48 protein-coding genes and 20 pseudogenes (1 of these 68 cut by a window edge) are annotated in these 57,502 nt (G+C 51.8%); 43 read left to right on the forward strand and 25 right to left on the reverse strand.

All coding sequences use genetic code 11. From position 1 onward, the window contains the following. Positions 1 to 186: 186 nt before the first annotated feature. From JCM15764_RS15630 to JCM15764_RS15640, 3 genes are all read left to right on the forward strand, one after another. Complete coding sequence (locus JCM15764_RS15630) at positions 187 to 2,130, forward strand: hypothetical protein (RefSeq protein WP_243689168.1); 1,944 nt, start codon at positions 187 to 189, stop codon at positions 2,128 to 2,130. 231 nt (positions 2,131 to 2,361) lie between these two features. After that, on the forward strand, positions 2,362 to 3,999 hold the full coding sequence (locus tag JCM15764_RS15635) for an ABC-F family ATP-binding cassette domain-containing protein (protein ID WP_054697394.1): 1,638 nt from the start codon (positions 2,362 to 2,364) through the stop codon (positions 3,997 to 3,999). Positions 4,000 to 4,025: 26 nt separating this feature from the next. Continuing rightward, complete coding sequence (locus JCM15764_RS15640; RefSeq protein WP_054697397.1) at positions 4,026 to 4,475, forward strand: SseB family protein; 450 nt, start codon at positions 4,026 to 4,028, stop codon at positions 4,473 to 4,475. Between the two features lie 85 nt (positions 4,476 to 4,560). Here JCM15764_RS15640 and JCM15764_RS15645 read toward each other — a convergent pair. From JCM15764_RS15645 to JCM15764_RS24370, 4 genes and pseudogenes are all read right to left on the reverse strand, one after another. Further along, positions 4,561 to 5,629 (reverse strand): annotated as a pseudogene (locus tag JCM15764_RS15645) (type IV pilus twitching motility protein PilT). A gap of 19 nt (positions 5,630 to 5,648) precedes the next feature. Beyond that, entirely contained in the window at positions 5,649 to 5,786 is a 138-nt protein-coding gene (locus JCM15764_RS24365) for a hypothetical protein (RefSeq protein WP_243689169.1), read from the reverse strand. A 20-nt stretch (positions 5,787 to 5,806) separates the two neighbouring features. Beyond that, entirely contained in the window at positions 5,807 to 6,949 is a 1,143-nt protein-coding gene (locus JCM15764_RS15650; RefSeq protein WP_243689170.1) for an ATPase, T2SS/T4P/T4SS family, read from the reverse strand. Beyond that, positions 6,904 to 7,299, reverse strand: a complete 396-nt coding sequence (locus JCM15764_RS24370) for a cyclic di-GMP-binding domain-containing protein, MshE-related (RefSeq protein ID WP_243689171.1) — start codon at positions 7,297 to 7,299, stop codon at positions 6,904 to 6,906. The genes JCM15764_RS15650 and JCM15764_RS24370 overlap by 46 nt, the downstream gene beginning before the upstream one ends. Before the next feature lie 234 nt (positions 7,300 to 7,533). Between JCM15764_RS24370 and JCM15764_RS15655 the strand changes: the two genes are divergently transcribed. Further along, positions 7,534 to 8,493 (forward strand): hypothetical protein, encoded by a 960-nt coding sequence (locus tag JCM15764_RS15655; RefSeq protein WP_054697400.1) that lies wholly within the window; start codon positions 7,534 to 7,536, stop codon positions 8,491 to 8,493. Positions 8,494 to 8,519: 26 nt separating this feature from the next. Here the strand turns inward: JCM15764_RS15655 and JCM15764_RS15660 are convergent. From JCM15764_RS15660 to JCM15764_RS15670, 3 genes and pseudogenes are all read right to left on the reverse strand, one after another. Further along, positions 8,520 to 9,489, reverse strand: a pseudogene (locus JCM15764_RS15660) (transglycosylase domain-containing protein). Next, a pseudogene (gene pdxA, locus JCM15764_RS15665) lies at positions 9,486 to 10,501 on the reverse strand (4-hydroxythreonine-4-phosphate dehydrogenase PdxA). The pseudogenes JCM15764_RS15660 and pdxA overlap by 4 nt, the downstream one beginning before the upstream one ends. Positions 10,502 to 10,870: 369 nt before the next feature. Further along, on the reverse strand, positions 10,871 to 11,257 hold the full coding sequence (locus tag JCM15764_RS15670; protein WP_054697402.1) for a hypothetical protein: 387 nt from the start codon (positions 11,255 to 11,257) through the stop codon (positions 10,871 to 10,873). Between the two features lie 295 nt (positions 11,258 to 11,552). On the opposite strand from JCM15764_RS15670, the gene JCM15764_RS15675 reads away from it, so the two are divergent. After that, positions 11,553 to 11,927, forward strand: coding sequence for a YkgJ family cysteine cluster protein (locus JCM15764_RS15675; protein ID WP_243689172.1), 375 nt, complete (start codon positions 11,553 to 11,555; stop codon positions 11,925 to 11,927). A 96-nt stretch (positions 11,928 to 12,023) separates the two neighbouring features. On the opposite strand, the pseudogene JCM15764_RS15680 reads toward JCM15764_RS15675, so the two are convergent. The 10 genes and pseudogenes from JCM15764_RS15680 to JCM15764_RS15720 form a co-directional block, all read right to left on the reverse strand. Then, positions 12,024 to 12,439 (reverse strand): annotated as a pseudogene (locus JCM15764_RS15680) (F0F1 ATP synthase subunit epsilon). A 41-nt stretch (positions 12,440 to 12,480) separates the two neighbouring features. Then, positions 12,481 to 13,892 (reverse strand): annotated as a pseudogene (gene atpD, locus JCM15764_RS15685) (F0F1 ATP synthase subunit beta). 54 nt (positions 13,893 to 13,946) lie between these two features. Then, positions 13,947 to 14,810 (reverse strand): ATP synthase F1 subunit gamma, encoded by an 864-nt coding sequence (gene atpG / locus JCM15764_RS15690; RefSeq protein ID WP_054697406.1) that lies wholly within the window; start codon positions 14,808 to 14,810, stop codon positions 13,947 to 13,949. A gap of 18 nt (positions 14,811 to 14,828) precedes the next feature. Next, positions 14,829 to 16,335, reverse strand: a pseudogene (gene atpA / locus JCM15764_RS15695) (F0F1 ATP synthase subunit alpha). 9 nt (positions 16,336 to 16,344) lie between these two features. Next, positions 16,345 to 16,888, reverse strand: a pseudogene (gene atpH, locus JCM15764_RS15700) (ATP synthase F1 subunit delta). Beyond that, a pseudogene (locus tag JCM15764_RS15705) lies at positions 16,885 to 17,500 on the reverse strand (F0F1 ATP synthase subunit B). The pseudogenes atpH and JCM15764_RS15705 overlap by 4 nt, the downstream one beginning before the upstream one ends. Beyond that, entirely contained in the window at positions 17,501 to 17,926 is a 426-nt protein-coding gene (locus JCM15764_RS15710; RefSeq protein WP_054697409.1) for a F0F1 ATP synthase subunit B, read from the reverse strand. Positions 17,927 to 18,088: 162 nt separating this feature from the next. Beyond that, positions 18,089 to 18,208: a hypothetical protein gene (locus JCM15764_RS30110; protein WP_439645315.1), complete on the reverse strand. Its 120-nt coding sequence runs from the start codon at positions 18,206 to 18,208 to the stop codon at positions 18,089 to 18,091. Positions 18,209 to 18,330: 122 nt separating this feature from the next. Further along, positions 18,331 to 18,924, reverse strand: a pseudogene (locus JCM15764_RS15715) (ParB/RepB/Spo0J family partition protein); the annotation flags it as partial. Further along, positions 18,917 to 19,689, reverse strand: a pseudogene (locus JCM15764_RS15720) (ParA family protein). The pseudogenes JCM15764_RS15720 and JCM15764_RS15715, both read right to left, overlap by 8 nt. A 250-nt stretch (positions 19,690 to 19,939) precedes the next feature. Here JCM15764_RS15720 and JCM15764_RS24375 point away from each other — a divergent pair. From JCM15764_RS24375 to JCM15764_RS24385, 3 genes and pseudogenes are all read left to right on the forward strand, one after another. Then, positions 19,940 to 20,415: pseudogene (locus tag JCM15764_RS24375) on the forward strand (Tll0287-like domain-containing protein); the annotation flags it as partial. A gap of 60 nt (positions 20,416 to 20,475) precedes the next feature. After that, positions 20,476 to 20,829 (forward strand): HAMP domain-containing protein, encoded by a 354-nt coding sequence (locus JCM15764_RS24380; protein ID WP_243689185.1) that lies wholly within the window; start codon positions 20,476 to 20,478, stop codon positions 20,827 to 20,829. Next, a complete protein-coding gene (locus JCM15764_RS24385; protein ID WP_243689186.1) occupies positions 20,829 to 21,107 on the forward strand; it encodes a PAS domain S-box protein in 279 nt (92 codons plus the stop codon). Before JCM15764_RS24380 ends, JCM15764_RS24385 begins: the two co-directional genes overlap by 1 nt. Before the next feature lie 15 nt (positions 21,108 to 21,122). Here JCM15764_RS24385 and JCM15764_RS15730 read toward each other — a convergent pair whose 3' ends face one another. The 6 genes and pseudogenes from JCM15764_RS15730 to hemL form a co-directional block, all read right to left on the reverse strand. Continuing rightward, on the reverse strand, positions 21,123 to 21,839 hold the full coding sequence (locus tag JCM15764_RS15730; RefSeq protein WP_054697412.1) for a phosphatase: 717 nt from the start codon (positions 21,837 to 21,839) through the stop codon (positions 21,123 to 21,125). 154 nt (positions 21,840 to 21,993) lie between these two features. After that, the gene (gene atpE, locus JCM15764_RS15735) at positions 21,994 to 22,269 is read right to left on the reverse strand and encodes an ATP synthase F0 subunit C (protein WP_012645555.1); all 276 of its coding nucleotides are present in this window, start codon (positions 22,267 to 22,269) and stop codon (positions 21,994 to 21,996) included. A 72-nt stretch (positions 22,270 to 22,341) separates the two neighbouring features. After that, positions 22,342 to 23,029, reverse strand: a pseudogene (gene atpB / locus JCM15764_RS15740) (F0F1 ATP synthase subunit A). Between the two features lie 5 nt (positions 23,030 to 23,034). Continuing rightward, positions 23,035 to 23,418, reverse strand: coding sequence for an ATP synthase subunit I (locus JCM15764_RS15745; RefSeq protein ID WP_054697415.1), 384 nt, complete (start codon positions 23,416 to 23,418; stop codon positions 23,035 to 23,037). After that, positions 23,390 to 23,650: an AtpZ/AtpI family protein gene (locus tag JCM15764_RS15750; RefSeq protein ID WP_243689173.1), complete on the reverse strand. Its 261-nt coding sequence runs from the start codon at positions 23,648 to 23,650 to the stop codon at positions 23,390 to 23,392. Before JCM15764_RS15750 ends, JCM15764_RS15745 begins: the two co-directional genes overlap by 29 nt. Positions 23,651 to 23,750: 100 nt before the next feature. Beyond that, on the reverse strand, positions 23,751 to 25,034 hold the full coding sequence (hemL, locus tag JCM15764_RS15755; protein ID WP_054697419.1) for a glutamate-1-semialdehyde 2,1-aminomutase: 1,284 nt from the start codon (positions 25,032 to 25,034) through the stop codon (positions 23,751 to 23,753). Between the two features lie 294 nt (positions 25,035 to 25,328). Between hemL and JCM15764_RS15760 the strand changes: the two genes are divergently transcribed. The 21 genes and pseudogenes from JCM15764_RS15760 to JCM15764_RS15860 all read left to right on the forward strand — a co-directional run bounded on the left by JCM15764_RS15760 (position 25,329) and on the right by JCM15764_RS15860 (position 48,241). Then, a complete protein-coding gene (locus tag JCM15764_RS15760; protein ID WP_012645560.1) occupies positions 25,329 to 25,685 on the forward strand; it encodes an NADH-quinone oxidoreductase subunit A in 357 nt (118 codons plus the stop codon). Continuing rightward, a pseudogene (locus tag JCM15764_RS15765) lies at positions 25,676 to 26,187 on the forward strand (NADH-quinone oxidoreductase subunit B). Before JCM15764_RS15760 ends, JCM15764_RS15765 begins: the two are co-directional and overlap by 10 nt. Before the next feature lie 39 nt (positions 26,188 to 26,226). Beyond that, positions 26,227 to 26,712: an NADH-quinone oxidoreductase subunit C gene (locus tag JCM15764_RS15770; RefSeq protein WP_054697487.1), complete on the forward strand. Its 486-nt coding sequence runs from the start codon at positions 26,227 to 26,229 to the stop codon at positions 26,710 to 26,712. Between the two features lie 41 nt (positions 26,713 to 26,753). Then, positions 26,754 to 27,925 (forward strand): annotated as a pseudogene (gene nuoD / locus JCM15764_RS15775) (NADH dehydrogenase (quinone) subunit D). Between the two features lie 27 nt (positions 27,926 to 27,952). Continuing rightward, entirely contained in the window at positions 27,953 to 28,459 is a 507-nt protein-coding gene (nuoE, locus tag JCM15764_RS15780; protein ID WP_054697422.1) for an NADH-quinone oxidoreductase subunit NuoE, read from the forward strand. A gap of 34 nt (positions 28,460 to 28,493) precedes the next feature. After that, on the forward strand, positions 28,494 to 30,275 hold the full coding sequence (gene nuoF / locus JCM15764_RS15785; RefSeq protein ID WP_054697425.1) for an NADH-quinone oxidoreductase subunit NuoF: 1,782 nt from the start codon (positions 28,494 to 28,496) through the stop codon (positions 30,273 to 30,275). A gap of 42 nt (positions 30,276 to 30,317) precedes the next feature. Beyond that, positions 30,318 to 32,803 (forward strand): annotated as a pseudogene (locus JCM15764_RS15790) (molybdopterin-dependent oxidoreductase). A gap of 48 nt (positions 32,804 to 32,851) precedes the next feature. Then, positions 32,852 to 33,897, forward strand: a pseudogene (nuoH, locus tag JCM15764_RS15795) (NADH-quinone oxidoreductase subunit NuoH). A gap of 28 nt (positions 33,898 to 33,925) precedes the next feature. Then, positions 33,926 to 34,324 (forward strand): NADH-quinone oxidoreductase subunit NuoI, encoded by a 399-nt coding sequence (gene nuoI, locus JCM15764_RS15800; RefSeq protein WP_012645568.1) that lies wholly within the window; start codon positions 33,926 to 33,928, stop codon positions 34,322 to 34,324. 11 nt (positions 34,325 to 34,335) lie between these two features. Then, complete coding sequence (locus tag JCM15764_RS15805) at positions 34,336 to 34,842, forward strand: NADH-quinone oxidoreductase subunit J (protein ID WP_054697428.1); 507 nt, start codon at positions 34,336 to 34,338, stop codon at positions 34,840 to 34,842. 19 nt (positions 34,843 to 34,861) lie between these two features. Further along, positions 34,862 to 35,164, forward strand: coding sequence for an NADH-quinone oxidoreductase subunit NuoK (nuoK, locus tag JCM15764_RS15810; RefSeq protein WP_012645570.1), 303 nt, complete (start codon positions 34,862 to 34,864; stop codon positions 35,162 to 35,164). 45 nt (positions 35,165 to 35,209) lie between these two features. Then, a pseudogene (nuoL, locus tag JCM15764_RS15815) lies at positions 35,210 to 37,215 on the forward strand (NADH-quinone oxidoreductase subunit L). A gap of 45 nt (positions 37,216 to 37,260) precedes the next feature. Continuing rightward, positions 37,261 to 38,845, forward strand: a pseudogene (locus tag JCM15764_RS15820) (NADH-quinone oxidoreductase subunit M). Between the two features lie 105 nt (positions 38,846 to 38,950). Next, positions 38,951 to 40,341: pseudogene (locus JCM15764_RS15825) on the forward strand (NADH-quinone oxidoreductase subunit N). Between the two features lie 281 nt (positions 40,342 to 40,622). After that, entirely contained in the window at positions 40,623 to 41,912 is a 1,290-nt protein-coding gene (locus tag JCM15764_RS15830) for a TolC family protein (RefSeq protein WP_243689187.1), read from the forward strand. After that, the gene (locus JCM15764_RS15835; protein WP_054697431.1) at positions 41,909 to 43,039 is read left to right on the forward strand and encodes an efflux RND transporter periplasmic adaptor subunit; all 1,131 of its coding nucleotides are present in this window, start codon (positions 41,909 to 41,911) and stop codon (positions 43,037 to 43,039) included. The genes JCM15764_RS15830 and JCM15764_RS15835 overlap by 4 nt, the downstream gene beginning before the upstream one ends. A 54-nt stretch (positions 43,040 to 43,093) precedes the next feature. Continuing rightward, positions 43,094 to 46,301 (forward strand): annotated as a pseudogene (locus JCM15764_RS15840) (efflux RND transporter permease subunit). Between the two features lie 27 nt (positions 46,302 to 46,328). Continuing rightward, positions 46,329 to 46,766, forward strand: a complete 438-nt coding sequence (locus tag JCM15764_RS15845; RefSeq protein ID WP_054697434.1) for a C-GCAxxG-C-C family protein — start codon at positions 46,329 to 46,331, stop codon at positions 46,764 to 46,766. 36 nt (positions 46,767 to 46,802) lie between these two features. After that, a complete protein-coding gene (locus tag JCM15764_RS15850; RefSeq protein WP_054697437.1) occupies positions 46,803 to 47,015 on the forward strand; it encodes a YgaP family membrane protein in 213 nt (70 codons plus the stop codon). 100 nt (positions 47,016 to 47,115) lie between these two features. After that, on the forward strand, positions 47,116 to 47,841 hold the full coding sequence (locus JCM15764_RS15855) for an MBL fold metallo-hydrolase (protein WP_439645316.1): 726 nt from the start codon (positions 47,116 to 47,118) through the stop codon (positions 47,839 to 47,841). Positions 47,842 to 47,863: 22 nt separating this feature from the next. Then, positions 47,864 to 48,241: a rhodanese-like domain-containing protein gene (locus tag JCM15764_RS15860; RefSeq protein WP_054697439.1), complete on the forward strand. Its 378-nt coding sequence runs from the start codon at positions 47,864 to 47,866 to the stop codon at positions 48,239 to 48,241. A gap of 10 nt (positions 48,242 to 48,251) precedes the next feature. On the opposite strand, the gene JCM15764_RS24390 is transcribed toward JCM15764_RS15860, so the two are convergent. Further along, on the reverse strand, positions 48,252 to 48,416 hold the full coding sequence (locus JCM15764_RS24390; RefSeq protein WP_243689191.1) for a hypothetical protein: 165 nt from the start codon (positions 48,414 to 48,416) through the stop codon (positions 48,252 to 48,254). On the opposite strand from JCM15764_RS24390, the gene JCM15764_RS24395 reads away from it, so the two are divergent. Further along, entirely contained in the window at positions 48,342 to 48,575 is a 234-nt protein-coding gene (locus tag JCM15764_RS24395; RefSeq protein ID WP_243689188.1) for an ArsR/SmtB family transcription factor, read from the forward strand. The two genes, JCM15764_RS24390 and JCM15764_RS24395, sit on opposite strands and share 75 nt — an antisense overlap. On the opposite strand, the gene JCM15764_RS15865 is transcribed toward JCM15764_RS24395, so the two are convergent. Continuing rightward, complete coding sequence (locus tag JCM15764_RS15865) at positions 48,511 to 50,208, reverse strand: methyl-accepting chemotaxis protein (RefSeq protein ID WP_054697442.1); 1,698 nt, start codon at positions 50,206 to 50,208, stop codon at positions 48,511 to 48,513. The genes JCM15764_RS24395 and JCM15764_RS15865 overlap by 65 nt on opposite strands. Positions 50,209 to 50,425: 217 nt before the next feature. On the opposite strand from JCM15764_RS15865, the gene JCM15764_RS24400 reads away from it, so the two are divergent. The 13 genes from JCM15764_RS24400 to fliE all read left to right on the forward strand — a co-directional run. Next, a complete protein-coding gene (locus JCM15764_RS24400; RefSeq protein ID WP_243689174.1) occupies positions 50,426 to 50,782 on the forward strand; it encodes a PAS domain-containing protein in 357 nt (118 codons plus the stop codon). Further along, a complete protein-coding gene (locus tag JCM15764_RS24405; RefSeq protein WP_243689175.1) occupies positions 50,779 to 51,063 on the forward strand; it encodes a histidine kinase dimerization/phospho-acceptor domain-containing protein in 285 nt (94 codons plus the stop codon). Before JCM15764_RS24400 ends, JCM15764_RS24405 begins: the two co-directional genes overlap by 4 nt. After that, entirely contained in the window at positions 51,015 to 51,437 is a 423-nt protein-coding gene (locus JCM15764_RS24410) for a sensor histidine kinase (protein ID WP_243689176.1), read from the forward strand. Before JCM15764_RS24405 ends, JCM15764_RS24410 begins: the two co-directional genes overlap by 49 nt. A 127-nt stretch (positions 51,438 to 51,564) precedes the next feature. Next, on the forward strand, positions 51,565 to 51,903 hold the full coding sequence (locus JCM15764_RS15875; protein ID WP_243689177.1) for a bacteriohemerythrin: 339 nt from the start codon (positions 51,565 to 51,567) through the stop codon (positions 51,901 to 51,903). Between the two features lie 77 nt (positions 51,904 to 51,980). Then, positions 51,981 to 52,343 (forward strand): response regulator, encoded by a 363-nt coding sequence (locus tag JCM15764_RS15880; protein ID WP_012645585.1) that lies wholly within the window; start codon positions 51,981 to 51,983, stop codon positions 52,341 to 52,343. Next, positions 52,343 to 52,849: a chemotaxis protein CheX gene (locus JCM15764_RS15885; protein WP_054697445.1), complete on the forward strand. Its 507-nt coding sequence runs from the start codon at positions 52,343 to 52,345 to the stop codon at positions 52,847 to 52,849. Before JCM15764_RS15880 ends, JCM15764_RS15885 begins: the two co-directional genes overlap by 1 nt. A gap of 13 nt (positions 52,850 to 52,862) precedes the next feature. Next, positions 52,863 to 53,588 carry a hypothetical protein gene (locus JCM15764_RS15890; protein ID WP_243689178.1) on the forward strand — a complete coding sequence of 242 codons (726 nt, stop codon included), beginning with the start codon at positions 52,863 to 52,865 and terminating at the stop codon, positions 53,586 to 53,588. Continuing rightward, complete coding sequence (locus JCM15764_RS24415; protein ID WP_243689189.1) at positions 53,585 to 53,893, forward strand: response regulator; 309 nt, start codon at positions 53,585 to 53,587, stop codon at positions 53,891 to 53,893. Before JCM15764_RS15890 ends, JCM15764_RS24415 begins: the two co-directional genes overlap by 4 nt. Positions 53,894 to 54,057: 164 nt before the next feature. Beyond that, positions 54,058 to 54,636, forward strand: coding sequence for a hypothetical protein (locus tag JCM15764_RS15895; protein ID WP_054697448.1), 579 nt, complete (start codon positions 54,058 to 54,060; stop codon positions 54,634 to 54,636). Further along, positions 54,626 to 56,182, forward strand: coding sequence for a tetratricopeptide repeat protein (locus JCM15764_RS15900; protein WP_054697450.1), 1,557 nt, complete (start codon positions 54,626 to 54,628; stop codon positions 56,180 to 56,182). The genes JCM15764_RS15895 and JCM15764_RS15900 overlap by 11 nt, the downstream gene beginning before the upstream one ends. A 141-nt stretch (positions 56,183 to 56,323) precedes the next feature. Then, entirely contained in the window at positions 56,324 to 56,746 is a 423-nt protein-coding gene (gene flgB, locus JCM15764_RS15905; RefSeq protein WP_054697453.1) for a flagellar basal body rod protein FlgB, read from the forward strand. After that, positions 56,746 to 57,186, forward strand: a complete 441-nt coding sequence (gene flgC, locus JCM15764_RS15910) for a flagellar basal body rod protein FlgC (RefSeq protein ID WP_054697455.1) — start codon at positions 56,746 to 56,748, stop codon at positions 57,184 to 57,186. The genes flgB and flgC overlap by 1 nt, the downstream gene beginning before the upstream one ends. Positions 57,187 to 57,304: 118 nt before the next feature. Then, positions 57,305 to 57,502 carry the 5' portion of a flagellar hook-basal body complex protein FliE gene (gene fliE / locus JCM15764_RS15915; protein ID WP_054697458.1) on the forward strand. The gene runs 111 nt beyond the window's last position, so only the first 198 of its 309 coding nucleotides appear in the window; its start codon is at positions 57,305 to 57,307; its stop codon lies beyond the right edge, outside the window.

Here is a 57,502-nt window from a genome sequence, read left to right on the forward strand (position 1 = left end):
TCCGACAGACTCCTAGAAAAATGCCTTCCTTTTCGTGCTGGAGAATTTTGTCCGGCAGGGCTTTATCCCTTGAATTTGTTTCGCGTCAGGTATAGAAAAAGAGAACTATATCTGGAAATGAGCCGGTTTCCGCCTTGCGGCCTAAACGCAATGGAGCAGGGAATTCCTTCCGGCAATGGAGTAGCAATGGGAAAAGCTTTCAAGCCCTCCGGAAAAAAGCAGGAATCGGCCAATAAAGGTGTTTCTTCGTCAAGTGCCGACCTGGACCAGATCAACCTTTGGCATGAGCCGTTCGTTCATGTCATGCTCATTGTTGTCGCCGGCTTCGTTGTCTATTTCAACACTATCACCTCTCCCTTCCTGTTTGACGACATAACCTACCTCGTCACGAACCCGGCGATTAAGGAATTCAGCTTTTTCACCGACAGTGATCGGTTGTTCAGTCTGGGCATTCTTCCCGATGTTAAAAACAATTTTCTCCTGAGGCCGGTTTCCTATTTTACCTACGCCTTGAACTACGCAGTCCATGGCCTCGATGTAAGGGGCTACCATCTCACCAATCTGATCATTCACATCGTCAACGGGCTACTGGTCTACCTGATGGTTTCATTAGCCTTACATACCCCGGCAATGCTGACAGATGACGAGAAGGAAAATTCTGCACAGGCTGTATCTCATACGTGGTTTCCGCTTTTCAGCGCCTTGTTCTTTGTCTGCCATCCCCTGCAAACACAGGCCGTAACCTATATCATTCAAAGATTTACGTCACTTGTAGTCCTTTTTTATCTGGGATCTCTGGTGCTGTATGCGAAAAGCAGGTTGGCCAGGACCGCGACATCTCAATGGGTGTGGTATGTTCTTGCGCTTCTCTCCGCAGTCATTGCAATGAATACCAAGGAAAATGCCTTCACCCTCCCCTTGGCGATAATTCTCTTCGAACTGATGTTTTTCTCCGGCCACATGGGCAGAAGGCTTGTCCGCTTGATTCCTTTCCTGCTGACAATGTTGATTATACCTGTCCGTCTCGCCCAACTGTCTTCCATGGCAAAACCTGTGGAGGCAGATGTCCTTGTCGACTCCATAAACCTGGTCAACTTCAGCGGGGTTTCTTCATGGCATTATCTGATAACCCAGTTCGGTGTCATCGCCACCTACCTGCGGCTGCTTGTTCTGCCCATCGGCCAGAATTTCGATTACGACTACCATCTGCAGACACACTTCTTCAGCCTTGGGGTGATGCTTCCTCTCTTCCTGCTTCTTCTCATCATGGGCACAGGCGTCTATCTTTACTGTCGGTCATGGGGTCCAGATCGTCCGCAAACTCCATTGTACAAGCTGGCTGCCTTCGGTATCTTCTGGTTTTTTCTTACCCTGTCAGTGGAATCAAGTATCGTTCCCATAGATGACCTGATCTTCGAGCACCGGGTATACCTCCCCTCAGTAGGTTTTTTCCTCTCGGCATTGGCACTGGCAGCCATTATCTACCGCCGCCTGGCCAATCGATTCATTTTTACAAGCACGATGGCGAATGGCTTACTTGCTGTCATTCTTATAAGCTTGTCAATCGCAGGTATTGTCAGAAATTCGGTCTGGCAGGATGAGGTGAGCTTTTGGGGGGATATCACCGACAAGAGCCCCAACAAGGCCAGGGCTCACTATGGATTAGGAGCCGCCCTGGTGCAGCAGGCAGCCCTTGAGAACAAGATCGATTTCGGCACGTCCAGGAACGTCGGTCGGGAAAAAATGGAAGCAGGGATCAAGGAGTTACGCACGGCGATCAGGCTCCGGCCCGATTATATATTGGCCCATGTCTGCCTAGGGAAAACCCTCTCCGATCTAAAGCAGTTCGATGAGGCAACCACCGAGCTGTTGACGGCAGCGCGATTAAATCCGAACAGTCCCCTGCCACATATCTTTCTCGGGGAATCATATGAAAACAGGGGGGAGTTTGCAAAAGCCAGAAATGAGTATACCACTGCTATAGCAGCTGATCCGTCTCATCCGAGGCTCATTTGCGCCTGGGAAAGCTTCATGCCAAGGAAGGCAACCTGCCGGATGCCATTGCTGAACTGGAAAAATCATATCTTGCATACCCGGACGAGACGACGCAAAAGCAGATTAATGACCTGAAAGCCAAACTGATGCCGGCTGGAAAGTAAAACTCCCTCCCTCAATCTGCGCTTGTTCACAGTTGCCTTATGGAAAGCTGCCTTTTTCGCCCGAGTCTTCATTTAACCATTGCCGACGGCGGGACAAGATGTTATTTTGAAACAGTTTCTGCACCACAGGGACCCCCTGTGGTTTTTTTTGCCGCCGCATCAAAGCGGTCAGTTCATGAATAAAAAGGGAGTTTTGTAACAGATGATAACGGCGACAAATATCACACTGGGTTACGGCAAACGCGTCCTTTTCAAGGATGTGAACATCAAGTTTACCCCGGGTAATTGCTATGGCCTGATCGGCGCAAACGGCGCCGGCAAATCCACCTTTCTCAAGATACTTTCCGGTGAGATTTCCCCGGATAAGGGAGAGGTCAGCATCGGCCCCCGCGAGCGGATGGCAGTGCTGCGTCAGGATCAGTTCGCCTTCGATGAGGAAACGGTGTTCAACACGGTCATCATGGGACATGGGCGGCTTTACAAGGTAATGGCCGAGCGGGAGGCTATCTATGCCAAACCTGATTTCAGTGAGGCTGACGGGGTTCGTTCGGCTGAACTGGAGGCGGAATTTGCCGAGATGAATGGCTATGAGGCCGAATCAGAAGCGGCGGTGCTGCTCAATGGTCTTGGCATTCCTGAAGAACTGCGACAGAGGCGGATGAAGGAGCTGGAGGGTGGGGACAAGGTGCGGGTGCTGCTGGCCCAGGCCCTGTTCGGCAACCCGGATGTGTTGCTGCTGGACGAACCTACCAACAATCTGGATCTCAAGTCCATCACCTGGCTGGAGGACTTCCTTTCCCGCTTTGCCAACACGGTGATCGTCGTTTCCCACGACCGCCACTTCCTGAACCAGGTCTGTACTCACACTGCCGATATCGACTTCAGCCGCATCCAGGTATATGTGGGCAATTACGATTTCTGGTACCACGCCAGCCAGCTCAATCTGAAGCAGAAGCAGAACGAGAACCGCAAGGTCTCGGAGAAGGCCGAAGAATTGAAGGCATTCATCCAGCGCTTTTCTTCCAATGCCTCCAAGGCAAAGCAGGCCACCTCCAGAAAGAAACTCCTGGACAAGCTGACCCTGGAGGATATGCCGGTTTCAAGCCGAAAGTATCCCCACATCATGTTCAAGCCCGAGCGCCCGTGCGGTGACATCATTCTTGAGGTCAAGGGGCTGACCAAGGTGGTGGACGGGGTGAAGGTGCTGGACGACTTTGACCTGATCGTGCGCAAAGGGGACAAGATTGCCTTTGTCGGCGGCAATGGCCTGGCCCGCACCACGCTGTTCCAGATCCTGGCCGGTGAAATGGAACCGGACAGCGGCTCTTTCCGCTGGGGGGTGACGATCAGTCATGCCTATTTCCCCAAGGAGCACAGCGCCTATTTCGACAACGACCTCACCCTCATCCAATGGCTCGGTCAGTATTCACCCCCTACCGAGGGGGAGACCTTTGCCCGGGGCTTTTTGGGCAGGATGCTCTTCTCCGGTGATGAAGCGACCAAAAAGACCAGTGTCCTTTCCGGAGGCGAAAAGGTCCGCTGCATGCTGGCCCGCATGATGCTGACCGGGGCCAACGTCCTGATTCTGGACGAACCGACCAACCACCTGGACCTGGAATCGATTACCGCCCTCAACGACGGTCTCATTGCCTATGGCGACGTCATACTTTTTGCCTCCCACGACCATGAGTTCGTCTCTACCGTGGCTAACCGCATTATAGAGCTTACTCCCGGCGGTGTCATCGATCGTGTCATGGGTTTTGACGACTATCTTGAGAGCGCAGAGGTGGCGGCGGAGCGGGACGGGCTTTATCACGGCCATGCCGACCTTACCCTGTGAGCAATGAAGAACGAAAGGAAAGAACAATGAATGAGCTGGATCAGGCGCTGGAAGCATTGCGCCAGAACATGGATGACCCCAAAAGCCAATCGAAATTTTATGATCTCTTCCTCAACGCCAGCTTTCATATCCCGACCTTGCAGGAGAAAATGGAAGGCGCCGATGAGGGGGGTGCCGAAGGGCAGGCACTGCCGCTGGTGATGGAGTCTGAGGGTAATGACTATCTCATGCTCTTCGACAGCAAAGAGAGGCTACTTGCCTGGACCGGGGAGGACGTGGCCAGCGTCGAGGTGCCGGGGCATGTGCTGGCAGCCACTTCCCAGCCACCCCTGCACTGGGCACTGAACGTCGGCACCGAATTCTCCAAGCAGTTTCTACCCGATGAAATCGCCTGGCTGCGGGAGGTGGTTGAGCGATGCAATGCCGCAGCTGCCGGGGAAGCAGAAGGCCAGGGGATAGAAAATCCTGACACTTGATCTCCGGCTGTTCCCTTTGTTAAATGTTAAAAAGCCCCGGCTACTGCCGAGGCTTTTTTGTGGCCATTTCTGGTCAGCCAAATAACTATTGCTGTGGTCGGTCGGGCAGGTACTGTTCGAACTGTTTCTTATCGGCGGAGCACCGATAGGCCTCTTCGGGGGAGACCTTCTTCGTCTTCAGCAGGTCGAGGATGTGCTGGTCCATGAGCTGCATGCCGTCTTTCTTCGCCGTTTGCATGATGGAAGGTATCTGGAAGGTTTTTCCTTCGCGGATCAGGTTGCCGATGGCCGGCGTTCCCATCATGATTTCCAGGGCGGCCGATCTACCCTTGCCGTCGGCATTGCGCAGGAGCTGCTGGCTGATAACCCCCTTGAGCGACTCTGACAACATGGCCCGTACCTGCTCCTGGGCGTCCTTGGGAAAGACGTCGATGATCCGGTCAACGGTCTTGGCCGCGGAACTGGTGTGGAGGGTACCGAAGACCAGGTGACCGGTCTCGGCGGCGCTCATGGCCAGGCTGATGGTTTCAAGGTCGCGCATCTCACCCACCAGGATCACATCCGGGTCTTCGCGCAGGGCGGCGCGCAGGGCGGCGGCAAAACTTTCCGAGTGTTCGCCGATCTGCCGCTGGTTGAACAGGGACAATTTGTTCTCGTGAATGAATTCCAGCGGGTCTTCCAGGGTAAGGATATGCTCGCGCCGGGTGGAGTTTATCAGGTCGATCATGGCTGCCAGGGTGGTGGATTTCCCGGAGCCGGTGGGACCGGTGACGAGAACCAGCCCCTTTTTCAAAGCGGTCAGCTTCCGCACCCTTCGGGAAGATTCAACTGGTCTGCCGTCAGAATTTTGCTGGGGATGATGCGGAAGACGGCGGCTATGCCCCGATGCTGCATGAGCATGTTACCGCGGAAGCGGGCTATGCCGGGTACCGAATAGGCGAAGTCAGATCCTTACGCTTTTCGAAATCGGCAATCTGGGTCTCGGAGAGGATCTCATAGAGGATGGACCTAAGATCTTCATGCCCGAGGCTTTTGAAGTTGAGACGCTCCATTTCACCATTGAGGCGGAAAATGGGGGGGGAGCCGGTGGACAAATGAAGGTCTGATGCCCCCTGCTCGTTCATCATCTTGAAAAGTGCGTCAATACGTGCCATAGGTCATGCTCCATCCATCTTAATATATTATCGAGACCGCATATTCCTCAGGGGAAATCTCGCCGGCAACCAGCAATTCAAGAGCTTCTTCACCGATGCCCCGATAGCCTCTGCCGCTCAGGTGCTTGACAATCTCAGCGCTATCCCGGGCGTTCAAAAGCTTCGAGCATCGAACTGTCAAAGGCAATCAGCCCCATCAGATATTTCCGTCCGGCGTAGCGGTATGTTCGCAGGCCGGGCAACCTTTGGCCTATAGCAGTCGGCAATGGGTACTTCGATGCGCAAAGCGGCAGTTTCCTCACGCGAGGGAGCGTAACTTTCCTTGCAATGGGGACAAAGTGTGACGAGTCCTTTGAGGGATATGACACCTTTGAGAAAGGTGGGAATAAAGTAATTCTTCTGCCAGTAATGGATGAGGTTTTTGAAGGTGACCGGGACATCGCCGAAGGAAACACCGGCCATGACCAGTTTGCCGTGCATGGCTGCCTTGCCGGCGGCAATGAAAGCATAGGCGTCAGTGGCATCTTCGATGACGATGATATCGGGGTCATGGTCGAAGGTGGCCATGATTACGGCGCTTAGTTCGTTAATGTTTCTCGATACAGGGATGCGGGGAAACTTTTTCCTTCCCCTGCCCACGTTGTTGCCGAGGATAAGTACTGTTTGCCCTTGGGTATTCCTTTCATCAAGGTAAAGGTCCATCAGGCGGCACCTTTCATCTGCATCCCGCATGGAGAAAAGAAGCAGGCCCTTGTCAATGGCGGCGAGATTGCGGTATTCGGCTTCCTTTTCACTACTGAGGCCAATTTCGGACAGGGTGCTGGGGAAGGTGGATGAGAGATGGAGCTTGATGGTTACATAATCTCCTCCCTCGCCCCTGAGCATGCACACTTGGTAGTGGAGGGTCCTTCCCTTGAGACGGAAGGCGAGCACTCCCCTGGCGGAGGTCTCGTGAAGACCGTTCATCTTTGCCATCCGACGTATATGAAGAATCAGTTCAGGGTAGTAACCAGGCTCGAATGCTCCTAATTCCTTGGTCACGCCTGCCGCCCGCCCGGTGACGAGGACGGAATCTCCTACCGGCTGCAGCGAAACTGACGATAGTCTGTTCTTGACGATGGACAGCAGCAGGTAGTCGAGCAGCTTTGCCCCACTCAGATCAGCATTGATATTGTCGATGATTTGGGGGGGGAAAAGACTGGAAGAAAAACCAAATGAGGCCGGGACGATTTCAGCGCCATAAAACAGCTCCTGCATTTCCCTGATTTCCCTGATCAGGCCAACGGAGACAGTGACCAGACAACCGGTTGTGCTCTCCACGGCCTGATGGCGTCCTGGTTCAACGGATCGGCAATGGCAATGCTCAGATCGTCGCCACTCAGGAAGAGCGGCATCAGGTTGTAGCGGCGGGCAAGTTCGGCCGGTACGCACTCAACCGCTTCCCGACCAATGTTTTCCTTCTTCAGTCGCACGTAAGGGATGTTCAGCTGATTGGACAGTGCCCAGTCGATGTCTTCCTGAGTGACGATGCCGAGCTTTATCAGCGCCTCGCCGATGCGGATGCCGGAGGTTTGCTGTTCTTCAAGAGCCGCCTGCAACTCCTGTTCGGTGATGATCTGGGAGTGAAGCAGGATAGATCCCAGCGAACCCTCTTTGACAAGTTTATCCATACACTACCTCCCTGGTCACAATGCTTATCGACATTGGCAGCAGATTTATTAGGAATGAAATGCAGACCCTTTACTTTCTTCCTTCGCCTGTGTTAGCCTCTCCGGTCTGCAGGAAGAAAGCTTCCTGTCAAAAATCAGGCTCCGTGGTACGCGAAGCTGTTGCGACCATGGGACCACAGGAGATAACATGCAAAAAAAGCACTCGCCCTTCTTTCCGGCGGCCTTGATTCCACACTGGCCGTCAAGGTCATGCTCGAGCAGGGCATAGCCGTGGAAGCCCTCAATTTTACTTCCCCTTTCTGCACCTGTACCGGTAAGAATGCCGGCTGCAAATCAGAGGCCGTTCGGGTTGCCGAGGAGTTCGGCATTCCCATCAAGGTAATGCACAAGGGGCTTGATTACCTGGAGATCGTCGGCAACCCCAGGCACGGTTACGGCAAGGGCATGAATCCCTGCATCGATTGTCGCATTTTCCTTCTCACCAAGGCCAGGGAATACATGAAGGAAAGCGGAGCCCATTTCGTCATTACCGGCGAGGTGCTGGGGCAGCGTCCAATGAGTCAGCGCCGCGACACTCTTCGTGTGATAGAAAGGGAGAGCGGCCTCGAAGGACTTCTGCTTCGACCCCTGTCAGCAAAACACTTTGATCCGACCATTCCGGAAAAGGAAGGCTGGGTGGACAGGGACCGGCTTCTGGCGATCCAGGGCCGTTCGCGAAAGGAGCAGATGCAGCTGGCTGAGGAGCTGGATGTGAAAAACTATCCCTGCCCGGCCGGTGGCTGTCTGCTCACGGAAGTTTCCTTTGTTCCCAAGGTTAAGGATGTCTTCGATCATTCCGATTCCCTAAACCTGAGAGATTTCCGATTGATCAAACTTGGGCGGCATTTCCGCATTGGCGACAGGACCAAAGTTATTGTCGGTCGTGACGAGGCGGAAAACAATCTGCTCGAATCGGCCGTGCAGGCGGGGGAGGCAACACTGCGTTGGGAAGAGGGGAGCAGCCCGTTAACCGTGGTCATGGGCAAGCAGGATGAAGCGCTGCTTGAAAAAGCGGCCAAGATCCTTCTGCGTTACACCAAGGCGGAACCGGACACGGAATGTATCATAAAAGCGATCGTTGACGGAAGTGAAAAGCAGCTGAAGGTAAAGAAGGACTTCTCCGAAGCGATTGTCGAAGGATTAAGGATCGGCTAGTCCTGCCCTTGTGTTTTTGTTTACCATCATTTCTGTTCCGCCTGGCTGTCTGCTTCAGGCTGAGCTTGTTCTTCGGTAGCCGGCGGAATATTCTGCCGGCTATCTTCTTCCATGTTCATGTTCGGCTGAGCTCCGTTGACGGCACCCTCCCCGTCAGTCGTGGGTTCGACCGTACTCTCCTCTTCATTTTTAGCGCTGCTGATGTTGGGCAGCAGCACCTCTTCCTTCTTTATACTCTCATCAACCTTTTTCTGCAGTCGGCCGATATTGGGCGATTCTGCCAGAGCCTGCCGGTATTCAGCTTGTGACAGTACTCCTTTGTTCAGCAACAGACGCAGGATCATGTTGGAACGTTTCAGCACCTTGCCCATGTTCCGGTAAGGGTTGTAAGCCACCCGTGGTCCGGGCAGCATTGCCGCGAATATGGCACATTCACGTGGTGTCAAGCTGACGCTGGCTTGCCGAAGTAATAGTGTGCACCATGACCAATGCCATAGACCATCGGTCCAAGTTCGACCAGGTTCAGATAAAGCTCGATGATTCTTCCCTTGGTCAACTCCTGCTCCATGCGCCTGGCGAGCACCACTTCCTTGACTTTTCTGGAAATGGTTTTCTCCCGGGAGAGGAACAGATTTTTAGCCACCTGCTGGGTTATGGTGGAGGCACCCCTGGCGAAAGTCTTTTTCTCCAGGTCATATTTGATGGCATTCTTGATCGCCTTGACGTCAATACCTTCGTGCTTGTAAAAATTGGCATCTTCAGCCAAAATCACCGCCCACTTCATTTCCGGCGGAATGCCGCGCCGGAGGTCCAGTACCTGTTCTTCGGACCCACGACAAAAGGGTGATAGTTGCCGTGCCAGTCCCTGACCTGGATGGTCATGCTCGCCCTGCGCTTCTGCAGATCGGAAACGGAAGGCAGAAGCATCAGGGATACGCCGATATAGGCGGCGTAAAGAATGGCCAGTCCTGCCAGGATCACAAATATTTTTTTCATGCTTTTCTCGTCTGCCTGACAACTGCCATTTCTGCAGCCATTTTTATTGCGGCAACCATACTCTCTTCCGAGGCAATCCCTTTACCGGCGAGATTGTAGGCCGTGCCGTGATCGACCGAGGTCCGGATGATAGGGAGCCCGAGGGTCACATTGACACCGTCATCGAAGTGGAGCAGCTTCAGCGGAATCAGCCCCTGGTCGTGATACATGCAGATGACGGCGTCATAATCGCCTTTCACGGCCAGATGGAAGAGGGTATCTGCCGACAGGGGCCCTGTTGCGTCGATGCCTTCTGACCTGGCTGCCTCCACTGCAGGCTGTATGATGTCTCGGTCTTCATTGCCGAACATGCCACCTTCACCGCAATGGGGGTTGAGGGCCAGCACGGCCAGACGGGGCCGCGGGGTAAAGTAACGTGCCAGGTCCCCATTTGTGGTGCGGATGGTGGCGAGGACCTTGTCGAAAGTTACCAAGCGCGGCACATCAGCCAAGGCTTCATGGATGGTTACCAAAGTTACCCTCAAGCGGCTGCCTGCCAGCATCATGACGAAATCGTCGGTTCCGGTCAATTCCGCCAGCAGTTCCGTGTGGCCAGGGTAGTGATGCCCGGCGGCGTTCATGGCTTCCTTGTTGATGGGCGCGGTTGCATGGCGTCCACCTCGCTATCAAGGCAGAGCCTGGCGGCTTCGGTGATATAGCGGAAAACAGCGTCGCCCCCGGCTGCTGTTGGTTTGCCGTACTCCATATCTTGTGGGGCAAGATCCGAGAGTGGCTTCAGGTATAGCTCGCCCGCTGCCGGATCGCGATCCGGCATCTCTTCGATGGTTGTAATTCTAAGATCCGCTGCCAGTAGATCAATGGCTCGTTGAAGCACAGACCGGTCGCCAATGATCACCGGCCTGCAGCTGGCGAGTATCTCCGGTCTGGCCATGGACTTGACAATGATCTCCGGTCCAATGCCGGCCGGATCTCCCATGGTAATGGCTATAGCTGGTTTGGCATCAATCCCCATCGATATCTCCTGTCAAAGGCATTCATCAAGGCCATATGCTTGTACAGGGACATAAATAGTACATCCCCCCGCCAAAGTCACTAGCTTATTTATCACCAATGGCGGAATTTGGAAGACGCCCTTCAATGCCAATGCTCGTTTTATCGGAACGAACGAAACGAATTGGTCTGCGAGCGCAAAGACAATGTTTGAGTGACTGTTGAACTTATAACTTCTTTCCTATGCAGGTTTAGGGAATCGGCAGATGAAGTGAGGATGGCATGACTGCTTCAAACCTTGGTGGGGGGGCTTACAGTGTTCAACCAAGCGGTGGCGGCAAGATCACGCCACTTGCCGGAAAACCAGGCCACATTGATATGGGACCTATTGTCAGTGCGTAAATCTGGATTTGTCTGAAATGGGAGCTGAGTTGAGCGCTGTCTTGGCATTTTCTATAGCTTCCATTTCCTTGAGCTTCTCCCCCAGCCAGAAATGAATTTCTTTTGCTGTCTGATGGCTGAGCACCACTCCCGAAGAAATGAACCTGACGAAACTGCGCGGCAGATCAGCGGGTTCAACTGCTGATTCCCGGCCAATGCTCCCGTTGGCTGCGAGCTCATGGCTGATGGAGTTTGGCAGTGGCTGCCGCTCAAGATAGAAATTGACGACCAGCTCTCCTCTTGGGGTGACTCCGCCATGGGCCCCATTCACATATACCGGGTTGTATGAGTCATCGAAGATATATTTGAATTTCAGTTCATTCTTCTTGTCGGACATCTGCGTATTCTCCTTGGGAAATATGATTATGCTCAGGTTTTAGCAGAATATGCCTCATTTTGAAAACAAAAACAGTGCCTGCATGTACCGCTTGACCATGATTGGACGATGAGGTTATCCTTTATGCCGGGAGAGGAGCAATAATGAAAAGTTTAGGCAACTACCGTGCCCTGCTGGCCAAAGTCGATGAAATGACCGCAGGCATAAGCACTGCACATGCTGCGCATATCACGTGTCACAGGGGGTGTGACAGCTGTTGTCGTCATCTGTCCCTTTCCTTGGTGGAGGGGGTTGCTTGGCCGAAGCTCTGAGTTCACTGCCGGAGGATAAGGCATGCTTTCTGCGGGCAAAGGCAAAAGCCGCAACAGCAGATGGACCTTGCCCGCTTCTTGATAATGGAGAATGTGCACTCTACGTCCATCGTCCCATTATCTGCCGGACCCACGGGCTGCCGATCCTGATAGACGAGGGTGATGGGCAGCGCATTGATTTTTGTCCCCTGAATTTCAGGAATGTGCAGACACTCCCCGGCGATGCGGTCGTTGCTCTCGAACGGCTCAATACCATTCTTGCAGCGGTCAACAAGTTCTTTGTCACTGAGTATCATGCTGCCGGCACTTCCGGTAAGGACCGCCTCTCCATTGCCGAGGCATTGCTACTGGAAGTTTGAAGGGATGGTGGCTTTGAATGACAAAAAGGCATGTGAAGCACATGCCTTTTTGTCATCATGATGAAAAAGAGCGGCAAAGCCGCTCTTTTTGTGTATCTACCTTCTGCCGCCTTTACCGGCAACCTGAACCCTGATCAGGCACGCTCAAGGGCTGCCTCATAAACCCTGAAGCTTTTGTCTTCAGGATTGAGCTTTTTCAATGCTTCTTCAGCGCGGCCCAGTGCTAATTTCGCCCGCTCCAGGTCAATTTCATCGGCCTTTTCGGCGGTTTCCACAAGCACGGTCACCTTGTCATTTTCCACTTCAAAGTAGCCCCAGTTAAGGGCCAGATGAGAAATGACGCCGTCCTTTTTGTAGGAGAGCTCGCCGATCTTGAGGGAGGTGAGGAAAGGAGCGTGACCGGGCAGTACGCCGAATTCGCCAAGCGCGCCGGTGGCCGTAATTTCGTCTACCTCTTCGGTGAGTACCTTTTTGTAAGGTGTTACCAGTTCTACTTTCAATTTTTCAGCCATCTATCGTTATCCTTTTTTCAGGAGTCGTTACGGCAAAACAATTAAACTGCCAGCTTCTTTGCTTTCTCAATTGCTTCTTCAATAGTGCCGACCATATAGAAAGCTTGCTCGGGGATATCGTCATGTTTGCCGTCTACGATCTCCTTGAAGCCTTTGATGGTATCTTTCAATTCGACATATTTGCCGGGGGAGCCGGTAAAGGCTTCTGCAACGTGGAACGGCTGGGAGAGAAAACGCTGGATCTTCCTGGCACGTGCAACGACCAGCTTGTCTTCTTCGGAGAGTTCATCCATACCGAGAATGGCGATAATATCCTGGAGATCCTTATATTTCTGCAGTACGTACTGGACCTGACGAGCAATGGCGTAATGTTCCTCGCCAATGACCTGCGGATCAAGAATCCTGGAGGTAGAGTCGAGGGGGTCAACAGCAGGGTAGATGCCAAGCTCTGCGATCTGGCGGGACAAGACGGTCGTAGCATCCAGGTGTGCAAAGGCAGTGGCCGGAGCAGGGTCGGTCAAGTCATCGGCAGGAACGTAGATAGCCTGAACGGAGGTGATGGATCCTTTGTTGGTTGAGGTAATGCGCTCCTGCAGCTCGCCCATCTCAGTGGCCAGGGTCGGCTGGTAACCAACGGCTGAAGGAATACGGCCGAGAAGAGCGGAAACTTCGGAGCCTGCCTGGGTGAAACGGAAGATATTGTCAATGAAGAGGAGCACGTTCTGACCTTCCTCATCACGGAAGTATTCTGCGATGGAAAGGGCGGAGAGAGCAACACGGGCACGGGCTCCCGGCGGTTCGTTCATCTGGCCGTAAACCAGGGCCGCCTTGTCAAGAACGCCTGATTCCTTCATTTCCATCCACAGGTCGTTTCCTTCACGGGTACGCTCGCCGACGCGGCGAAGACCGAGAAACCGCCGTGCTGCTTGGCGATGTTGTTGATGAGCTCCATGATGAGAACGGTCTTGCCGACCCCTGCGCCACCGAACAGACCAATCTTACCACCCCTTGCATATGGAGCAAGCAGGTCAACAACCTTGATGCCTGTGGTGAAGGCTTCTACTTTTGTTGACTGATCAACGAATTCAGGAGCCTCACGATGGATACCGTACTCCTTGTCGGCATTTACCGGACCCATTTCGTCAACAGGCTCACCGATAACATTGAGAATGCGGCCGAGGGTCTTGCGACCAACGGGCACTGATATCTGCTTTCCTGTATCCAGAACAGCCTGACCGCGAACCAGACCATCGGTCGAGTCCATGGCGATGGTTCTGACCGAGTTCTCGCCCAGATGCTGGGCAACTTCCAGCACCAGATTGTTCTCATTGTCGTCGATCGCCGGATTGGTTACCCGGAGAGCATTGTAGATAGGAGGCAATTTGCCCGGCTCGAACTCAACGTCGATAACCGCGCCGATGACCTGCGATATTTTTCCGATGTTCTGACTCATGTAACCTCTTCCTCCTGCGGCCTGTGCAGGCCTCTATTTTGTATGCGTTAAGCTTTATCCTTTTATTGATTCAGCGCCGGAAATAATCTCCATCAGTTCGGTAGTAATAGCGGCCTGACGGGCGCGGTTATACTGGAGTGTCAGTTTACCGATCATTTCGTTGGCGTTTTTCGATGCACTGTCCATGGCTGTCATTCTGGCCCCATGCTCGGAGGCCACTGACTCTAGGAGAGACTTGAATATCTGGACTTCAATGTGTTTCGGCAGCAACTCACTGAGGAGTTCGGACTTGGAGGGCTCGTAAATATATTCGGGTGCGTACTCTTCGTCTGCTGCTTCAGGTGGTGTTACAGGCAGAAGCTGTTCCAGTGTTATATCCTGGGACATGACGCTACGGAAAGCATTATAAATGATAAAGACTTCGTCGAATTCCTCGTCCAGATAACCCTGGATTACTTCCTGGGCCAGCAGGGCAGCTGTCTGATAGTTGAGGTTGGAGAAAACTGTGCCGAAATTCTTGAGGATCTTCTGCCGGTTTTTCAGGAATTCATAACCCTTGCGACCGATGGTCATGATGGAGAGATCGGTGAATTCAGCACCCCGTTCCCTGACGAAACGCTCTGCAGCTTTGCAGAGGTTTGCATTGAAGCCACCGCACAGTCCACGGTCGGATGTGACGACGATCAGCAATGCTTTTCCGGTGGTACGTTTAATCATCAGCGGACTGGAGTCCGCGTCCTGATTCCTGGACAGCCTGCCCAGCACTTCGCCAAGCTTCGCCGCGTAGGGACGGGCAGCTACGACATTTTCCTGGGCGCGGCGCAGCTTTGCAGCGGAGACCATTTTCATGGCCTTTGTTATTTGTCCCGTATTTTTGACCGAGACAATGCGCTTTTTTATACTTTTAAGACTCGCCATGCGAAGATACCGTCCTTATTACGCAGTAAATTCCTTCTTGAATTCTTCCAGTGCAGACACGATTTTAGCCTTGATATCATCGTCAATGGCTTTTTTGTCGCGCAGTTCAGCCAGGAGGTCGTTCTTTCTGGCATCGAAGAAGCTGTAGAGTTCGGATTCATAACGGCCTAGTGAGGCAACCGGATACTCGTCAATATAACCGTTGTTAGCAGCAAAGATGATCAGAACCTGCTTCTCATTCGGGATAGGACGGTATTGTGGCTGCTTGAGTACTTCAACGAGGCGCTCACCACGGGCCAGCTGCATCTGGGTTGCCTTGTCAAGGTCGGAACCGAATTGGGCAAAGGCTGCCATCTCACGATACTGGGCCAGGCTGAGACGGAGGGTACCGGCAACCTGTTTCATTGCTTTGACCTGGGCAGAACCACCGACTCGGGAAACGGAAAGACCGACGTTGATGGCGGGGCGAACGCCCGAGTAGAAGAGGTCTGATTCAAGGTAGATCTGACCATCGGTGATTGAGATAACGTTGGTCGGGATGTAAGCGGAAACGTCACCTGCCTGGGTTTCGATGATCGGCAGTGCAGTAAGCGAGCCGGCGCCGCATGCATCGGAAACCTTGCAGGCACGCTCCAGCAGACGACTGTGGAGGTAAAATACGTCACCGGGATATGCTTCACGTCCGGGAGGACGACGAAGGAGCAAGGAAAGCTGGCGATATGCAACGGCCTGCTTGGAAAGGTCATCGTAGATGATCAGGGCATGTTTGCCGTTGTCGCGGAAGTACTCACCCATGGTCACACCAGTGTATGGGGAGATGAACTGAAGCGGGGCGGGTTCGGAAGCGGTAGCTGCCACGATGATGGTATAATCCATGGCGCCGTGCTCCTGCAGCTTGCTTACAACCTGAGCGACCGTGGAGCGCTTCTGGCCGATAGCGACATAAATACAGACAACGTCGCCACCCTTCTGATTAATGATGGTGTCTATGGCTACCGCGGTTTTGCCGGTCTGACGGTCGCCGATGATCAGCTCACGCTGACCGCGTCCGATCGGAACCATTGCGTCGATAGCCTTGAGGCCGGTCTGCATCGGCTCATGAACCGACTTACGCTTGACAATGCCAGGGGCCTTGACTTCAACCTTGCCGAATTTGTCGGTATTGATCGGGCCTTTACCGTCGATGGGCTGTCCGATAGCGTTGACGACACGGCCGATAAGGCTTCACCGACTGGAACCTCCACGATGCGGTTGGTTCTCTTTACTGTGTCCCCTTCCTTGATCTCGCTGAATTCACCAAGAATGGCGGCGCGACGTTGTCTTCCTCAAGGTTGAGGGCCATGCCTGAAATACCGCCTGGGAATTCGAGAAGCTCGCCTGCCATGGCCTTATCAAGACCATGGATACGCGCAATACCGTCACCGATGGAGATGATGGTACCGGTTTCTGCGACCTCAACTTCGGAACCGTATTCCTTGATCTGCTTTCTGATAATCTCGCTGATTTCTTCCGCTCTGATTTCCATAGAAACGTCTCACCCCTTCTGTAATATATCCTGAATTTTCGCTAACTGCGTTTTTATGCTTCCGTCAAATACCTTGTCACCGATCTTTGTCACAACTCCGCCAATCAAAGAAGGATCGACCTCTACTTTGAGCACGACCTTTTTTTCCCGTGGCCTTGGTCAGGGAGTTTTTGATTTCGTCGATCTGGCTCTGCTCGAGTGGCAAGCCCGAAGTCAACGTCGGCCGGATGACGCCGGAAAGGTCATCGGCAAAGCTGTTGAAGCTCTCAACAATCTGCGGCAGGAAAGGAAGTCTGTTCCTGTCAAGCAGCAGTTGGAGAAAATTGGCGACATTGTTGGAAAGCTCGAGCTTGGTCATGATCTCTTTGAGGATTTCCTTTTTTGCTTCGATGCCGTAAGCAGGGTTACTGAAAACAGCAGTCAGGCTTGTGCTCCCGGCCAACACTCCGGTGAACTGGCTCAACTCGCCACTGAACTTATCGACATTGCCTTCTTCGGCGCCAATTTGAACCAGTGCCTTGGCATAACGTTTTGCGATCGCATTAGTACTCAATGTAGCGTCACCACCTTGGAGATATAGTTACCAACCAGCTTGTCCTGGTCACCTTTGTTGATATTTTCCTTGAGTTTCTTCTCGCAATCTCAACAGCCAGACGTGCAGCTTCTTCCCTGAGCTCGGCCTTGGCCTTCAGGACTTCCTGCTGTGCCGTCTGTTCGGCCTGTTCCTTGATCTTCTGGGCAGCGGCCTTGGCTTCGGCAATAATGCGTGCCTTTTCCAGCTCCCCCTCCTGCTTCATTGCTGCGGAAATATCTTCAATTTCCCTGTTGGCCTTTTCCAGTTTCTCACTGTACTCGGCAAACTTCTTTTCGGCCTGTTCTTTCGCCTCGACTGCTCCTTGAGCATCTTTTCAATGCCGGTACGACGGTCTGCCAGGGCTCCTTTTACGTTCGCCTTCTTCAGTGCCCAGGCCAACAGTGCAAAGAGGGCGGCAAAGTCAAGGCAGCGCCAGGCGAAGTCTTTCATCTGTTTGCCGGTGTCCACTTGGTGTGCGCCTTCGCCTCCTTCCGAGGCGAAGCCTAAGGCAGCAAGGGCGACCAATAAGACACAGACCGCCAGGGTAACTTTTGCAGGTGTAGGTGCTATGTATTTGCGCATGCTTCTCATCTAAATACTCCTTCCAAGAACTTTTTCGCAGATTTCAGAAGAAAGGGACAGCGCTTGCTCTTTAAGGAGTTGTCTGGCATCGGCTGATTCTTTTGCTACCTTGCTTTTGATTGCGGAAAGGGTATCGGCCGCATCTTTTCTTGCTTTATCGATAATAGCAACTTCTTCAACCTGAGCTTCTTTGCGCAGGCCGGACCGCTCGTCCGTGGCGCGAGCCTTGATCTCACGCATGCGGCTCTCATAGAGGGCGTGTTTTTCCTGGACTTCTTTGTCAACGGACGCTGACTTCTCTTTTGCGCCGCTGATTTCGGCATTTCTTTGGGCAAGCACCTTCCTGATCGGCTTGAAGAGGAAGATGTTGAGAACAAGCATCAGGAGCAGAAAATTGACAAGCTGGAAAACGAAGGAAAAGTCTAGATTAATCACCCAACCACCTCTTACTGTGTTGTGAATTTAAGTTAAGTTATTTTTATTTACGATATCTTGGAGTACTCAGGAGGTAAAGCACGTGATAGCTATCATACCACCGGTGAGAAGTCAAGTTATTTGTCTGAAAAAACCTTGTAGTTTTTCTGAATCAGGATGGTTTTAGAGGTTAAGCAGTTCGATGAGGCGGATCAGCTCCTTCTGGTCATGGTAACTGATCTCGATTTTTCCTCCCTTGCCGCTTGGACGGAGGTTGATTTTGGTTTTGAAGTGGCGCTGCATCCGCTCGGTGAGATCAACCAGGTGTGGATCTGCTTGCTTTTTAGGTTTGGCCTGCTTGTTGGCTTCATATCCTTGACCAACGATTCGGTGGCTCGCACAGTTAATTTTTTTCTTACTACCGTCTCGCGAGCTTCTTTCATCTGTTCTGCAGTATCGAGCGTCAGCAGCGCCCGGGCATGGCCCATGGAAAGTCGATCTTCAATGACATCGAGCTTTATTTCGGCGGGTAATTTCAGAAGCCTGATGGCATTAGCTACGGTGGAGCGGTCTTTTCCAACCCTTTTCGCGAGCTCCTCCTGGGAAAGATTGAATCGTTCCAGCAGAGAGTGGTATGCCTCAGCTTCTTCGACGGCATTGAGGTCTTCACGCTGGATATTTTCAATCAGAGCCATTTCAAGGGCAGTATCCTCGGAGACATCCTGAATGACCACCGGAACCTCGCGAAGTCCGGCTTTCTGCGCGGCGCGCCAACGTCTTTCACCAGCAATCAGCTCGTAATGACTTCCTTTGGCTACAACGACCAATGGCTGAATAATTCCCTTTTCGCGGATGGATGCAGCCAATTCCTCAAGCTTGTCATGGGCGAAAGATTTGCGAGGCTGATCTTTGTTGGGGCGGATTTCTTCTATGGGGCAACTGAAAAAGCGCCGTCCCTCTTCCTCGACTACGGGAAGAAGTGCGGCCATTCCTTTGCCCAGGCCGGTTTTTTTAACCATGCTGCACCTCCCGGCTGATTATTTCCTTGGCAAGATCCATATAGCTGGTTGCTCCACGGGATGTTATATCGTAAAGAATGATCGGTTTGCCATGGCTGGGAGCTTCGGAAAGTCTGACGTTGCGTGGGACAACGGTTGTGAATGTTTCTTTCTTGAAGTGATTCCTTATTTCCTCGCTTACCTGGTGAGAAAGATTGTTTCTGGCATCGAACATGGTAAGAAGGATTCCTTCAATCCTGAGAGAAGGGTTTAGCCCCTTCTGAACCAGGGTTATGGTTTTCAATATGTGCGATAGCCCTTCCATGGCGTAAAACTCACACTGCAGAGGTATCAGCACTGATTCGGCCGCGGTCATCGAGTTGACGGTCAGTAATCCCAGGGAAGGGGGCAGTCGATGAGTATGTAATCATAGGCTTGGACAAGGGGGGCAAGGGCGTGTTTCAGCTTCAATTCCCTGCCGATGATAGAGACAAGCTCCAGTTCGGCTCCGGCAAGCTCGCCGTTTGCCGGGAGTATGTCCAGGAATGGGAAACTGGTCTTGAGGATGGCTTTGTCCGGCTCAACATCATCAATAAGCACATCGTAGATTGTTGCTTCCAGATTGCTTTTGTCGATGCCTACACCACTTCCGGCATTTCCCTGGGGGTCCATGTCTACGAGCAGAGTCCGTTTTTCAGCCACTGCCAGTGAAGCGGCGAGATTGACAGACGTTGTCGTTTTGCCCACGCCACCTTTTTGATTGGCTATGCAGATTATCTTTCCCATATGGTATTGTTCCAAATAATTGTTAGGTAGACTGTCGACTCATTCAAGGAGGAGGATTCCGCTCGGAGCGGAAGAAAACTAACACATCAGCGCCTATATGGAAAGTTTTTTTTAAAGATCGGCGGGTTGCCTGCCCCATAGCCGTGTTGCTTCCCTTAATGTGCACGGTATACTTGCTGGAAATATTGCGCAGGGGGGCACCATGTCTCGCTTTGGTTCTCTGAGTATCAATACGAAGTTCAATCTGATCATGTCCTGCCTGCTGATCGTGTTGTTCCTGTCAGCGTCCCTCCTCATCTATCAGCGGCAACGGTCACTGATTCTGAAAGTGGCCGTTGACAATGCACGCAACATTGCCAAGCAGATCATCGAGACAAGGGATTACATCTCGTCCGTGGAGCATGGTGAACCTGAGCAAAATTATGCCTTGGTGCCCCAGGTAGTCGCTACGCAGATCGCCGCAAGGATGACCAGGGACACCAAGTTCTATGTCCGCCAGGTGTCATTACGTTACCGCAACCCTGGAAATCGGCCGGATGACTATGAGACCGAACAGCTGCAGAAATTCTCAGGCAAGGTCGTCAGGGAGAATTATCGGGTTGTCAGGGCTGGCGGGGAGGAGTCGTTTCGCTACATGCAATCAATGATTGCGAAAAATCCTGTCTGACCTGTCACGGTAGTTATGAAACCGCCCCTCAATTTATCCGGAAACGTTTTCCTCGCGGTCATTATTCGTACAACTATAAACTTGGAGAGGTTATAGGCGCAGTTTCAGTAACCATTCCCATGTCCGAACTTTATCGCGATATCGGCACCAACCTTAAGTTGGACCTCATATACCGGGCGATCGTTTTCTTTATCATCATTGTGATTATGGCTGCTCTGCTCAAACGCATCATCATTCGTCCCATCAGGATGCTCTCTGAAAGCATAACCACTGTTACCAGAACCGATACGTTTACGCCGCTGCCAAAGGCCTCAAATGATGAAATCGGTGATTTGATTGGGGCATTTAACGACATGATGGATGAATTGGGCCGTAAAACGGCGCAGAGCCGTGAGTCTGAACAGCGGTACAGAGAATTTATCGAAGTAGCCAGGTCTGCCGTCATAACATTCATGACCGATGCAAGATTGTAATTACCAATCAGAAGGCCGAGGAACTATTGGGTTCAAGCAGGTTGGAACTCCTTGGAGAGAACATATTCAACTTCTTCCTGGAAGGTGAGCGGCTGAAACAGGAGGTTAATCTTTATCTGGAGGAGATCAGGAAAGGCAAACGATCGGCCGCCACAACTCTTCATGTGGTGCGCAGTGTTGCAGGAGGCGAGCACAGGGTGGAGGTGGCTCTCTCTGCAACTCAGACGGATTCACAACCTATGATCACTGCAATTCTGCGGGATGGGGAGGGACGGTAAGGGGTGTCGCAGGGCTCAAAGCGGCGGCAGATGGAGAAAGCTGAGAAGTCTGGCCATTGATGAGTTTACTACCTGCGTCTCGGTAATGCCTGCTTTGGCCAATAGGAGGAGGGCATCGTCGAAAACGCCTACTCCCTGGGCGATATGGGCATCGCTACCGACAACGAGGGATGCACCATAGCGGGCGATAAGCCCCACAAGCTTTTCGCAGTTGGGCCGGCTTCCTTCACGGCTGATTCCCAGGGAAGCGTTGTTGATTTCCAGAGCTGTTCCCGTATCCAAGGCTGCCTTTACAATTTTTTCGTAATCGAGTGGAAACAACGGGTTTCCCGGATGGGAAATGGCATGTATCCGCGGGTTGGACATGGCATTTATGACAGCCTCGGTATTGCGCTCGATCCCTTGGCCATCGAATCCGCAGCCTTCGTGCAGCCCCGTCATTACAAAATCAAGGCGCTCCTGGTAACGGTCAGGCAGATCGATATCTCCGTGCTCATTGAGGATGTTGGCTTCAGTGCCGCAGAGAATGCGAACTCCTGCTATTTCCCGGGGAATGAAACGAATGGCGCCGAAATGGTAAAGATGGGGGCCACCGGGCATTGCCGGGCCGTGATCAGTCAGAGCGATAGCCTTCAAACCTTTGCGTGCTGCAGCCTCTGCCAGCTCGTTCACCGTAGAATATGCGTGACCTGAAGCTATGGTATGGGTATGCATGTCGGCTATCAGTTCCATGGTTGAGACTATTTCACACTCCCCTGGGAAAGTCAAGTAAGACTAATAGTTTAGAGCTGTTACAGAATCCTTGAGCCCTCAGCCGAGCAAAATGAATACATAAAAAAGGGTGCACCTGTTGGTGCACCCTTTTGTTAACCCTGCTGAGACGAAATTACTTCGCGACAGTTTTTGCCAGTTCGAGAGCGATATCCTTGTAGGGGTTGGCGAAGAGGATGATCAGACAGACAACAAGGGCGTAGATGGCAAGAGATTCGATCATGGCCAGACCGATCATCATGGTGGTGAGGATCTTACCGGAAGCGCCGGGGTTCCTGGAAACGCCTTCAACAGCACTTTTGACTGCCAGACCCTGACCGATACCGGTTCCGAGGGTTCCAAGTGCCATACCGATACCTGCTGCGAGAACACACATTGTAAAAAAACTCATTTTTCCTTCTCCTTTGTTTTGAATATTTCCTAAATAGTATAGGAAAAAGCTTTATGGTTGGTAACAGTACAATTAATGGCCTTCTTCCAGGGATCCCTGGATATAGATCATTGCCAGCAGCATGAAGACGAAGGCTGGATGAAAGACACCAGCACCCCCATCAGCATCATCGGCAAGGGGACCAGAAATGGAGCGAGGCCGAAGAAGATCATCAGTACGAGCTCGTGGCCATTCATATTGCCGAACAGACGAAGGGTAAGCGAGATTACTCGGCTGAAGTGTCCGATGACCTCGATGAAAAACATCATTGGCGCCAGCCAAAGAATCGGCCCGAGGAAGTGTTTGATGTACTTCACACCATGTTCCTTGATACCGACGATGTGTGTGGTGACGAAGACAATAACGGCACATGCCGCAGTGGTGTTGATGTTTGCTGTCGGCGGAAAGAATCCCGGGATGAGCCCAATGAGGTTGGACACCAGAATAAACAGGGCGAGTGTTGCAATCAACGGGAAGAAGGGTTTGCCATGCTCTCCCATTGTTTCAACAACCATGTTTTCGATTCCACCGATGATTACTTCCATGAAATTCTGCATCTTGCCAGGTACAGATTTCAGGCCTTTTGTCGCCAGTATGGAAACGATCAGCAGAAGGGCTATGATCAGCCAGGTGTAGGCGATGGCATCGGCGCCGCCTTCGGATATGCCAGCGGGGTCAGAAGATGTCTGAAAAACTGCAGAAAAAGAAACGGATGAACCATTGATGCTAGCCTCCTTTGAGGGACAGATATATGGATAATGCAATTATATTGACAACAAGTACCGACAGGCCGATCAGAAGGCCGAAGATATGGACTTTTGCATATATAACCAGAAGCAATACTGCGACCGCCAGAAGGGCCAGTCTCACAACGTAGCGCAATATGGCAAAACGGGGCGCCACCTCAGCCTGCAGCAGCAGAGCCCTCTGCAGAATGTTGCGCAACCAGTAAAAATTGACGACCGACAGCAGGCCGCCTGCCAAGATGCCTGCGGAAAAACGGGGTGAGGTAAATGAAGATGCGATCAGCGACAGCAGGATGGTCAAGGCGATGCTGGCGCGGGAAAGAAGGGTAAAGAAATTATTTTCGCTTATCTTCACCCTCGTCATCTTTTTTTATTTCTCTTCCGGCTATTATAAATATATTACGGAACCCTGCGACAATGCCGAAAAACAGAAAAATGAAGAAGAACCAGGGCCTCGTATCAAGCCATTTGTCAAGTGTCCAGCCTATGTAGACGCCAAGAGCGATTGCAACCGCCATGGAAATTCCCATGGTGGATATCATTCCAAGAGTCTTGATCAGCCTTTTTTTTTTCCTCATCCATATTGCATGCGCCATTTTTCAGGGCTACTTCAAAACAAGGCTTGATAGCACATTAAAGGCGAGCTTGTCAACCATATTGCAACATGTTGTCACCAGTGGACGTGTTTTATAGATTCTACAGTGCCTTGAAAGATTTTTCAGCGGCAGCAATGGTTCGATCCAGGTCTTCGGTGGCATGGGCTATGGAGACGAAGGCAGTTTCATACTGTGAAGGAGCCAGGTATATACCCTCCCCAAGCATGAGACGGAAATATTTGGCAAAAGCTTCGGTGTTGCATTTGGCTGCAGTTGTCCAGTCGTAGACAGGGTCTTTGGAGAAAAAAGCGCAGAACATGCTGCCTACTCTGGTTGAATAAATGGGGAAGCCGGCTTTCTCAGCTGCCCTGGCAATACCCGCGGCAACGTAGGAACTTTTTTCTTCGAGCTTTCGGTAAAAGCCTTCTGCCTGCAGAAGCTTCAGCGTTTCAATTCCTGCTGTCATTGCCAAAGGATTTCCCGAGAGTGTTCCCGCTTGATAAACCCCTCCAGAGGGAGAAAGCAGTGTCATGATTTCCTTCTTGCCTCCGAAAGCGCCGACCGGCAACCCGCCACCAATTATTTTGCCAAGTGTCGTCATGTCCGGCGTAACACCGTAGACTTCTTGCGCTCCACCGTAAGCAACCCTGAACCCGGACATTACTTCATCAAAGATGAGGACGATTCCTTCCTGGGTACACAGGGTGCGCAGACCTTCAAGAAAACCTTCCCGGGGAGGTACTGTACCCATATTGCCTGCAACAGGCTCGACGATGATACATGCGACTTGGCCTTTGTTCTCTGCAATAAGAGTCTTCACCGATTCCAGGCTGTTATAGTCAGCAGTGAGGGTGTGTCGAGCAAAGTCCTGTGGCACGCCAGGAGAATCCGGCACCCCGAAAGTTGCGGCACCGGAGCCTGCCTTGACCAGGAGTGAGTCGGAATGGCCATGGTAACATCCTGAGAATTTGAGGATCTTGTCCCGACCGGTGTATCCTCGGGCCAGTCGTATTGCGCTCATAGTGGCTTCGGTGCCGGAACTGACCATTCTCACCATTTCAATTGAAGGAACAGCATTAATCACCATTTCTGCGAGAGTGATCTCAAGTTCGGTGGGGGCGCCGAAGCTGCAGCCGCTATCTACTGCAGCTTTGACAGCGGAGGCTACTTGAGGATGACAGTGCCCGAGAATCATGGGCCCCCAGGAGCCTACAAAGTCGATGAACTGGTTGTCATCCACATCTTCTATCTTGCAGCCGGAGGCCTTTTTAATGAACAAAGGATCTATGCCAACAGACTTGAAGGCTCGAACAGGGCTGTTTACCCCGCCGGGAATGGAGTTCTGCGCTTGTTTAAAAAGGTTGGCCGATCGGCTGAAATTCATGAATTAATCCCCTAACATATTAATTTTAATGCCTTATCGCTGTGGTTCGTATCATGAAAAACTGCATGCTGTCAAGGGAATTAATCACCCGTTTCAGTGGCCTTGTGGGGCAAAAAAGGATGGCTTACAGTCCCATTTTTTTCCTTGACAAAGAATGTTAAATGACTTAAATTCCGCGTGCTGTATACAGTATACTATTTAAAGCCATGTACAGCTAAGCATGAAGCCAGTCCGCAGTATATGTGGCGCTGATAGGCTAATGAAAAAAACATCAGTTCAGGAGGATGGATAAAAATGCTTGGTGCCTATCTACCGATTATTCTATTGGTCGCTGTTGCAGTGGCTTTTGGTCTGGGTTCAATCATCTTTTCATCGCTTATCGGACCCAAAAAACCATCCGAAGTCAAGTTGTCGCCGTATGAATGTGGCGTGGAACCGGTCGGCAGTGCCAGGGAGCGGTTCTCCATCAAATTCTATATTATTGCGATGCTGTTTATCCTTTTCGATATAGAGGCTGTGTTCCTTTATCCATGGGCAGTTCTCTTTAAAAGACTCGGTATGTTCGGCCTTATGGAAATGGGCGTATTCATAGTCATTCTTTTTGTCGGTTATATTTATGTCTGGAAAAAAGGAGCCTTGGAATGGGAGTAGAGCAACCATTGGGAGATAATATTGTAACAGCTTCCTTGGACGGACTTGTCAACTGGGCAAGAAAAACCTCCATTTGGCCGATGACCTTTGGTCTTGCTTGTTGCGCAATCGAAATGATGGCTACAGGTGCGGCAAAGCATGACCTTGACCGCTTTGGTATTATATTTCGCGCATCACCGAGGCAGGCTGACTGCATTATCATAGCGGGTACGGTGACCAAGAAGATGCTGCCTGTCATCAAAACTGTATATGAGCAGATGCCCGAGCCGAAATGGGTGATTGCTATGGGTGCCTGCGCCTGCTCCGGTGGGGTATTCGATACATATAGCGTCGTGCAAGGTATTGATGAGCTTTGCCGGTAGATGTCTATGTTCCTGGCTGTCCTCCACGCCCTGAAGCACTCCTTTACGGTATTATGAAGCTTCAGGACAAGATCGGCAAAGAGCGGAATTCTTTTGGCTCTGCGATCGGGCTTGGTGACAGGCTGGAGCCGGCCGCTTAGTGTAATTATCATAATACCAAAGGAAAAGGTATGGCTGATATGGCAGAAAATAATCGTGCAGTAATCAAGCTAAAAGAAAAATTTGCTTCCTCAATAATCGACATCAAGGAATTCAGGGGTGAAGTGACAGTCACGGTAAAGAAAGAAGATATCGTGTCCATCTGTTCTTTTCTTAAAGAACAGCAGCGCTACAACCTGCTCACTGACATCACCGCAGTTGATTATCTTGGTAGTGATCCAAGGTTTATGGTTGTCTACAATCTGTATTCTATTCCCAATAAGGATAGAATCCGTATCAAGGCTCCCGTCTCCGATAGCGACTGTACAATAGACACCGTGTACGGCGTCTGGAAAACAGCTAATTGGCTTGAGAGGGAGGTATACGACCTGATGGGTATCGTCTTTAATAATCATCCTGATCTTCGCCGAATTCTCATGACTGACGACTGGGTCGGACATCCGCTACGCAAGGACTACCCTCTGCAGGGACCTGACCGGGAACCCTATAAAGGTCGGTTGTCCTAATTGGAATAAAATCAGTATCTATCTCAAAATAGAGGCGAACAATGGCTAGTAAAGAGATAATGACGGTAAATATGGGTCCGCAGCATCCAAGTACGCACGGGGTGTTGCGGCTGGTTATCGAGCTGGACGGGGAAATCGTAGAAAAGGTCACCCCTCATATAGGCTATCTCCATCGTGGTGTTGAAAAACTCTCTGAGCACCGCACATATCACCAGACGATTCCTCTAACTGACAGGCTGGATTATCTGGCACCGTTGAGCAATAACCTGGGCTATGTCCTTGCCGTTGAGAAATTGCTCGGCATAGAAGTTCCGGAGAGAGCGCAAACCATCAGGGTTATTCTGGCCGAACTGACCAGGCTCAAGTCTCACCTGGTCTGGATTGCAACACACGCTTTGGATATCGGCGCCATGACTGTGTTTATCTATGCCTTCCGCGAACGTGAAAAGGTCATGGATCTTTATGAGAAAATATCCGGTGCCCGGATGACAGCCAGCTATTTCCGCGTGGGTGGCCTGTCCAGAGAAGTATATGAAGGCTTCGAAAAAGACGTCCAGGAAATCGTCGATACCTTTCCCGGGCATTTCGACACCTATGAGGGGCTGCTGACAAAGAACACCATCTGGTTGCAGAGAACAGTGGGTAACGGAGTCATTTCGGCCGAAGATGCAATTGATTATGGAATCACTGGACCTGCTTTAAGAGGTTCGGGTGTTGATTGGGATCTGCGTAGGGATAATCCATACAGCGGCTATGAAAAATACAAGTTTGAGGTGCCTGTCGGTCAAAACTGTGACACCTTTGACCGATACAAAGTTCGCCTGGTGGAAATGCGAGAGGCGGTTAAGATAGTCAAGCAGGCTCTGGACTCCCTTAAGCCCGGTCCTATCCTGCTGACGCACCTCAGGTTTGCTACCCCCCCAAGGAAGACGTTTATAACACTATTGAGGGACTCATTCATCACTTCAAAATCGCCAGCGAGGGGTTTCCCGTTCCTGAAGGTGAGGTATATCAATCGGTTGAAGCACCAAAAGGTGAGCTTGGATACTACATTGTCAGTGACGGTGGCACAAAACCTTACAGAATGAGGATTCGTCCGCCTTCATTCGTCAACCTGCAGGCTATCGAGAAAATGGCAAAGGGCTCAATGATTGCCGATCTTGTCGCAGTCATCGGAACCCTCGATATAGTCCTTGGTGAAATCGACAGGTAACTCCAACTAATAAAGGAGATGGAGTACATGAGTAACGCTCCAGCCGAAGAACTACAAGCAGAAGAAATAGACCTGAGTGCAGCAAACCAGGTGATCGATAAATTCCTGACCCTGCCGGGTAATCTGATGCCGGTTTTGCAAGGCATTCAGGAAGAATATGGGTATGTGCCGAAGCCGACTATTGATCTGGTCGCTGAAAGGCTGAATGTCTATCCGAGTCAGATCTATGGCGTTCTCACTTTCTACGCTCAGTTTCATCTGAAGCCGCGCGGCAGATTCATCATCAGGGTCTGTGTGGGAACTGCCTGCCATGTCCAGGGTGCTGAGCGAATAGTCGATACCTTCTTCGATAAACTCCATATCGGTCATGCAGAGACGACCTCTGATCTTCGCTTCACTTTTGAGAAGGTCGCCTGCTTGGGTGCATGCGGCATGGCGCCTTTGGCAATGGTCAATGACGATACTTTTGGCAAGATGACTGTTCAAAAAGTCGAAGAGATCATCGCGGACTACAGCCAGAGGCCGATGAAATAGTAGCTCTATAATTTCCAGTAGGGGATCATTTTTTATGAGCGAAAATGAAGCAATAAAGATTCTGATCTGTCAAGGTACTGGTGGTATCTCAGCCGGCGCAAAAAAGGTAGAGCAGGAATTTACAAAGCTGATAGAGGAAAAGGGGATCAATGCCGTCATTGGCAAGCGTTGCGATGTCATCAAGACAGGATGCCGTGGCCTCTGTGCCAATGATGTTCTCGTTGACGTCATAACCCCCGAGCTGGGCCGGGTCACATATGACTTCGTCGTTCCTGAGGATGTCGCAGCCATTCTTGATGAACATATTGTCAAGAGTACCCCGATCGAAAAGAAGAAAGCGAAGCCATATTACAATACATTCGTCGACCAGCAGATGCGAGTCGTCATGTCCGGGTGTGGCCAGATTGACCCGGACAGCCTGCAGGCGTATCTTGAAGAAGATGGTTTCAAAGCCATCGAGAAGTGCGTCAAGAACATGAAGCCCGCTGAAGTAATCGACGAAGTTAAGAAATCCGGACTCCGTGGCCGTGGGGGTGGTGGCTTCCCAACAGGCATGAAATGGTCTTTCTGTGCAGCTTCCCCCGGAGACAAGAAATATCTTATCTGTAACGCCGATGAGGGTGACCCCGGTGCGTTCATGGACCGTTCCGTACTGGAAGGTGATCCATTCTGTATCATTGAAGGTATGATGATTGCCGCCTATGCCATCGGCTGCTACTACGGGTATGTATATGTCCGGGCCGAGTATCCTCTGGCCATCCAGCGTCTTCAGCACGCCATCGATATCTGCTATGAGAAAGGCTGGCTCGGCAAGAACATTCAGGGTTGGGGCTTCGACTTCGACATGCGCATCAAAATGGGTGCAGGTGCTTTTGTTTGTGGTGAAGAGACTGCCCTGATGGCCTCCATTGAAGGCGAGCGCGGCATGCCCCGGCCACGTCCGCCGTTCCCAGCGGTTAAAGGCCTCTGGGGCAAACCGACTAACATCAATAACGTTGAGACTTTTGCCAACGTTCGCCATATCATCAACAGGGGAGCAGACTGGTATGCCTCCCTGGGTACTGAGACCACCAAGGGGACAAAGATTTTTGCCGTTACCGGTAAGGTGAAGCACACGGGCCTGGTTGAGGTTCCTGCCGGCATGTCAGTGCGCCAGGTTATCTACGATGTCTGCGGTGGTATAGCCAATAACAGAAAATTCAAGGCTGTCCAAGCCGGGGGGCCATCCGGCGGTTGTATCCCTGCCGAGGTTCTTGATACTCCTGTAGATTACGATTCACTTATCAAAGCCGGCGCCATGATGGGTTCAGGTGGTCTGGTCGTCATGGACGAAACCACGTGTATGGTTGATGTGGCCCGCTTCTTCCTGTCCTTTACCAGGATGGAGTCTTGCGGTAAGTGTGTCCCCTGCCGTATTGGCCTGAAAGCCATGCTTGATATCCTCGAAAGTATAACGGAAGGGCGTGGCAAGCCAGCGGATATCGACACTCTACTGGAGATGGGAGCCACCATAAAAAAGGCTTCCCTATGCGGCCTGGGGCAGACTGCACCCAATCCGATTCTGTCCACAATCAAGTATTTTCGCCACGAGTACGAGGCCCATATCAATGACAAGCGGTGCCCCTCCAACTGCTGCAAGGAATTGCTCCTTTGGCAGGTTGTCGAGGAAAAATGCGTCAAGTGTGGTGCTTGTCTCAAAGCCTGTCCTTCCAATGCAATCATCTGGGAGAAAGGTCAAATTGCTTACCTGGATAAGGAAAAGTGCACCAAATGCAAGTCCTGCTATGACGCATGCCGTTTCATGGCCATTGAGTAGCTGATCATCAAGTATACATCCGAGGGAGAACAGAGGGTCGAGATGGTTAATCTTACAATCGATGATAAAAAGGTAACTGTACCTAAAGACGCTACCATTTATGATGCGGCCAAGGCAGCCGGTATAAGAATTCCCATTCTTTGTCACGATAAGAAACTACATCCGTTTGGCGGCTGTCGGATGTGTCTTGTCGAAGTAGAGCAGATGAAAGGTCGTCTCATACCTGCTTGTACCACACCGGTTACCGAAGGTATGACTGTCAGGACGACGACGCCGGAGATCGTCAAAGCCAGAAAACTTGTATTGGAGCTTCTCCTCCTCAAACATCCTGTTGACTGCCCGGTTTGCGATGCAGCCGGTGATTGCGATCTGCAGAACCTGACCTATGAATACCAAGTAAATACCAATCAGTTCACCGACGAAAAATTCAATCACAAGATAGACTACGAGAATCCGCTCATCGAGCGGGATATGAACCGTTGCATCCATTGCGGTAAATGTGCACGTATCTGTGACGAAATAGTTTCTTTCGGTGCCTATACATTTATAAACCGCGGGATTGAGGCCAAGATGGGCACCGAATTCGACGGCCCTCTTAACTGCGAGTTTTGCGGATCATGCGTGTCTGTTTGTCCGGTAGGGGCTCTCGTCTCTCGTCCCTTCAAATTCAAGGCTCGTTGGTGTCCTTAAACAAGGTTAAATCAGTCTGTTCATACTGCGGCACCGGCTGTCAGCTCACATTGGGAGTGAAGGATAATAAGGTCCTGACCACTGTCTATGATGAAAACCAGGGGTTCCATAACGGCCAGCTCTGCACCAGGGGGCGCTTCGGTTATCAGTTTGTCAACAGTGACAAGCGTCTTGCTACTCCGCTGATCAGAAGAAACGGCAAACTTGAGCCGGCAAGTTGGGACGAGGCATTGACTGCCGTTGCAGAGGGGCTGAAATCAGCAGAGGCTTCAGGAAGCGATGCTGTGGCAGGTTTGATCACGCCGCGCCTTACCAACGAGGAACTTTATCTGGTAAGGAAGCTCTATAAAGATGTTCTTGGTTCAGAAAATTTTGACCATTCTGCAGGCTATGCCCATAGCGCCCTGAGTGCCGGAGCATTCGAAAGTCTCGGCTTTGCTGCTTCTCCTTCAACGGTTACCGATATCCAAAAGAGCGACCTTATTCTGGTCGTCAAGACCGATGCTTATGAAACCCATCCGGTGCTCGGTTTTGAGATCAATCTCGGCGTCAAGCGGAACGGCGTTGACCTGCGCATCATCTCGGACAAGAAGGGTAAACTTTCCAGACTCCCCAAGGCAAAAACTTATGTGTACAAGCCTGGCAACGAGGTATTTCTTGTAAACGCACTGGCTAAGGCGATAGTCGATAATAATCTGGTTGACGCCACAGCAACAGGCATTGCCGGTCTTGAAGATTGCAAAAAGTCATTGGAATCCTATACCCCCGTTCAGGCTGCCGAAGTGTGCGGCATACCCGCAGAGGAAATAGTCGCCCTTGCCACAGATTATGCCAAGGCTGACAAGGCGCTGATTATTCTTCCTCTTGGCCTTGGCTACCCGGGACATGACAAGGCACTTGCCCAGGCACTCATAAATCTCGCCCTTGTTGCTGGAAAGATTGGCAAGGAAGGCTCGGGTGTTCTGATAATGGGCGAGAAAAACAACAGTCAGGGTGCTGTTGACATGGGTATCTATCCCGCAGGCAAGGGAAAAGGTGCCTCCGCCATCATCGATGCCTGCTCTGCTGGTACTATCAAAGCACTTTATGTAATAGGTGAAAACCCTGTCGTCTCTTATCCGAACCGAAAGAAAATAACCGATGCACTCGACAAGGTCGGATTTCTCGTGGTGCAGGACCTTTTTCTAACCGAAACCGCCGAGAAAGCCAATGTTGTTCTGCCCGCCTGTTCCTTTGCCGAAAAGGAGGGAACCTTCACCAGCGTCGGCAGGATTGTTCAGCATGTTCAAAAAGCCATCAAGCCGGTTGGCCAGAGCCGCAGCGACTTTGATATACTGAATGGCTTGAGCGGTCTGTTGGGAGGCGCTACTTTCAGTGACCCCGGAAAGGTCTTTGCTGAAATCGCCGGGGCAGTTAACGGCTACGCCGGTCTGTCATACGATAAGCTTGGCCAGGAGGGTGCACTTATTCCCGTTACAACCAGGCCAAAATTTGTACCGGCTCCGGCTCGACAAAGCACAGCTGAGGCCGGCAAGTATGCGCTGGTTACAGGAAGCGCTCTCTACCATTGCGGTACGATGTCCCGTTTTGGCGAGGGTCCAATGCATGTCTGTCCCGAGGGTTACGCAGAACTCAGTAGAGAGGACGCTGCTGCACTGAAAATTGAAGAGAACGACCTGGTAAAGGTCGCCTCTGCAGGGGCTGAAATCCAGCTCAAGGCAAAGATCAGCATGCGGATGCCGAAAGGGGTGGTCTTTGCTCCCTACCACTTCAATGAACAGTCGATCAATACCATAACCGATGGCAATCCAGTTACCTGGGTAGCTATCCGCAAATAATTCTGTAACTTAAAAAGCTAATTTTACTAAAGAGGGGAAGACAATCAGATGGATACGCTAATCTTAGGACTGCCAGTTGCGTACTACATAGCAATGATTGCCAAAGTGCTCGTAGCCTTTGTCTTTGTGTTATTGACGGTTGCATATGCCACTTACGCTGAAAGAAAAATCATCGGCCATATGCAGGTGCGTCTTGGTCCCATGAGGACCGGCTGGCACGGACTGCTCCAGCCCATTGCCGATGGGTTGAAGCTTTTCTTCAAGGAAGAGATCATTCCGGCGCAATCTAGCAAGTTTGCCTTCCTTTTGGCTCCTCTTGTAGCTCTTATCCCGGCATTTATCGCATTTGCAGTTATTCCTTTCGGGGAGACGATAGAGGTTGCCGGTTATAAAGTTCCCCTGCAGATTGCTGCCGTCTATGACCCTGCTGGTGACAGAATCCTCGATGTCAACGTGGGTGTGCTCTATATCCTTGGTATGGCTTCCCTGGGCGTTTACGGGGTCGTTCTGGCAGGATGGTCGTCAAACAGTAAATACTCTCTGCTGGGAGGACTCAGGGCTTCAGCGCAAATGGTGTCTTATGAACTGGCTGCAGGACTGGCAATCGTTGCCGTCTTCATGCTCTCCGAGTCACTTTCTCTGCAGAAGATAGTTGCAGATCAAGCAGGTTTTGCCTGGTATGCTTTCAAACAGCCGCTTGCCTTCGTTATCTTTTTTATCTGCTCTCTTGCTGAAATCAACCGTACCCCATTCGACCTTCCCGAGGCTGAAACTGAGCTTGTCTCCGGATTTATCACCGAGTATTCAAGCATGAAATATGCAATGTTCTTCATGCTGAATATGCCAACATGGTAACTGTCTGCGCCGTTACGACCACCCTGTTTTTGGGCGGCTGGCACGGTCCTGCGTTTCTTCCGGGCTGGGTATGGTTCATTGCCAAGGTCTACTTCCTGATTTTCGTCTGCATGTGGATCAGGGCAACCTACCCCCGATATCGTTATGACCAGCTTATGAGGCTCGGCTGGAAGGTGTTCCTGCCCTTGACTCTGCTCAATGTAGTGGTTACAGGAATTGTAGTTACGCTTTTAAAATAGAATCAAATTTACAGGCGAGGTATCACCCATGATAATGCCGTTGCTTAAAGGTTTAGGGATCACACTAAGTCATCTTTTCAAGAAGCCGGTTACTCTTCAATATCCTGACGAAAGGCCGGAGGTAGCTCCTACATTCAGAGGCCTTCATGCCCTTAATATTTCCCATGACAAGGCGAAATGTGTTGCCTGCTACCTTTGTCCCACTGTCTGCCCGGCTAAGTGCATCAAAGTAGAAGCGGGTGAAGATGAAAATCACAATAAGTACGCTGCTGAGTATGAGATCGACATGCTGCGTTGCATATTCTGTGGCTTCTGTGTTGAGGCATGTCCTGTGGATGCAGTGCGCATGACCGAGGCTTTTGAACTTGCCAACTATACACGGGCTGATTTTGTTTTTTCAAAAGAAAGACTTTTAGAAAAGAAATAAAGGAGCAGTCAATGCTAGAGTCGTTATTCTTCCTCATAGTGGCAGCGGTGGCTGTCATATCCAGCATTCTGGTGATTACCTGCAGAAACCCGATAAACAGTGCTCTATCACTGGTAATGACCTTTTTCTGCCTTGCCACCTTCTATGTGATGCTTGATGCTCCCTTTATGGCGGCCATACAGGTTATTGTCTACGCCGGTGCCATCATGGTTCTGATTGTCTTTGTCATAATGCTTCTCAATATCAGAACTGAAACAGGCAGGAAAACCACTCATGCAGTCTTGGCTGGCAGTATAGTAGGCCTCCTTATCCTGTTTCAGACCTGCTACTTCCTCACGAAAGGTTCTATGACCGGCTTAAAAGGTGCAATGGATACAGCACTAATCGAGAAAGTAGGACATGTTGAATTAATCGGCAAGGCACTTTACACGGACTTCCTGCTGCCTTTTGAGATAACTTCTCTGCTTCTGCTTGTTGCTATTATCGGGGCAGTCATCCTATCTAAAAGAAAAATCTAAAATTATCGGGGTGAAGACAATGCTGGCCTTAAACAATTATCTCATCATAAGCGCAATTCTGTTCTCAATAGGCACCATAGGAGTACTTGTCAGAAGAAACGCCATCGTTATTTTCATGTGCGTGGAGATGATGCTGAATGCGGTGAATCTTACCTTTATTGCCTTCTCCAAATACCTTGGCAACATTGACGGCCAGATTTTCGTCTTTTTCGTCATGACTGTTGCCGCTGCCGAGGCGGCAGTCGGTCTTGCTCTGATGATAGCCTTCTTTAAAAACAGGGAATCCATCGACGTTGAAGACGTCAACATCATGAAATGGTAATAACTTCGGCAAATTTCAGGAATTTATCAGATAAAGGAGTCAGGAATGTTTGAATACGTATGGTTGATCCCACTGTTCCCACTCATCGGGGTGGTAATCAACGGCCTATTCGGCAAATCAATAAAGAATGAGAAGATTATAGGCGGGATCGGATCGGCAATGGTCTTTGGTTCTTTCCTGGTTTCCTGCAGCATACTGTTCAAACTGCTGTCTCTACCCAGTGAAGAGCGCCTTTATGAGCTAAACGTCTTTACCTGGATGCAATCGGGTAATTTCAAAGCAGATATCGGTTTCCTGATTGACCCCCTGTCGGCTCTGATGATCATGGTCGTCACCGGCGTCGGCTTTCTCATCCATTTATATTCCATCGGCTACATGCATGGTGAGGAAGGCTTTTACCGTTACTTCACCTATCTCAATCTCTTCACCTTTTCAATGCTTCTTCTTGTCCTCGGCAACAACCTGCTGCTGATGTTCGTAGGTTGGGAAGGCGTTGGTCTTTGCTCTTACCTGCTCATCGGGTACTATTTCCACAAAAAATCCGCTGGGGATGCAGGGAAAAAAGCTTTTGTGATGAACAGGGTCGGGGACTTCGGCTTCCTGCTGGGGGTGTTCACATTGTTCTGGTTTTTAGGCCAGAACCATAATATCTGGACCATCAACTTTGTGGAATTGGGTAAGGCGTCCCACCTGCTGCCGGTAGGCGGCATCGTTACCATTATTACTCTCTGCTTTTTCCTTGGCGCCACAGGGAAATCTGCCCAAATACCTCTTTACACCTGGCTGCCTGATGCCATGGAAGGCCCTACGCCGGTATCTGCCCTCATCCATGCTGCTACAATGGTTACCGCCGGTGTTTATATGATCGGCCGCATGAACTTCATCTTCATCAAAGCTCCTGAAACCATGCTGGTAATTGCCTGTATCGGTGCAGCCACCGCGATTTTCGCTGCAACCATCGGCACTGCCCAGAACGACATCAAAAGGGTTCTTGCATATTCTACAGTTTCCCAGCTGGGCTTCATGTTTCTGGCAATGGGGGTTGGTGCATTCGCAGCCGGGGTATTTCACCTCATGACCCATGCATTCTTCAAGGCCTGTCTATTCCTTGGTTCAGGCTCGGTTATTCACTCCATGCATCACGCTTTACATCATGCACACTCCCACGATGACGCCCAGGACATGCGCAACATGGGTGGGCTGAAATCAAAAATGCCGATCACTTTTATCACCTTTCTTGTTTCTACCATTGCCATAGCAGGTATCCCCGGCTTCTCAGGCTTTTTCTCGAAGGACGAGATTCTTTGGCAGGCATTCGCTAACCCGTTTCATGGCAGCCTCAACTATGTTCTTTGGGGAACAGGGGCAATAGCCGCAGGCTTCACTGCATTTTACATGTTCCGACTGGTTTTTATGACCTTCTTCGGCGAGTGTCGCATTACTGCCAAGCAAAAGATCATCTCCACGAGTCGCCTTTTGTCATCACCCTTCCTCTGATGGTTTTGGGCACGCTTGCTGTGATTGGCGGTTATGTGGGTATCCCGAAACTGATCGGCGACGTTCTTGGAGGCATACCCAATTACTTCGAGCACTACCTTGAGCCGGTCTTCAAAATTTCGGAAGAGTTTGCCAAGGAACATGTACATGCTGCAGCCCATCACAGCCACGCCCTGGAGTGGGGTCTAATGGGTACCTCTGTATTGATTGCCGTTATTGGTATCAGCATAGCTTACGCTCTCTATATAATCTCGCCGTCGATACCGGCCAAATTTACGGCTGCCTTTCCCGGTCTGCACAAGGCAGTTTATAACAAATGGTACATAGACGAGCTTTATGACTTCCTTTTTGTCAATCCCTGCAAGTCCCTCGGCCACTTTCTCTGGAAAGGATTCGATGTGCTGGTGGTAGACGGGATTGTCAATGGCGTGGCCAAGGTGACCATGGGATTCAGCGGTGTTCTCAGACATGTTCAGTCAGGCTTTGTGCACAATTACGCCTTGACCATGGCACTGGGTATGGTTGTGATCGTCGGTTTCTACCTATTCCGTTAAGAATTAATTCAGATAATTTTTGCCAGATTTAAAGGAGCAGAGTAAATGAACCAGATGCCTGCGTTACTGAGCATAATAACTTTCCTGCCGCTGTTGGGGGTTTTACTCCTGCTGTTCGTCAACAAGAACAGCCACGCAGTCGCGAGAGGTATCGCCCTTGGCGTTTCTCTGATAGTTTTCCTAGTTTCTATTCCGTTGATTACCGGTTTTCAGAACACCGCCGAGTTCCAGTTTGTTGAAAAAGTGCCCTGGATAGCAGCCGGCCCGTTCCAGATGAGCTACCACATAGGCATCGACGGCATCAGCCTGTGGCTTGTCATTCTTACCACCTTCATCATGCCTCTTGCCATTCTTTCGACATGGACCGCAGTCGAAGAAAAGGTGAAAGAGTATATGATTTGCCTGCTTCTTCTTGAAGTCGGCATGCTTGGTGCCTTCATCGCCATCGACCTCTTCCTCTTCTATATCTTCTGGGAAGTAATGCTGATCCCAATGTATTTCATTATCGGTATCTGGGGTGGCAAGAACAAGATATATGCCGCTGTGAAGTTCTTCATTTATACCATGGTTGGTTCACTGCTCATGCTGGTGGCATTGATAGCCTTTACTTCAAGGCCGGTGGCGGAGATTTCAACCTTCTCAAGTTTTATCAGCTTTCATTGGATCCGGTAACCCAGACCTGGATGTTTCTGGCTTTTGCCCTGGCCTTTGCTATCAAGGTGCCGATGTTTCCGCTGCATACCTGGTTGCCTGATGCCCATACTGAAGCTCCAACGGCTGGTTCGGTAATACTGGCGGCTGTGCTTTTGAAGATGGTACCTACGGTTTCGTTCGTTTCGCCATTCCGCTCTTTCCTCTGGCAACCGATCAGTTTACTCCGCTTATCGCGACTCTGTCCGTTATCGGTATAATTTATGCCGCTCTGGTGGCGATGGTGCAAGAGGACGTCAAGAAGTTGGTCGCTTATTCATCTGTTGCCCATCTTGGCTTCGTCATGCTCGGTGTCTTCGCATTAAATGAGCAGGGCATTGCCGGAGGTATGCTGCAGATGCTCAATCACGGCGTTTCCACCGGCGCACTGTTCCTTATCGTTGGTTTCATTTATGAGCGCCGGCACACCAGGCTTATTACAGATTTCGGCGGCCTCTCCAAACAGATGCCGGTATTCGCTACCATCTTCATGATTGTTACTCTCTCTTCCATCGGCCTTCCGGGGACCAACGGCTTTGTCGGCGAATTCCTTGTTCTGATCGGATCTTTCGAGAGCAGTATCAGATGGTACTCGGTGATTGCTACCAGCGGAGTCATACTCTCCGCCGTATACATGCTGTGGATGTTCCAACGCGTAATGTTCGGAGAACTCAACAATCCGAAAAACCAGGTTCTCAAGGACCTGAATGCACGGGAAATTGCAATCATGCTCCCGCTACTGGTACTTATCTTCTTCATGGGAGTTTACCCACGCCCGTTCCTCGACAAAATGAGCCCTTCCATTGTGAACCTGGTTCAGCATGTCAAGACAAAGCAGGCTGCTGCAAATCCACAATTAACTGTTTCCCAACCGGTGCAGGCAATTCCTGCCGTCCCGGTTGCAGATCCACACGCAGCAACCCCAGCAGAAGTGAAATAGACACAGTTTAGAATAGTTACCGGAGGAAATTAGATGGAAACAATCCCTATGCCAGCCATAAACTTCGCTGCGGTGATGCCAGAGACAATACTTTCGGTATTTGCCATGGTGCTTCTGCTGGTCAATGTCTTTGTCCCTGGCAAACAGAAGGCTTATCTTGCTTACCTGAGTTTAATAGGTATTATCGTTGCCGGAGTCAGCGTATTCAATGCTTGGGATGCACCGCTCTCGCTCCAGGAGGGCTTTAGCGGTTCAGTATTACAGGATAACTTCTCTCTGTTTTTCAAAGCCATTTTCCTTGTCTCCGCAGCCTTGACGTTGCTTATCAGTGACCAGTACCTTGAGCGGGAAAACTGCAACCATGGGGAAATTTACCCCCTCATACTGCTGGCAACGGCAGGTATGATGCTGATGGCATCGGGAACTGATCTCATGACCATCTTCCTGGGCCTTGAAGTTTTGTCCGTCGCCCTTTATGTTCTTGCCGGATTCAACAGGGAGAATGTGAAATCAAATGAAGCAGGTTTGAAGTACTTCCTGCTCGGCGCTTTTTCCACCGGTTTCCTTCTTTACGGAATGGCTCTTACCTATGGCGCCACTGGGTCAACCAAGATTGCAAATATCGCCTCATACGTGAGCCAGAATGGTGCGGTTACAGCGAACCCGCTGTTCCTCGTTGGCATGCTGCTGATTGCTGTCGGATTTTCCTTCAAAATTGCTGCTGCGCCATTCCACATGTGGACGCCTGATGTATATGAAGGCGCTCCCACACCAATTACAGCATTTATGTCCGCAGGCCCCAAGGCTGCAGGTTTCGCAGCATTCATCCGTGTCATGGTGTTTGCTTTCCCGACCCTGAAAGCGGATTGGTCGGATCTGCTATGGATTCTTGCTGTGCTGACTATGACTATCGGTAACATCATTGCTCTCAAGCAGGACAATATAAAAAGGGTCCTTGCCTATTCTTCGATTGCACATGCCGGATATGCCCTGGTTGGTTTCGCTGCCGGTAACGCAGAGGGTGCTGCAGGTATTTTGTTCTACATGCTTTCATACGCATTTATGAATATCGGGGCATTTGCATCATCATCCTCATAGGGAAAAAAGGCGAGGCAAACAGCAATGTTACAGATTTCGCAGGTCTTGGTTTCAGAAGACCAGTGCTTGCAGTGCTGATGGCCATTTTCCTCTTTTCCCTTGCCGGCATTCCTCCCATGGTAGGATTTGTCGGTAAATTCTACCTTTTCTCCGCTGCCATCAAGTCCGGTTATATCTGGCTTGCCATCATCGGTGTCCTCAACAGTGCCGCCTCCGTATACTATTATCTGCGGGTGATGGTTTTCATGTACATGAAAGACCCCGTTGAGGAATTCGACTGGGTTAAGGTAACACCTGCTATTGCCTTGTGTCTTGTTATCTCGGTGGCCGGGGTAATGATACCGGGTGTTGTTCCCGGTTATTTGCTGCAGCTGGCCCAGAAGGCAGTCCTCTTTTAAAAGTTAGTTTCACCGTATTATGAAGCCCCTCCAGGAATCAGGAGGGGCTTTTTTTATGGTCGTCCCTTCACCCCATCACCAGCCAGCTTGTCCGGGCACCTGGACAAAACAGGAAATTCAATCCACTTTTGCTATTGGAATTTCGAAGGCTATAATTAGCTTGACAATACTGTGACGGTAATATATATAAAAAATGCTATATATTGTTGTAACAATTTTACTGGGAGGCTCCCTTGCAAATAATATATTTTGCACTTTGCCTGCTACTGTCATTTCCCCTGATGTGTTTTGCCGAACCCAAAATCTCTCCGCGACAAGCCATTTTAATAGCCTTGGAGAAGAACCATCAGCTGCAGGCAACTGCCCATGAAGTAACTGCAGCCGAAGAAGAGGTCAATATCAACCGCAGCAGGTATTTACCAAGGGTTTCACTTGAGGAAAGTGCGGCGGTTTCAAATTCTCCTACTCGTGTATTCATGATGAAGTTGGACCAGGGGAAATTTGCCTCCAGTGACTTTGATACAGCCAATCTCAACAAACCCGACTCCTATCATGATTTCAAGACGGCGCTGACCCTTGAACAGCCACTGTTCGATCTATCCCTGTTAAAATCCACGTCAATGGCAAAAACGGCAGCAGAAAGTCAAAAATTTGCCGCCGATCAGAGGCGACAGGATGTGGCGGTGAAGGTTTATTCGGCGTGGCTTGCGGTCCGACGTGCTAAGGCCTATGCCACCATAGCTGAACAAGCTATGGCAGAAGCAAAGGAACACCTGCGGCTGGCGGGGGCAAGGGTTGGCGTAGGGACAGGTCTTAAGTCGGAGGGATTAAGGGCAAAAACATTTCTTTTTGATGTGGAACAGCAACTGATCACGGCAAACAACGATTTGAAGCTGGCAAAGATGCAGCTAGCAATGGTTCTCGGGGGTACTCCAGGGGAAGAGATGGATATTGTCGATGATCTGTCGGTTGTCGAGATGACCTCGACCATCAGTGAACTGCAACTATTGGCTGTCGAGAATCGTAAAGACCTGCAGGCAGTGAATAAAGAAACCCAAAAAGCAGCAACTGCGATTGAACTGGCGCGCGCAGCCTACCTTCCCACTTTATACGCCAGCGCCTCTTATCAATTAAATGATTACAGCGTCCCGTTTGGTCGGGATAACGACTCATGGCAGGCGGGGGTGACATTGCGCTGGGAATTTTTCTCAGGGCTGAAAACCCGTAATGAAGTCAATAAATTCAAGTCGCTTGAGCGAGCCTCCCAGGAATATCAAAAGGATTATGCCAATTCCATTGCCTACCAGGTAAGCGAAAATGTTCTTCGCCATGGAGAAGCCGGGAAAAGGCTTGAATTGGCGCGGCAGGCAGTGATTGATGCGGAAGAAAGTGTTCGCCTGATCAGCAAGCGATTTCAAAATTCCCTGTCCCCCATGGTCGAGTTGCTGGATGCGCAGACGTCTCTGAACAGGGCTCGCGCGGTACAGGTTGAAATGGAAAATGGGCAGGCACTTGCTTTGGCGCGGATCTGGCAGTCAGCGGGGATTTTCCTCAAGGAGGTTCTTAAATGAGGTTATGGAAAACAGGTCGGCTTGCAGTATATGTCGTACTGGTGTTGCTGCTGAATTCAGCATGCAGCAGGTCGAAAGAAGGGACAAAAGAAGCTCCGGGCCCGATTGTCTCCGAAATAACCGTCGAAAAAATTGTTACAGAGATGGTTCCCGAGCAGGTTGAGGCAGTGGGCTCCATCCGCTCGAGAAACTCTGCCCAGATCGCAGCACGCATAGCAGGGACTGTGACCTCAATGAAGGTGAGGGAAGGGGACAGTGTCGGCAAGGGTGCGCTACTTATGACTCTGGCCTCTGCTGAAACTACCGCAGGGGCAGCCGGTGCAAGGGCTGCTGTTGAACAGGCGAGCCATGGGGTGGAAGAAGCCAGATCGAGAAAGCAGTTTGCCGATGTGACGTTCGAAAGGTACCAGAAATTGTTGCAAGAAGAGGCGGTAACCCGCCAGGAGTATGACGGCAGGCTGTCGGAAAAGGAGGTTGCCGCGAGGTCTTTGGCAAAGGCTGAAGCTGCACTTGCCGCAGCCAGGGAAGGGGCACGGGGGGCATCCAGCCTGGCCGGATACGGGAAAATATATGCGCCGATCAGCGGCGTTATTGTAACCAGACTGGTTGATGTGGGGGTGACGGTGTTTCCCGGCACGCCACTTTTTACCTTGGAAGAGCAGGGCGCCTATCGACTTGAGGTTGCTGCCCCGGAATCGCTGCTGGGTAAGGTAAAGGTCGGTGGCCGGGTCCCTGTAAGTCTGGAGGGGGAGCCGACTGCAAAAACAGGGGTAGTGGAAGAAGTTGTCCCCGCAGTGGATAGGGCAACGCGGACATTCATCGTCAAAATTGCTTTAACCGATAAAGGGCTGCGTTCCGGTTCATACGGGAGTGCCAATTTCCAGATGGGAAATCGCCAGGGACTTTTGCTGGTCAAAAAAGCCGTGGTAACCCAAGGCGCGCTGACGTCGGTCTGGGTTGTGGGACAGGATGGTATCGTTCGCATGAGGATAGTAAAGACAGGAAAAACAGTGGGAGACAAGGTGGAGATCCTGGCTGGACTGGCAATCGGTGAGGCGGTGGTCACGGCGGGGATGGAGAAAGTTGTGGAGGGGGCAAGGGTTGAAGAGAAATCCCGTCAGCAATAAATTGCAAACATTCAATGGTCGAGCGAATTTCCAGGTTGTAAAGGGAGCATATTGATGAGCGGACTTGGCTTTGCCGGCAGAATCGCCCGCGCCTTTATCGATTCGAAGCTGACGCCTTTGATTGTCGGTGCATCTTTGCTGCTGGGGCTTTATGCGGTTCTGGTTACCCCACGGGAGGAAGAGCCGCAGATCGTCGTGCCGATGATTGACATTTACCTGCCATGCCCGGTGCAACACCGCGGGAGGTGGAAGAGCGGGTCGTCAAGCCGATGGAAGCCAAGATGTGGGAAATCAAAGGGGTGGAATACATATACTCCGCCAGCAGGCCGGGCTTGGGCATTGTCACAGTCAGGTACAAAGTTGGCGAGGATATGGAAAACTCCCTAGTGAAACTGTACAACAAGGTGATGAGCAGCAAAGCTGCACTACCGCCTGGCGCAGGGGAACCGCAGGTGGCGCCTAAATCCATCGATGACGTACCTATCCTGACCCTTACCCTTTGGTCGGAACGCTATGATCATTACACCTTGCGCCGGGTCGCAAGGGAATTGTGCGATGAACTGAAAAAGTCGGAGAACGTGGCGGAAAGCGACATAAAAGGGGGACAGGCCAGGCAGATAAAGGGTGCGGCTTGACCCGGGCAAGCTGGCCGCCCTCGGGTTGTCGCCGCTGCAGGTGATGGGGGCACTGCAGAAAGAGAACAGCGCGGTGCGCTCGGGCGCATTCTCAGGTATGAGCAAGGATTACCTGGTGGAGACAGGCACTTTCCTCGCTGGAGCAGATACGGTAAGGCGGATCGTTGTTGCCGCCAAAGCCGGCAGACCGGTCTATGTGGAAGATGTGGCAACGGTGGAGGATGGCCCGGAAGAAGCAAAGGACTACGTCTTCCATGGCCTGGGGCGATCAGCAGAGGGTGTGGAGAAGGCCAACAGAGCTGCCAGTTATCCGGCGGTCACTCTTTCCTTTGCCAAGCGCAAGGGGGCCAATGCCACCTGGGTTGCCGAAGACCTTGTAAAGAAGACGGAACTTCTCAAGGGAAAACTGATTCCTTCGGACGTGCATGTTACTGTAACGCGGAATTACGGCGAGACGGCCAGGGAAAAGAATAATGAGCTGCTGTTCCATATGTTCCTGGCAGCATTTTCGGTAACCATTCTCATTGCGGTCTTCATGGGCTGGCGTGCAGGCGCCGTGGCCGCGATAGCCATACCTGTGACGCTGGCGCTGACCATGCTCATCTTCAACCAGATCGGTTATACACTCAATCGCATCACCCTCTTTGCCTTGATATTTTCCATTGGTATTCTGGTGGATGACGCCATCGTTGTGGTGGAAAATATCCACCGCTACTTCACCACCACCAGGTTTGCCCCGTTGGAAGCATCCATCAAGGCGGTTGACGAGATCGGCAACCCGACCATACTGGCGACTTTTGCCGTCATCGCCTCCATTTTGCCCATGGGCTTTGTCGGCGGTCTCATGGGGCCGTACATGCGCCCGATACCTGTCGGGGCAAGCATGGCCATGTTGTTTTCGCTGCTCATCGCCTTCATCGTAACCCCATATTTTGCCTACCGATTCATGAAGGGAGAATCCCACTTCGGCAGCGAGGAAGAGGTAAAGGAATCGCGTCTTACCCTTTTCTATCGACGGTTCATGGGAGACCTTCTCCATAAGAAAACGGTGCGCTACGTTTTTCTGACTGGCGTAGTAGTGCTGCTGCTTGCTTCCTGTTCGCTGATATATTTCAAGCTGGTTACCGTCAAGATGCTGCCCTTCGACAACAAGAACGAGCTGCAGGTGATCGTTGATGCTCCCGACGGCACGGCACTAGAGGAAACCGCCCGCATGCTGGCAGAGATGGGGGATGCTTTACGCAATGTGCCGGAAGTGGTGGATTTCCAGACTTATGTCGGGGTCAGTTCCCCTTTCAACTTCAATGGCCTGGTTCGCCATTATTACCTGCGCAAAGGTTCCAATGTGGGGGATATTCAGGTCAACCTGGTGCATAAATCCAAGCGAAGCGAGCAGTCCCATGATATTGCCAAAAAGATCAGGCCGGTTCTGAAAACAATAGCTGACCGCTATTCGGCAAGGTTGAAGGTGGCCGAAATCCCGCCGGGGCCGCCGGTTCTCTCAACATTGGTGGCTGAGGTATACGGACCGGATCAGGAGACGCGGCTGACGATTGCAGCCAGGTGAAGGAGATATTCCGGAAAACTGCCGGCGTGGTTGATACCGACTGGTACGTGGAGGATGACCAGGCGAAGATAAGTTTCCAGGTTGACAAGGAGAAAGCTGCATTATCGGGCATTGCCACCGAAGACGTGGCAAAGACTCTGCAGATTGCACTGGATGGCATGAATGCGGGCATCGCTCACCTGCCGAACGAAAAGGAGCCGGTGGGGATCAACCTGAGGCTGCCAGTTGAGCGGCGCAGTTCCATTGCTGACCTGTCGTTCATCCATATTGCAGGCACACATGGCAATGTGCCCCTGACTGAGCTGATCCGGGTGAAGAAAGGGGCAGAGGACAAATCCCTCTACCGGAAGAACCTGAAGAATGTGGTCTATGTTACCGGTGACGTGGCGGGGGTGGTGGAGGCGCCGGTGTATGCCATCTTGAAGATGCAGAAAGAAATAGATAAGATAGCCCTTCCGGGAGGGTACAAGATAGAGCAGCGGGCGGCAAGCCAGCCCTGGAGCGAGATCCGTCCAGGCCTCAAGTGGGACGGGGAGTGGCACATCACCTATGAAGTCTTCCGCGACCTTGGGTTGGCCTTTGCCGCGGTGATGGTCCTGATCTATGTGCTGGTCGTTGCCTGGTTCAAGGATTTTACCACCCCTCTGGTTATCATGGCCCCCATTCCGCTGACCCTGATCGGCATTTTGCCGGGTCATGCCATCATGGGCGCCTTCTTTACTGCTACCAGCATGATCGGCTTCATTGCCTGGCGGGAATCATCGTCAGGAACTCGATCATTCTCATCGATTTCGCCGAACTGAGACGGCGCGAGGGTATGGCCCTCGATGAGGCAATTATAGATGCGGGAGCCGTCCGCTTCCGGCCGATGCTGCTCACCGCAGCAGCTGTTGTTATCGGCAGCTTCGTCATTGTTTTCGATCCTATTTTCCAAGGGCTGGCCCTGGCCATGATGTGCGGCGAAATTGCATCTACCGCCCTGTCCCGGGTGACCATACCCGTCCTGTATTTCCTGGTTCAGTCCTGGAAGGAAAAACGGCAGCAGAAATCTGCAGCCTGAAATATCACAAAAAATCTGGAGGAATTGATGTTTTGGTCAAAGCAAAAAAAAGATGAGATTGAGGTTGAAGGGGTGGTGGGCAAGGTGGCTGCAGAAGCTGAAGGTCTGTTCCGTTCCGGGAAAATGCATTGCGCCGAAGCTGTACTGGCGGCAATCCGAAGCAACTTCGCTCCGCAAATTCCTGAGGCGGTGGTGCGGATGGCCTCAGGCTTTGGCGGTGGTTCCGGCTCCGGTTGCGTCTGCGGAGCCGTTGCCGGGGGAACCATTGCCCTTGCCCTTGTTCTGCAGGAGGATAAGAAGCAGATAAGCTCCCTGACAAAAGAGCTGCACAAGTGGTTCAAGGAACAGTACGGAGCGACCTGCTGCAAGGTGATAACACAAAAGGATAAAGGGGGCTGCCCTCTTCTTACCGGCAATGTGGCCGGCAAAGTGGCGGAAATGCTAAAGGTCACACAGGAAAAATAATGTGCGGCAATTAAAAGAAGAAAAAGGAGTATAGAAATGTATATCGATAGAATGCTCAGGCTGATTGCCGGATTTTTCGTCATGTTGTCAGTGGCAATGGCCCATCTTCATAGCATAAACTGGCTCTGGTTCACCGCCTTTATCGGTCTCAATCTTTTTCAATCGGCCTTTACCAATTGGTGCCCGATGATGACTATTCTGGCGAAGGCCGGGGTGCCCAAGCTGCCACCCAGCTGTGGCTGTAAATGAAAGGGCGAATCACCGTTCTCTGCGACAATGGCGTCGGTCCACTGGCAGGTACTCTCGGGGAACACGGCTTTGCTGCCTGATCGAAACGGCTTCGGGCTCGTTGCTTTTCGATACCGGGCAGGGAGCGACACTGCTCCATAACGCCCAGCGCATGCAGCGGGATCTGAGGAGCGTGGACAAGGTTGCCATATCCCATGGCCATTATGACCATACGGGCGGTCTTTGGCCATTGCTCCAGTGGTGCGGACCGAAAAGGGTCTACGGTCATGAGGGTATCTTTGCCGGTCGCTATACGCTGCGGGACGGGGAAAAGGGGCGCTCCATCGGCATGCCTTACAGCAGGGAGTTTCTGGAAGGGCAGGGGGCATCGTTTGATTTAAGTGCCTCCTTCAGGGAGATTGCGCCTGATATCTTTCTGACCGGAGAAGTCCCGCGAAAGCAGGCCTTTGAGCAGGGTGACACGGGACTGTTCTGCGATGCAGCGGGTTGCATCCCGGATCAGGTCCCGGACGACCAGTCACTGGTGCTGAAAACGGGCAAGGGGCTGGTGCTGGTGTTGGGCTGCTGCCATTCGGGAATGATAAACACCCTGGAACTGGTCAGGGAACGAACAGGCGAGACCCGAATATGTGCGGTGATCGGCGGCAATCACCTGGGGTTCTCTTCACAGGCCCAGCTCAATGGGACGGTGAAAATGCTCGGGACCTACGGGATCGAGAAGATATGCGGCAGCCATTGTGCCGGTTTTGCTGCATCAACCCGGCTGATGAAGGAATTTCCCGGAAAATTCCATCCGGCGCAGGTGGGATATACACTGGAAGTGTAATGAAAAACGAGGAGCTATCGGCATGAGATTAACAGCAGTTGCATGTGCAATCGTGATCGTGTGGGCAACACTGGCCTTTGCCGCAGGAGAGAAGAACATCAGCTCGCGGGAGGCAAAAGGGCTGCTGAGTAAAGGGAAAAATGTTTTTCTCCTTGATGTGCGGACTCCGGACGAGTATCGCCAGGCCCATCTTCGGGGTGCGGTACTGATTCCGGTCAATGAGATAGAGCGGCGCCTTCGCGAGGTGCCGAAGAACAGGCCGGTGGTAGTTTATTGCGCTGTCGGTTCACGTTCGGGCATGGTTGCAGGATATCTGGCCGGCAAGGGGTACAGTGAGGTCTACAACATGAGCGACGGTATCGTCGGCTGGTATCGGAGCGGATTTTCCATCGAGCATTGAAAATTGAGCTTCAAATCTTGAGGATGCGATGACCGTAGAAGAACAGGCGCTGTTGATCAGAATACTTGGTCACCCGGTACGGCTCAGGATCGTGGCCGAACTGGCGGACCGGTGCGTCTGCGTCAAGGAAATGTGGCAGCACCTTTGTTTGCCCCAGGCAGTCGTGTCCCAGCATCTGAAGGTTCTGAAGGAGAGCGGAATAGTCACTGCCCGAAGGGAAGGAACAAGGGTCTGCTACTCATTGCAGGCTGAACTGATGGCGGAGCTGGTTACTGTCTTTTCGCCACGAAAGGTGCCAGCTCCGTGTGCATCCGGTCCGTCAGGGCGGCAATGACCTTTATCTTTTTCATCATGTCCTCGGCCAGCATGCTGTTTGCTTCATTGAGCAGTCCGGCCTCTGTCACGTAATTCAACAGGACATCCCCCATCATGATCTGCTGTACAGCCGTTTCCTTGAGCTGCTTTACCCGATCGTTATCTTCCATGACGCTTTTCAGATAGAGGCGGTTGCCCCGTGACTGTTCCTGAGTCGAGTTTGAGATAAGAGCGGAAAAGGAGCGCATCTTGTCAAGGGCCCTTACGATCAGCCCGATTCCCCGTTTTTGCTCATGGATGGCGCCGGTAAATTGTTTGACCCGGTCCAGATTTTTTTCAGCCTCTTCCGTAATCATTTTGCTGGCGGCAGCCTGCTCGACGGTGGATGTGGCAATTTTCTGCACCATCTGCGATGCTTCCGCCGTCCCCTGGGCAATCTTTTCCAAGGCCGTGTTGGCAATGGCAGAAATCTTCACCCCATCCCTGATCCTGTCTTTCTCCTGGGAAATGGTTCTCTGCACCTCAGCGGTTTCCTTCTGAATACTGGTTACCAGTTCCTGGATTTCCTTTGCCGAAAGGGAGGTTCTCTTGGCCAGGGACCTTACCTCTTCGGCGACCACACTGAAAGATTTGCCCTGTTCCCCGGCCTGGGCAGCAATTATGGATGCATTGAGGGAGAGGAGATTGGTCTGATCAACCACTTCCTTGATGACATTGAGAAATTCGCCAACCCTTGCCGAATGCACCGAAAGCCGGTTGATGGCGGCAAATGAGTCGGCGTTGGTCTTTTCTATCTCCCTCATGGCTTTGAGGGTGGCGGCCATGGATTGCATGCCTTCCGTGGCTTTTTTCCGCATGTCTTCAGCGCACTCGCTGGTCCTTTGTGCATTGTCCCGGACATTGTTGTTAACGGCGCTTATCTCACTGATGGAACTGGAGGTCTGCTCGGTGGAAAGAGCCAGTGCCTCCACGTTGGTAGCCGTTTCATTTATGCTTGAGGCCATCTCCTCGATGGAGGCGGAAGTCTCCAGCACCGATGCCGTAAAGTCCTTGATATTGCCGGCGATCATATCGGTTGTCGCACTCATTTCGGCTGTGATGGACGCCCGCTCGTCCGTCCTCCGGGAAATATCCTCGATCTCCAGCAACAGATCATTGAAGAAGCCGTTCATGTCACGGACTGCCTGCAGGGTTTCCTTTTCCTTGGCGACCTGCTTTTCACCGCTTTGAACGATCTCCTTGGACTGATCGCCTATTCCACGGTGATAGGAATTGATGTCCAGGGAAAGCGCGGCAACATTTTCCACCATCTTCAGCACTTTGCCGAGAAGGAGATCATGGCACTCCAGGAGCAATTTCAGCTCGTCTCCCCCCTTACCTATTCTTTCCATTTCCTCTTGCCCGGCAATGGCACTAAGCGTGCGCCACTGGTTCTCCACATGGATCTTCATCACCTGCTTGATAATGTAATAGCAGAACGTCCCCACGGCAATACCGGCCAACATGCAGCCGATGACGTACATGGGGGTGAATGCCCTTTTGCCGAAGAAAAGCCAGGAATAAAACGGAAAAATGATCCCCATGAACAGGCCGAAGCAGAGCATGAAGATGCAGGTGCTTTTCATCGAGGAAAGGTATTTTTTAAAGAACATAAATGCCCACCATGTAAGGGTTTTTTTATATCAAAAGCAAGAATGATACCTATCATGGGGAAGAATAGCTGTCAAACGAAATAGCGTTCTTTGCCATTGGAGAATGGCAGGTCTTGAACTGGCGGCAGTCCGCTATTAATTATTCAAGCTCTCCCCGCAAATCCCGATAAGCATAATCATGCAAAAGACGGTAGCACACCAAAAAACGGCACCGGACATGGCCTCGATCGCAGAAAGCATCATCGCCAGCCAGAGCACCGGCATCATCTATCTGGACGGCGACGGCAGGATAGCCCTGATCAATGCCAGGGCAGAGGCAATGTTGCATACTTCTGCCGGTGATGTCACAGGCAAAAGGGTGGACATGTTGCCACTACGGACACCTGTCTACAGGGTACTGAGCGAAAACTGCCGTGAGATGCCGGTGGAGGTGAGTGTCAACGGTGCCGTATTGACCGCCAGATCAGCGGAAGTGCGAATTCCCTCCGGAGAGTTGTCGGGAGAAATATACGAACTGTTTGATGTGACAGAAGAAAAGAAGGAAAAGAGGCATCGGGAAGAAATCGTCGCATGATGACCCATGACCTGAAATCTCCCCTGACCGTACTGATGGGCTATGTACAGGCCTTGAGAAACGAAGATGGGGCAAAGGTGCATGTCTCGCTGCTGCCGTGTCTGGATGAAATGGACCGAAGCTCTCTGAAACTACTGGCCATGATCGAGGACGTGCTGGATGCATACCGTCTGGAAGTGGGGCTGCTGCAGACCACGTGCAGCTGGTGCGATCTTTCCGCCATACTGGAGGCGTGCTGCATGATATGGCCCGTGAGGCTTCGTCACGGGGGGTACGGTTAACCCACGATATCGAAAGTGGTATTCCTGCGATGAACGTGGATGGTAATCAGCTTTCCCGTGTCTTTGCCAATCTCATCGGCAATGCGGTCAAATTCACCCCCCGCAAGGGTCAGGTGACGGTCAATGCATGGCTGGGGGATGAAAAGCTGCATGTATCGGTAACGGACACAGGGATAGGCATTCCCCAGAAAGACCTGCCCCGTATCTTCAATAAGTATTTTCGTTCAAAAGGCGCCAATGGCTTCAGGGGGACAGGTCTTGGCCTGACCATCAGCAAGGCCATCGTCGAGGCCCATGGCGGGGCCATCGCCGTCGAGAGTGCCGTTGGCGAAGGGAGCTGCTTTACCATCGTCATTCCTTGCAGCGCTGCCTAAAGTTTTTCACTGTGGGCGCCGAATATAAGAATCATCGACTACTATTTTGGAGGAAACATGTCTCTCATCACCTGGAATCAAAGCCTCAGTGTCAATGTAAAGCAGTTCGACGAGCAGCACAAAAAAATTGATCGACCTCATCAACAAGCTTCATGACGCCATGAAAGCGGGCAAGGGAAAGGATGTGCTGGGGGAGATCCTGCAATCACTGGTGGATTACACAAAACAACATTTTGCCGCAGAGGAGTCATTGCTGCAGAAGCACGGCTACGGTGACTACGAAAAACACAAAAAAGAGCACAACCTGCTGGTAATGCAGGTGGCTGATATCCAGAAAAAGCTTAAGGAAGGAAACCCGGTGTTGACCCAGACGGTGATGACATTCCTCAAGGACTGGCTTTCCAACCACATCCAGAGAGAGGACCAAAAATACGGTCCCTTCCTTAATGACAAGGGGCTTTCCTGACGGTAATCGGAGCAGACTCTAATATTTCAAAAAATTGACAGGCACCCTGAGGGGTACCAGGCAGAGGAGGATGGGTTATGGCAAATGTATTGATTGTGGACGATTCTTCAACAATGAGGAAAATTATTTCCCGTTCGTTGCGGCAGGCAGGTCTGGTCGTCGATGACATTTTCGAGGCGGGCGACGGCATCGAAGGACTCAGCGTGCTGGGAGAGAAAAAGGTCGATCTGATTCTCTCCGACATCAACATGCCCAACATGGACGGCCTCGAGTTCATCAAGCAGGTGCGGGCAAGCGGCAAGCAAATACCGATTGTCATGATCACCACCGAGGGGGGAGAGGATGTGCTGAAAGATGCCATGTCCAGCGGCGCCAGCGACAGCATCAAGAAGCCGTTCACTCCGGAACAGCTCAATGAAAAATTGGGAGGGCTGCTGTGATGACACTCAATAGCGCTGTTTCCAAGGCAGTCAACATGCAGGAAGAAGACCTGGCAGGGTATGTCATCCATGCCACCAAGGAAGTGTTCAATACCATGGTCATGCTTGACCTGGAGGATTCTTACCCTCTGCGGGAGCCGGTTACCACCTTCCATTGCAGCGTAACCGGCATGGTCGGCCTGGCCGGCACCTATACCGGCATCCTTTCCATCCATTGCCCGAAGGCCTTTGCCTTGCGCATCACCTCCAACATGCTGGGGATGGATGTGGCGGATGTGGGAGAGGATGTGAACGATGCCCTGGGAGAGATTGCCAACATGCTGGGGGGGTATGTGAAGCAGATCCTTTCCAAGGGGGGACTTGACATCAATCTTTCCATTCCGACCGTTATTTCGGGTGAAGAGTATACAGTCAATTCCATGTCCGATGATAATTGTGTCATCATTCCCTTCACCAACGAAGGAGAGCGGTTTCTGGTGGCGTTGAAGCTGCGCAAGGAAGGTTAAGGCAGGATCTACTATGGCAGGATTCGAAAAATTACAGGAGATGCTCGATGCCGCACTGAAGCAGGCGGGGGAAGAGAGCAGCATGCTCCTCGGGGTGACCCTCTCCTCTGGCGATTCCGACATCATAAACACCAACCGCAAAAGTTACTTCGCCGATATGGACGACGCAGTTTTTGTTGTTGCGGTCGAATCCAAGGAGGAATATCAGGGTTACTTTTACCTGCTCTTTTCCCTTGGCGATGCCATCGTCATGAGCAGCATCCTTTTAGGCATTCCGGCTCCCCGCATTGCGGAAAAACGCAGGCTGTGCATCATGGAGGCAGACGACATCGATGCTTTCGGTGAAATTGCCAACCAGATCATCGGCTCGTTCAACTCTGTTTTTCAGCCGAAATTGCCCCAGAAGGTACACCTGAAACTGCTGCCCCCGCCAAAAAAATATATTCCGGAGATAGATCAGCTCACGGATGCCGAGCCGCTGCCCGATAGTGACTATCTTATGTATCGGGCGCCCCTTGAGATAGAAGGACAGGAGATGCACTATCTGGATATCATGGTGCCTCCGGAACTGGCCAATCTCTTTGATCCGCAACCGGAAGAAAAAGCGGCGGCAGCTTCGCCGGAGGCCGCCACCAAGCAGAAGCCGGCGAAGCCGATGCCGAAAGCGCTCCCCGTACCCAGTCCATCCTTATTCTTAGTGAGGATGTCGACGAGCGGCAGACGGTCAGGGAGTACCTGACCGCCACCGGCTTTGACCTGGTGGATGCCCCTCTGGGCGCCGATCTCCATGAGCTGCTCAAGGAAACCGAGGTCAGGGTGGCGGTAATCGAGGTGAATGAAACGGGAGAACGTGACCTGGCGGTATGCAACAGGGTGTGTGCCCAGAGCAGCAAGGCTTCCCTCCCCATCATCATGTGTGCCGGGCAATGGACCAGGACTGCGGTGCTCAAGGCACTTACCTACGGGGCCAGCGACATCCTCATGAAGCCTTTCGATGCCGATGAACTGATGGCCAAGGTACAAAAGTACCTGCATGCCGCGTGAAACGCGTCAATAAATATTCAGCAATCATTGTTTTTTTTGACCCCTTGTCTCTGCCATTTATCTTAAGCCCCTCCAGGCCTGCTGCCAGCAAGCATTTCGCTGACGGCACGCCTTTTGCCATAGTTGGCTGTCGATCATTCTCCAATACCGGATAACCACTACCGATGAAATTTGCCGGTCCCTTCAAGCATACTGGGCTGCCCCTTGCCCTTTATTTCTGCCGCTGCCTGGCCGGGGCGGGCCTGCTCATCCTTTGCCTCTTGGATGCAGCCGAGGCAACGGCCCAAGAACTCGCCCGCTTGCAACGGGTGGAGGTCGGTCAACAGGTTTCGTCGACCCGTCTTGACCTGAAGCTCGATCAAGCAACAACTTACACTGTGGCGGAGTCGGCGAACAGGATCCGCCTCACCCTCAAGGACACCGACGGACCTCTCTTCAGAAAATTAAATACCTATATCGATTCCCATATCTCCGGCATCCGCTTCTCCCAGAGGGGCAAAGACCTGCAGATAACCATCGGCACCAGGGACGCCGCTCCCTGCCTGCGCATCATGGATCTGGCTGAAGGAATTCTGACTGTCAATGTGGGCAAGGAGAAGGGACCGGCTGTACCGGCCATCGTTCCGGGGAGGGAACTGATACTGCATGGGACGGCCAGGCTAGTGACCGACTTCGATCCACCGCTCAAGGCCGAGATACCCTTTGTTCCCACCGACGGCTCAGCTGCAGAAGGTGGCTGTTGATGGGGAGGTAAAACTATTCCAGCGCGGGGAGAGTTTTCTCTATAAGGAGATGGGGGCTGAGGCAGCAGAGATCTTCGCCTGGTTTACCGGCAGAGACACTCCTCTGCGGCCGCTGGCCTGCTATCGCCTGGGGGAGTCCCTTTACCTGCTCGGCAAATATGACGCAGCCCTCAAGGCTTTCAGGGAGGGAGAGCAGCGCTGGCCCGCCTATATGGCTTTCAATCCTGCCACGACCTTTTACTTTGCCGACAGCATCGCCAGGATGGGAAACCTTGCCGATGGGCGCAAGATGCTGGCCCGCCTCATCGCCCAACTGGCGGAAAAGACTTACGCGCCGCTTCTGCTTGATCGACTGGCGGACATTCTGGCCCGGAACGGCCGGGATAAAGAGGCTGTCGCCATATTCGGAACGATTGCCGAAGGTTTTCCGGAAACCGAGGCCGCTTATCACGCTCTGTTGAAACTTGCCGACAGACGCCTGTTTTCCGTAAGCGCCGATACCTACCAGCCACTGGCAGAGCAATACCGGTCCATCCACAGAGCCGCAGGCGCTGTTTCCCTCAGGGACGATGCCAATTTCAAGGCGGCATTGATCGAATCCCTGTATGGCCAGGCAGGTAAGGCACTGGCAGCGGTCATTCAATATGAAAAGCAATATCCGCAGGGAACTTTTGTGACCATTGCCCATAGCATGCGCCAGGAACTGCTGCTGCGTGTATATCTTGAAATGTACAGGGCAAAGAACTATCCGGGCTTGGTCGACCTGGCCCAGCAGAATCGCGACTATCTTGCCCGCTGTTTCAGCGATGAAATGTTCATCCACCGCCTTGCCGAGGCCTTTTCCCATTTGCAGAAGCCGGCGGGAAAGGTGGAGCTGTTCAATCATCTTGCCGAGCGTGACTGGACGGAAGGGGCGGCCCCCTTTATTTACGGGCAGATTGTCGATACGTCCATGGCCATGGGCAATCTGGCCATGGCAGACCTGACGGCCGCCAATTTCCTGCGTCGGTTCCCAAACCACTCGGATTACCGGCACATGCTGGAGCATCGGGGAGAAATCGCCTTTCTGAAGAAAAACCTGCCGGGGGTGGTGGCGGAACTTTCCTGGCTGACAAAGCCGAAGGAAAAGGCTGCCCAGCTGAACAGTTATTATTACCTGGGCAAGGCACTTACGGCGCAGAAGGATTACAAAAGGGGAGAGAGGGTGCTGGGGCAATATGTCGATGGCCTGTCCCAATCGAAAGCCTCTTCCACATTTGCCGGTGATGCCTATTTCACCCTCGGCACCGCCCGCAGAGGAATGGGGGACCATCGGGGGGCGATGGCCGCCTATGTTGCCGGTCTTGAAGTAGCTGGCGGCGGAATGAAGGAACAGTTCCTGTTTGCCATGGGAGAGCTGGAGCTGCAGATGAAAAACTATGGGGAGGCCAAGGGCCACTGGAACAGGATACTCAAGGAAGGAACGGACCCGGTTTGGCGCCGCATGGCCGAGCAGGGACTGGGCGACCTGCAATGGAAGGAAAAAATGGAGACATTAACCCGGTAAGTCAAATTAATGACATTGGTCAAAATAGAAAGTGCTGATTTTGGGAACCAGGGGTTACGGTGTGGGTAAACTGCTTGTAATTATTGGATAAAATGTCTGGTATGGGTTTTGCTCAGTCAGCTGTTGGGAAAGGAGTCTGTTATGCCTGTAGATGGAATATTTAGTTCCACCGTGGATATTTTGGGTAAATCCCTCGACTTGAGGGCGAAAAATCATAATCACATTTCGGCCAATGTTGCCAATGCCGAAACTCCCGGTTACATGCCGACCCGGCTCTCCTTCGAATCGGAACTGAAGGACGCGGTCAAGGGTAATGGGATTAGCAAGGGCGCCGTCACCCACCCGCGTCACATACCCCTCAAAGGCAAGGGGGGATCTGTCGAGGATGTGACCGGGACGGTGGTCGAGACCCCGGCCAAATCGGTGGGGGTGGACAATAACGCCGTCGAGCTGGAAAACGAGATGGGCAAAATGGCGGAGAACCAGATCATGTACAACGCCAGCGTACAACTCCTGGGTAAAAAGTTCGAAGGACTCAAGTACGCGATAAAAGGGGGTAACTGATGGATTTTTTCACCTCGATGGACATAAGTGCCTCGGCCCTTACCGCCGAAAGAACACGCATGAATCTCATCTCCAGCAACCTGGCCAATGCCGGGTCCACCAGGACTGCCGAGGGGGGACCCTACAAGCGCAAGGATGCCGTTTTTGCCGCTGAACCAGTTGTCGAACCGTTCAGCTCGGTGCTGAAGAAGGCGGGAGGGAGTATGGAGCCGAAGCAGGTGGGAGTGGTGCAGATCACCGAGGACCAGACGCCGCCACGCCTGCAGTACGATCCGACCCATCCCGATGCCGATGCCAAGGGTTATGTGGCCCTGCCCAATGTCAACGTGGTGGAAGAAATGGCCGATATGATTGCCGCCACCCGCACCTATGAAGCAAACGTCACTGCAGCCCAGGCAGCGAAGAGCATGGCGTTGAAAACCCTGGAGCTCGGCCGATGATTTACGCTGAAAAACATTCATCTGCGGCGTTGCCTTCATTACTTTGCTGCTCGTAACTTGGCGCCTTGCACCTGGATATTTTCGAGCATGAATCATAAACAATTTTACGGAGGAAAAGATGGTTATCAAAGCGATCGAGAGTGGTACCGGGATTGAGCATGCCTTTCCCTCGCCGGTGGCAAAGGAAACAGCCGGCGCGGCGCCTGCCGAGAGCTTCAGCAAGTATCTGGGGGAAATGGTCGGCAAGGTAAACGACATGCAGCTGTCGGCCGATAAATCCATCCAAAGCTTGGCCACAGGCGAAGCCACAGGCCTG

Origin of the sequence: Geotalea toluenoxydans JCM 15764, from assembly GCF_001311985.1 — a bacterium.
In the GTDB taxonomy this organism is placed as follows: Bacteria; Desulfobacterota; Desulfuromonadia; order Geobacterales; family Geobacteraceae; genus Geotalea; species Geotalea toluenoxydans.

Excerpts from the sequence above, each read along its gene's own strand:
- atpG (WP_054697406.1), bottom strand. The coding sequence starts at position 14,810 with ATGGCGAGTCTTAAAAGTATAAAAAAGCGCATTGTCTCGGTCAAAAAT.
- nuoE (WP_054697422.1), top strand. The coding sequence starts at position 27,953 with ATGAGTAACGCTCCAGCCGAAGAACTACAAGCAGAAGAAATAGACCTG.
- JCM15764_RS15885 (WP_054697445.1), top strand. The coding sequence starts at position 52,343 with ATGACACTCAATAGCGCTGTTTCCAAGGCAGTCAACATGCAGGAAGAA.
- JCM15764_RS15880 (WP_012645585.1), top strand. The coding sequence starts at position 51,981 with ATGGCAAATGTATTGATTGTGGACGATTCTTCAACAATGAGGAAAATT.
- JCM15764_RS15895 (WP_054697448.1), top strand. The coding sequence starts at position 54,058 with ATGAAATTTGCCGGTCCCTTCAAGCATACTGGGCTGCCCCTTGCCCTT.
- JCM15764_RS15860 (WP_054697439.1), top strand. The coding sequence starts at position 47,864 with ATGAGATTAACAGCAGTTGCATGTGCAATCGTGATCGTGTGGGCAACA.
- JCM15764_RS15640 (WP_054697397.1), top strand. The coding sequence starts at position 4,026 with ATGAATGAGCTGGATCAGGCGCTGGAAGCATTGCGCCAGAACATGGAT.
- flgC (WP_054697455.1), top strand. The coding sequence starts at position 56,746 with ATGGATTTTTTCACCTCGATGGACATAAGTGCCTCGGCCCTTACCGCC.
- JCM15764_RS15850 (WP_054697437.1), top strand. The coding sequence starts at position 46,803 with ATGTATATCGATAGAATGCTCAGGCTGATTGCCGGATTTTTCGTCATG.
- JCM15764_RS24390 (WP_243689191.1), bottom strand. The coding sequence starts at position 48,416 with ATGCTGGGACACGACTGCCTGGGGCAAACAAAGGTGCTGCCACATTTC.
- JCM15764_RS15865 (WP_054697442.1), bottom strand. The coding sequence starts at position 50,208 with ATGTTCTTTAAAAAATACCTTTCCTCGATGAAAAGCACCTGCATCTTC.
- JCM15764_RS15750 (WP_243689173.1), bottom strand. The coding sequence starts at position 23,650 with ATGGCGCATGCAATATGGATGAGGAAAAAAAAAAGGCTGATCAAGACT.
- JCM15764_RS15730 (WP_054697412.1), bottom strand. The coding sequence starts at position 21,839 with ATGGAACTGATAGCCGACATGCATACCCATACCATAGCTTCAGGTCAC.
- nuoF (WP_054697425.1), top strand. The coding sequence starts at position 28,494 with ATGAGCGAAAATGAAGCAATAAAGATTCTGATCTGTCAAGGTACTGGT.
- atpE (WP_012645555.1), bottom strand. The coding sequence starts at position 22,269 with ATGAGTTTTTTTACAATGTGTGTTCTCGCAGCAGGTATCGGTATGGCA.
- JCM15764_RS30110 (WP_439645315.1), bottom strand. The coding sequence starts at position 18,208 with ATGCAGCGCCACTTCAAAACCAAAATCAACCTCCGTCCAAGCGGCAAG.
- JCM15764_RS15745 (WP_054697415.1), bottom strand. The coding sequence starts at position 23,418 with ATGACGAGGGTGAAGATAAGCGAAAATAATTTCTTTACCCTTCTTTCC.
- JCM15764_RS15760 (WP_012645560.1), top strand. The coding sequence starts at position 25,329 with ATGCTTGGTGCCTATCTACCGATTATTCTATTGGTCGCTGTTGCAGTG.
- JCM15764_RS24405 (WP_243689175.1), top strand. The coding sequence starts at position 50,779 with ATGATGACCCATGACCTGAAATCTCCCCTGACCGTACTGATGGGCTAT.
- JCM15764_RS15845 (WP_054697434.1), top strand. The coding sequence starts at position 46,329 with ATGTTTTGGTCAAAGCAAAAAAAAGATGAGATTGAGGTTGAAGGGGTG.
- JCM15764_RS15805 (WP_054697428.1), top strand. The coding sequence starts at position 34,336 with ATGCTAGAGTCGTTATTCTTCCTCATAGTGGCAGCGGTGGCTGTCATA.
- JCM15764_RS15835 (WP_054697431.1), top strand. The coding sequence starts at position 41,909 with ATGAGGTTATGGAAAACAGGTCGGCTTGCAGTATATGTCGTACTGGTG.
- JCM15764_RS15890 (WP_243689178.1), top strand. The coding sequence starts at position 52,863 with ATGGCAGGATTCGAAAAATTACAGGAGATGCTCGATGCCGCACTGAAG.
- JCM15764_RS24400 (WP_243689174.1), top strand. The coding sequence starts at position 50,426 with ATGGCCTCGATCGCAGAAAGCATCATCGCCAGCCAGAGCACCGGCATC.
- nuoI (WP_012645568.1), top strand. The coding sequence starts at position 33,926 with ATGATAATGCCGTTGCTTAAAGGTTTAGGGATCACACTAAGTCATCTT.
- JCM15764_RS15770 (WP_054697487.1), top strand. The coding sequence starts at position 26,227 with ATGGCAGAAAATAATCGTGCAGTAATCAAGCTAAAAGAAAAATTTGCT.
- JCM15764_RS24380 (WP_243689185.1), top strand. The coding sequence starts at position 20,476 with ATGTCCGAACTTTATCGCGATATCGGCACCAACCTTAAGTTGGACCTC.
- JCM15764_RS15830 (WP_243689187.1), top strand. The coding sequence starts at position 40,623 with ATGTGTTTTGCCGAACCCAAAATCTCTCCGCGACAAGCCATTTTAATA.
- JCM15764_RS24370 (WP_243689171.1), bottom strand. The coding sequence starts at position 7,299 with ATGGATAAACTTGTCAAAGAGGGTTCGCTGGGATCTATCCTGCTTCAC.
- JCM15764_RS15670 (WP_054697402.1), bottom strand. The coding sequence starts at position 11,257 with ATGTCCGACAAGAAGAATGAACTGAAATTCAAATATATCTTCGATGAC.
- nuoK (WP_012645570.1), top strand. The coding sequence starts at position 34,862 with ATGCTGGCCTTAAACAATTATCTCATCATAAGCGCAATTCTGTTCTCA.
- JCM15764_RS15630 (WP_243689168.1), top strand. The coding sequence starts at position 187 with ATGGGAAAAGCTTTCAAGCCCTCCGGAAAAAAGCAGGAATCGGCCAAT.
- JCM15764_RS15635 (WP_054697394.1), top strand. The coding sequence starts at position 2,362 with ATGATAACGGCGACAAATATCACACTGGGTTACGGCAAACGCGTCCTT.
- hemL (WP_054697419.1), bottom strand. The coding sequence starts at position 25,034 with ATGAATTTCAGCCGATCGGCCAACCTTTTTAAACAAGCGCAGAACTCC.
- flgB (WP_054697453.1), top strand. The coding sequence starts at position 56,324 with ATGCCTGTAGATGGAATATTTAGTTCCACCGTGGATATTTTGGGTAAA.